Genomic DNA, 57671 nt, shown 5'->3' on the forward strand with positions numbered 1-57671 from the left:
TCGTCCTGACCGTACCCAGGGGGATTGACAAACCCTATTTCGACAAAAACGGCGTCATCTGGCTGAAATGCGGGGCGGACAAACGGCGGATCAATTCCAAGGAGGAGCTGCGCCGGCTCTTCCAGATTTCCGATCAGTTCCACGTCGATGAATTGCCCACCCGGGCGGGCATCGACAAACTCGACAAGCTGCGTTTTCGCGATTTCCTGCGCGATGTGTACAAGCAGGAATATCCCGACTCGCCCGCCGAACTTCTGCGGCTTTTACAGAACATGAACCTGGCCACCGCTGAGGGGATGCTGAATCTGGCGGGTGTTCTTCTGTTTGCCGAGCGTCCGGAGTGGATCAAACCCCAGTTTGTCGTCAAGGCGATCCGCTATCCGGGAAACGAAATCCACGTCAGCGACTATATCGATACCGAGGATTTTTCCGGTTCCCTGCGCAAGATGTTCGACGATTCCCTGGCGTTTGTCATGCGCAACCTGCACAAGGTGCAGGCCGGGCGCGGCGTCAATGCGCCGGGTCTGCCGGAGATCCCGGAGGCGGTTTTCGAGGAGCTGCTGGTCAATGCCCTGATCCATCGGGACTATCTGGTAAGCGCCACGATTCGTCTTTTCATCTTCGACAACCGCATCGAGATCATCAGTCCCGGCCATCTGCCCGATAACCTCACGGTGGAGAAAATTCGTACGGGGATGTCCAATATCCGCAACCCGATTCTGGTTTCCTTTGTGGCCAAGGGGCTTTTGCCCTATCACGGGCTCGGCTCCGGGATCAAACGGGCGCTGGAGGAATGGCCTGATATCGACTTTACCGATGATCGGGATTGCTGCCTGTTCACCGCAACGGTTCACCGGAAAGCAATATCTGGTTCGGGAGAACTCACTGGTTTGCCGGAAAGTGCGGGGAAAACGTCGGGGAAAAGTTCACCAATAAGTTCACCAATAGGTTCACCGAAAACAGAAGATCGAATAATTGAACTTCTCCGGCAAAACAATTCCATTACAACGGGAGAATTGGGAAAAACAATTGGAATATCCAAGAGGGCGGTATTGAAACAGATCAATAAGCTGAAAGAACAAGACCGTCTTCGTCGCATCGGCCCGACCAGGGGTGGGTATTGGGAAGTAATCGAAAAGAGTGAAGGATAATCGATTCGATAACGTGAAAACTATGAAGAAACCTGCAACCTCTAAAACGCCCCCGATGGTTCGGGAAGACCTACTGCCGGAGTATAACTTTGACTACCGGAAGGCCAAGTCCAACCGCTTCGCCGATCGGAAGGAAGATCAGCGCGAGAATGAACAACCGGTGGGCACAGGCGGAGGCGCCACGATGACCACGAAGCTCTGTGTTTTTGTCAGTTCGGTCCAAAAGGAACTGGAAGACGAGCGCCTTATCGTCCAGAACCTGGTCAACACCGATGCTTTTCTGTCGGCTTACTGCACACCCGTACTTTACGAGCTGGAACCGGCCTCCCCGGAGAAGGCGCTGGAGGGATGCCTGCAATCTCTCGACGGTTGCCAGGTTTATCTGCTGATCGTCGGTAGCGAGTACGGCACGCCGGTGGGAGGTCTGTCGATCACCCATGCCGAGTATCGACGTGCTAAGAAAAAAGCACTGCCCATACTGGCGTTCATCAAGGGCGACCGCAGCTTAAAAAGGGAGCGGGGGACATCAAAACTTCTTGCTGAACTCGATGCAGACGGGCCGAAATTCAAGCGTTTCGGCAACGTCATCGAGCTCCAAAAGGAAGTCCGTGCTGCCTTGGTGAAGCTTCTTGCAGACAAATTCGGCATTGCCCCGTCCAGCGACGAGGATAAGATCGCCCAGCAGACCATCGAGGCCACCTCTTCGTTCGAATCGCAGCCGCTTGTTCGTCTCCGTTGGCAGGATCTTGACCACGATGTGTTACGCAGATTGATTGCCGTGGCCGAGAACCGAGACGCAGGAAGTCTTTCGGCGGCGGATCTCATGTCGGGTGCCTCTGCTCGCGGCCTTGCCTGGCGTGACCAGGGCACAGGCTTAACCTACGCCACCGCTGCTGGCATTGTTCTCCTTGCCAAGGATCCCTCGATGGTGTTTCCCCAGTGCCGCATTCTCGCCGATGCCTACCGAAGTACTGAACCGGACGGCGACCCGCGGGACCACGAGGACATCCGGTCGCCCATGCCGTTGGCAATCGATCGCGCCATCGCCTTCATAGATCGCAACACCCGCCACCCGATGCGTATCGTCGGGCTCGAACGCCTGCGTCTTGACGAGTACCCTGTCGATGGTCTGCGCGAGGCGCTGGTCAACGCAGTGGCGCATCGCCAGTACGAGGACGCCGGTCGCAAGATCATCCTTGAGATCTTCGCTGATCGAGTCACCCTCTTGAGCCCTGGCCTTCCCCCTCGACCGCTCACGCTCGCCAACTTGCGCAAGGGGAAATACCGCCCCTGTTCGCGAAACCCTGTTCTGGCCCAGTGTCTGTCATACTTTCACCGAATAGAGGAACGCGGCAGCGGCTTCCGCCGGATGCACGACCAGATGCTCGACCACGGGCTCGATCCGCCGCTCCTTGGTACAGACATGGGCTATTTCCAGATTACATTCCCCGGTCCGGGCGATAACGTCGAGCGACTGCGAGTGCCTGAGAAGCGGCTTTTGGTGACCCCGGCGATCGAGGCGCGTCTGAATGATCGGCAAAAGGCGATATTGGCGTATATCCTGGAGCATGGATCGGTCACAAGCGGATGGTGTCGAAAAGAGTTTGGAGTTGCCTACCTGACAGTGTATCGCGACTTGACCGCGCTTCTCGAACTTGGAATCGTTCAAACCACCGGTCGCGGTCGAAGCACGAAATATATCATTGAAGGGGATCATGGTTAATCCATCACTTTTCTATCACCATATTGGCGGAATCTATCACCGGTCGTCCGAAATCGGCCGGAAAAGACCTGACGATGGGGCTGAATCGGCGACAAACAAAGGAAGTCGGCCGGAAAACTTCTGAAAACGGCATGAACTATAAGAAAAAACTCATTGAAGTCGTATTGCCGCTGGATGCCATCAACAGGGCGTCGGCTCGGGAGAAGTCTATCCGCCACGGGCATCCGAGCACGCTGCATCTCTGGTGGGCGCGGCGGCCCCTGGCGGCGGTGTTGAAACGCTTCCATGGAACCGTGACTCTGGACCCCGCCCGTGTGGGGCGAGACGCCAGCCGCATCGCCGATGAGGTGATTGCCCATCTCTCCGGTCTGGTCGGTGCCGCTGTAACTGTCACGCTGGAGGTGGAGGCGGATATCCCCTCCGGCGCCCCGGAGCACGTGGTTCGCACCGTGACCGAGAACAGCCGGACCTTGAAATTCACCAGCCAGGAATTCGAAAAGGAATAAATATTAATAATCTTAGGGGAATGCTGTGCTGAAGAGCATCAATAATTTCAGGGAAGACCGGGTTTTGCAACGAAGGATGCTGCTGGCGGCGCTCTCGGGCGGCCTGCTTTTTTTCTCTTTTCCGCAATTCGGAAACGGGCTGGTGGCCTGGTTTGCCCTCTTGCCGCTGTTTTATGCGCTGAAGGGGTCAACCCCGGCGGAGGGTTTTCGGACTGGTTTCATCACCGGCATGGTTGCCAACATCGGCATTCTTTACTGGATTTCCTATGTCGTCGTGCAGTATGGCGGCCTGCCTCTCTATGTCGGAGTGGCGGTGATGCTGCTGCTTGCCGCGTACCTGAGCATCTACACAGGACTTTTTGCGGCCGGGGCGGTTTTCTTCCGTAAAGGCGGGAACGATTCGCTGCTGGTCGTCCCGCTGCTGTGGGTTATCCTCGAGTTTGCCCGTTCCCGTTTCTTCACCGGTTTTCCCTGGGAAAATCTTGGCTATTCCCAGTATCTTAACTCAATCATTATCCAGATAGCAGATATTACTGGTGTTTACGGAGTATCGTTTGCGATCGTGCTGGTCAACAAGGCGATCTTTGAAATTCTGGAAGCGCGCCGCGCGACCGGCAGGATACCCATCGGAAAGCTGCTGATTGCGTTTGCCGTTGTGCTGCTGATCGTTTTCTATGGTTTTTTCCGGCTTGCCGACATCAAAGATTCACTGACCGAAGCGCCGTCGGCCGAGGTGGCCCTTGTGCAGGGGAATATCGATCAAAACAGCAAGTGGGACCCCCGCTATCAAGCGGAAACAATCGATATTTATGCAGGCCTTTCCCTGGGTGCGCTTCCTGCCCGAGGCGGCCTCATCGTCTGGCCGGAGACGGCGGCGCCGTTCTTTTTCGGTTATCCTTCTCCTTTACAGAAAAAGGTGATCGCCCTGGCCCGGACGGCTGAGCGCGCCCTGCTTTTCGGCAGCCCCCATTATGAACAGGAAGGCGCAACTGCAGCCTACATGAACAGCGCCTATCTGCTGGAACCGGGTGGGGCGGTTGCCGGTCGTTACGACAAGGTGCACCTTGTCCCTTATGGCGAATATGTCCCGCTAAAACAATTATTTCCCTTCATCGGCAAGCTGGTGACAGGCATCGGCGATTTTCGGGCTGGAAGTGATTTTGCGCCCCTTGTCAGCGGCAAGCGCCGTTTCGGGGTTTTTATCTGTTATGAGGGAATCTTTCCCGAGGCGGCCCGGGCGTACAAAAAGCGCGGGGCCGAGCTGCTGGTAAATATCACCAATGATGCCTGGTTCGGTAAAACTTCAGCCCCGTATCAGCATCTGTCGATGACCGTCTTCCGGGCCGTGGAAACCAGGCTCTTTCTCGTGCGTGCGGCCAATACCGGGATCAGCGCCATCATCGCTCCCACCGGCCAGATTAGCTCCCGGACGGCCATTTTTACCAGGACCGTTCTGAGGGGGGAAGTGAAATATGTTGACAAAAAGACCTTTTATGCGGCATACGGCGATACCTTTGCATATATCTGTTTTATCATGCTGATCGTATATGAAGTCATAACAAGAAGGAGAATGAAACATGCAGGAAGAAATACATGAAATGCTCGTCGATTTAACCCAAAGGCTGGAAAAATTCGGAGACTGTCTTTGACTTGCCTGAAAAGGAACTGCGAATACGAGAGCTGGAAAAGGAGTTGGAAAAGGCCGGTTTCTGGGATGACCCGGAGAAAGCCGGAACCTTGCTCCGCGAGAAGAGCAATCTGTCAGAAATTGTAGGGAAGTGGAAGGGACGTACGGAGAGTCTGGCCGATTTCCGGGAACTTGCCGAAATGGCCGCAACGGAAAAGGACAATAAAGCCGAAGCAGACATAAGAAAAGAGCTTGCTCAAATCGACGCCGAGCTGCGCGATGAAGAGCTGAAAATGATGCTGGGCTCCGAGCAGGATGTGATGAACGCCATCATGTCGATTCATGCCGGGGCGGGGGGCACCGAAGCGCAGGATTGGGCCGAGATGATTCTGCGGATGTATCTGCGCTGGGCGGAAAGAAAAGGCTTTCAAACCGAGATCATAGACTACCTCCCCGGCGACGAGGCGGGTCTCAAGAGCGTATCGTGGACGCTTAAAGGCGAGTATGCCTACGGCTACGCGAAGGCGGAGATCGGCATTCACCGGCTGGTGCGAATCTCCCCCTTTGACGCCGGGGCCAGACGGCACACCTCTTTTGCCTCCGTTTTCGTCTTCCCGGAGGTTGATGACCGCATCGTCGTCGAGATTGATGAAAAAGACCTGCGCATCGACACCTTTCGTTCCTCCGGCGCGGGCGGGCAGCATGTCAACAAGACCGATTCGGCGATCCGTATTACCCATCTGCCGACCGGGATTGTCGTGCAGTGTCAAAATGAGCGTTCGCAGCACAAAAACAAGTCAATGGCAATGAAATATCTGCGCTCGCGCCTCTATGCGATGAAATTGAAGGAGCAGAACGAGAAACTTGCCGAAGTGAATAAAACGAAGAAAAACATCAACTTTGGAAGTCAGATACGTTCCTATGTTTTGCACCCCTACAAAATGGTAAAGGATCACCGCACGGATTTGGAAACCGGGAACGTCAGCCAGGTGCTCGATGGGGACATAGACCGTTTTATTGAGGGATATCTGATCCAGAATTGATTGTTGAAGTTGGAGAGACCTGCTTCTCGAGCCTGAGGAGATTCCGATAATCTTCCTCGGTGTCAATGTCTAAATGGATGGCGCGATCGCCAACAGGCGTCTCCAGTATCTGATCGGCATATTCCGCGAAGATGGCTCTGGCACCGCAATCACCGGTCAGCGCTGCTATTTTGGGGAAGGTCTGCCGGGCAAAGAGGACGGGATTGCCGCGGACTCCTGCAAATACCGGGATGACAATGGGCGCTTGCGACCGATGGTAGGCTGCCAGGACGGCGTCTATTAATTCCGGACTGATGAGCGGCTGATCTCCAAGGAGAAATAATACCGCCTCTATATCCGGCGTCAGTGCCTGCAAACCAGCCTTGAGAGAAGTGCTCTGACCGTCTTTGTAGCCGTAATTTATAACAGTCTTCAAATCCCGCCCCTGCAGCAAGGGGAGGATGCTTTGCGCCTTATGCCCGAGGATCACAGCTACCTCGCTTAGCGACGACGCCAGGGCGGCGTCCACAACGCATTCCAGGATGGTTTTCCCCCGAAAGGGGAGGAGTTGCTTCGCCCTGTTCATCCGGGAACCTGCTCCGGCGGCAAGGACCACCCCGGCGACGCGCGCGGGACGATTCATTTCGCTCCCTCCAGGGGGTGAAATGAATGGATGCGCACCCCCGCAAGCGCTTGCCCGACGACAACTCCCGCAACTCCGGGATGCAGGCTGTGGCGGAGCAATTCGGCAATCCGGACGCCGCTCTCCCGCCTTTTGCGGTCGTCGGCCTTGTTCAAAAAGATGAAGCGGCGGGCCTTGGGGGGGGATCCCTTCAAGAGGCCGTGGGGGTTGACAAAGAGGCGCGTCAGCGCCGCCTCGGTAATCGTTTCTCCTGCAGAAAGCTCCATCAGCTCACCGGCGCGCCCGGAACGGAAGACCATATTTTCATTCAACTTTGCCCCAACCGCCTCCAGTCCCGCCACCGCAACATGAATCGTCGTGCAGGAGGGAATGACCGGTTCGTGATCATCCGGCGACTTGAGGGGGCGCATCGCCGCTCCGTCGGCCTCCACGATGATCCAGTCGAAAAGACCAGACTCGGCGAAGGTGCAGATTGTCTCCGGGGAAAAACCCTGGAGTTTGCCGGAATCCGCCAGGCGCGTGGAGACGGCGGTAACATGCCTGGCCGCTTGAATGCAGGCCGACGCCAGCCGCATTATCAACTCCGGGTCTTGGTCAATAAATACCTTTTCTGACTGCTCCGCGGTGGGCGGAAAGATCCTGGTTGTGGTCGTGGTCAGCACCCTCATCCCGGTCCCAACCAGCAGCCGGGCGAGCTGAAACATCAGACTCGTTTTTCCGCCGCCCCCGGTCAGGCTCAATACTCCCCGCGATTCATTGCAAAATATCTCTTCGATCGTTTTCATGTGCCGCTTACCGGTTATAGGCGTTGAGCAGCGCTTCGAGAACGGCGCCGCCCAGGGCTCGGGCTTTTTCCGAGATGGTGTCGCAATAATCTGCTTTACCGCGCGGATCGACGTCGCCGATCTTGAGCCCCCGGGCGACGATAGACGCGGGCCTGATCAGGCCGCGCAGGATGCCGTCGATCTTGGCAGTTATCTCATCCGTGCCGATTCTGCCGATCACTTCCCCCTTGCGGACCAGATCGCCGATCTGCTTTTCGGAACTGAAGACGCCGTCCGCCGGGGCGCGCAGCACCCGTTTTGCCGTGTAACCGCCGATATTGCCGGGGATGCCGGTATTCGCCTCGGCCATTCCCTCGGAAATCAGGCGGCCGAGATTGTGGCCGCGGTTAGTCTCGATCACTGCATGACAGTCCACTCCGGCCGTGAAGCCGGGGCCCAGGGCGATCACAAGCGGGGCGTCGGCTATGGAAATACCCAGGTTTCGTTTGGCAACGGTTGCATCTATAAGCACATCCGGCCGCAAAAGGTGAATGGCTTCTCCCGCCGGATCCACTTGGACGGCGATCTTCCCGGCCGCCCAGGCGGCGGCAAGTTCGGCCCGGTCAACAACCTTGATTGCCTCGATTCCTTCCACTGTCATGCTCTTTTCGTGAACCGCTTCGCAGAAGGAGACATGCCGCCGGACAGCCAGGGGGGAACTGGTCTCTAACATCAGTATTCGCCTGAAGTTGGCGCAATAGAGTCGGCAGGCGATGCCGGTGGCCTGTTCTCCGGCGCCCTTGATAATTATGAAGAGCTCTTTTAGCCGGATATCCACTTCATTCCAGTCCGTTATAGGTGGCGATAAGCTGGCAGGCGATGCTGATTGCGATCTCCCGCGGGGAATTTCCGCCGTTGTCATGGCCGATTGGACAGCGGACAGAGGAGAGATCCAACCCCTTTTTCTCCAGGTTTTGTTTGATGCCGGCCCATTTGGATTTGCTGCCGATCATGCCGAGGTAACGGGTCGGATGGGGCAGAACCTCCTCCAGCACCTGCTGATCGACAGCGCCGCTGTAGGTCTGGATGGCAACGAAACTCCGCTGCGGATCCCAGTTGGTTTTTTCGATAAAGTCACGCCACTGGCACTGATGGCGGACCACGCCCTGCGGGATGGCCGGCGAGTTGATCCACTCTTCGCGCGTGTCGATCAGGTGAATCCGGAAGGGGGTTCCTTCCAGAACCTGACAGAGGGCCTGACCGACATGGCCGGCGCCGAACAGGTAGAGCGACGGGCTATCGTTGAGCACTTCCAGATATAATTCCATGGTTCCTCCACAGGCGGGAAATTCCCCCCTTGGTTTTAACGGTATCTCCGAGGTGGCGCCCCTCAAACTGTCGAAGCATTTACGGGCATCCTCCAGGGCGTGAAGCTCCGGCGTTCCGCCGCCTACCGTGCCGAAGAATGTTCCGTCCGCAAGAACGATCATTTTGGCCCCCTGCTTGCGCGGGGTTGACCCGCTGCTCTTGGTGACGGTAACCAGTACGCACAACTGATCATTACGCCGCAGTTCTTCTAATTTGCCGATCCAGTCCCACATGCCTGCCTCCTTCCTCGCCTTCCTCTTTACGCTTTTTCTTGAGAGATCGCCAGATCTTTTCGTAACTCAACGGCAGGCTGTTGACGCGCACTCCCATCGCGTCAAAAATGGCATTGGAGAACATTCCCAAGGTGGGATTGGTTGAGCCTTCGCCAATCTCCTTGACCCCCCAGGGGCCGCTCGGCTCATAGCTATCTACAACCTCAGAATGGACCGGCGGCATATCCAGGGCGGTAAGCACCCGGTAATTGGCCAGGTCGGCGTTTTTGATCCTTCCCTTGTCGTCGAAAAGAACCTCCTCCCAGGCTGCCTCTCCCATTCCCATGTACAGCGCACCATGCACCTGCCCGTGCAGCAAGCGCGGGTTGATCACCTTGCCGCAGTCGTGCACGTCCCAGATTCCCATAACCGTGATCTCCCCGGTCTCCTCGTCAATCGCCACCTCGCCCACCTGGACACCGAAGCTGTAGGCGGGCGATGTGCCAACCGCGGCGCCCTTGAAGGTTCCCCCCAGTTTGGGCGGCGTGTAGGCGCCTTTGCCGAGGAGCGGCCCCCTGAGCACGAAATGCCGGCGCGCTGCCTCCTGAAAGGAAATGGTCTTATTGGCGCGGGATTTGGAAAAGATCACGCCCTCCTCGCAGTCCAGATCAGCGACAGGCAGGGAGAGCATGGTTGATGCCATTTCGAGGAGCTGTTTTTTGATCTCCTCGCCGGCCTGTTTGACGGCAGCCCCGGACATATAGGTTTGGCGGCTGGCGTAGGCGCCGAAATCGATGGGTGTAAGTTCGGTGTCCGCGGCGACTATCTTCATCTGTTCGTAGCGGTATCCCATTGCCTCTGCGGCCATCTGGCAAAGAATCGTGTCAGAGCCCTGGCCGATGTCGGCCGCGCCGGTGTAAAGAGTGGCCGATGTGCCGTCCTCATTGACCTTGATGACTGCCGCTGCATGGGGGAGATCGGTGCGATAGATGGAATAGCCGGCCCCGGTGACGAAACTACCCGTTGCCACTCCAATGCCCCGGCCGGGGGGGAGATTTTTCTTTTTTTCATCCCATCCCGAAATTACCCTGGCCCGCTCCAGACATTCCCGGAGCTTGCAGGAGTTCACCTGAAAATCATTGGGTGTAACTGTATCCGGCCTGCGGGCATTGAGGAGCCGGATGTCCATCGGATCGATCCCCAGGTCGGCGGCAACATTGTCCAGGTGGCTCTCAAAGGCATACTTGGGCTGGGGGGCGCCATGTCCGCGCTGAGCGCCGCAGGCAGGCAGGTTGGTATAAACCCGGAACATGTCGAACTTGTAGTTGTCAAATTCATAGGTCAGGGGGAGCAGCGCTCCAGCGTAGTAGGCGCTGGCTATCCCCAGGCTTGTGTAGGCGCCTCCGTCCATGATGAAGTTGGCCTTGACGGCAAGGATCTTCCCTTTCTTATCGACGCCGGTGGTGATCTCCATGTGTTGGGCGTGCCGTCCCCGGTTATGGGCAAACATCTCGGCCCGGTCGTAAAACATCCGCACCGGCCGTCCGGTGAGTTTTGCCAGCACCGAACCGGCGAATTCCAGCCCGGTCGGCTCCATTTTACCGCCGAAACCGCCTCCCACATGAGGTTTGATGATCCGGACATCCCCCATGGGCAGGTCGAACTGTCGGGCTATGTAGTGCTGAAAGTAGTGGGGAGACTGGGTGCTCGCATAGATAGTGAGCTTTTTCCCATCCCACATGGAGATGGAGGAGTGCGGTTCGATGGGGGACTGATAGGCGCGCTGCCCCCGGAAGGTGTCGGTGCGCACGTGGAAGGAAGCGGCCAGGGCCTGCTCCACATCGCCGAACTCCTGATGGATCTCGGTGTTGATGTTGCGCTTGAACTCGTCGTGAATCAGGGGTTGTCCCTCATCCATGGCATGGAGGTAATCGAGCACGGCCGGCAGCTCTTCGTACTCTACCTTGATGAGCTTCAGGGCCTTGTAGCAGGTTTCTTCATCCACGCAGCACACAGCGGCAACCTTGTCGCCGACGAAGCGCACCTTGTCGCTGCAGAAGATGTTCTCGTCCCAGCGGGCCGGACTGAGCCCATACTTCAGGGACGGCACATCCTTGTGGGTGATGATTGCCTTTACCCCTGGGAGTTTTTCAGCCGCGGCGGCATCGATGGAAATGATCCGGGCATGGGCGTGGGGACTTGTCAGGATCTTTCCGAAAAGCATATTGGGAAATTTCAGGTCGCCGGCGTACTTCGCGGCGCCCGTTACCTTGTCCGGGCCGTCGATGCGCGGGACGCTGCGGCCGATTACTTTATAGTTGTTATTCATCGGGAATCTCCTTCTTTGAGATCGACAGGGGTGATCTCCCCACGGGAAGCGGCGAGGACGGCTTCAACAATATGGACGTATCCCGTGCAACGGCAGAGGTTGCCGGCAATGGCCTCCCGCACTTCCCGTTCCGAGGGGTGGGGGTTGCGGGTCAAAAGGGCCTTGGCTGAAAGCACCATGCCGGGGGTGCAGTAGCCGCACTGCACTGCGGCATGGTTGAGCATTGACTGCTGGATGTCGTCAAGCTGGCCATTGGCGGCGACCCCCTCGATGGTCGTGATTTCCCGACCGTCGGCTTCCACGGCCAAAACCATGCACGAGTCAACCGGCTTGCCGTCCAAAAGCACGGTGCAGGAGCCGCAGTCGCCGAGCTCGCAGCCCTTCTTGGTGCCGGTGAGATTGAGATCGTCGCGCAGCACGTTGGTCAGGATGGCATTCCCCTTCACCAGCAGGGAATGGGAATCGCCGTTTACATTAATGGTGATCAGATAGCGTTTCACTCCGTTTTTGTCCGTTATAACCTGCGACATATCTTTTCCTCCTCAAATATGACCCTTGTCGATTGCCTTGCGAAGGGCGCGCTTCGTCAGCACTTCCACCAGGTTCCTGCGGTACTCGGCAGAGCCGCGGATGCTGTCCCGGGGACGGCTCTCCGCCGCGGCCATTGCCCCTGCCTCGGCCAGCAGTTTGCCGCTGATCTTTTTGCCGCGCAGGAAGCCCTCCGCATTGCGGGCCCTCATCACGGTTGGAGCGGAGGAGGCCAGAACGATCCGGGCCTCGCGTAAAATGTTTTTATCAACCGTAACCGATACGGCAACGCCGGCAACGGCCAGGGCGCCGGAACGGCGCAGACCGAATTTGATGTAGGTGCTGCCGGTTGTGGACTGCTCGGGAATGGTCGTGTCGGCGAGGATTTCGCCGGGGACGATCCGGGTCTGAGCCGCCCCGCAGAAGAAATCCTCCAGCGCCATGCTCCTTTCGCCTTGGGCGGATACCAGGCGAATGCATGCCTTGAGTGCAATCAGGATCGGAGGGAGATCGGCGGAAGGGACGCCGTTTACGATATTTCCTCCCAACGTCCCCAGGTTGCAGATCTGGTTCGAGGCCATGGTGTGGGCCGCCATCGGGAGCGAGAGAAAGAGCTCCTGCAAAAGCGGCGAGTTATATATTTCATTGTGCCGGGTGAGCGCCCCGATGACAATGCCATGGCCGGATTTGCTCCGGATATTCCGGAGTTCGCCCAGGCGCTTGAGAGACACCAGATGCCCGGAGGCCAGTTTTCCCGTCTTCATCTTGTGAAGAACGTCCGTTCCGCCGGCCAGCACGGTGGCATTTCTTCCGAGTTCGGCCAAAAGCGCACAGGCCTCCTGCAGAGTCTCCGGGGCATGATACTCAAAATCGGGCATGTTCATCTTTCATCTCCTTCAAATTCTAAAATAGACGGGGCAATTGCGTTTCCAAGATACCTCGTATGCGATGTATATAGGTAAAAATTTTTACTCCGCTATTCCTGGATGTCACGCAGGAAACGTTTAAAAAGAAGCTTTTCTTCCAAGCTGAAATTATTCAACAATTCACTATTTGTGCGTTCGATGACTGCTTTTAGATCGGTTATTGCTGCCCGCGCTTTTTTCGTCAGTGAGACTCTTCCCACCCGTCCGTCATCGGGATCAGCTTCTCGCCGCAGCCATCCTGCGGCAACCAGGCGCTCCAGCACCCCTGCCAGCGTAGCCGTATCCAAGGCAATTCGCCTGCCGATTTCTCCTACGGAAAGCCGTTCTTCTTCCCAGAGAGATTCCATGACCAGGCATTGCATAGGGGTTAACTCGAAAGTGCGGAGTCCCCCCTTCAAGGCGCCCTGTGCCCGCTGGTGGGCTTTGGCAAGTAAAAAAACTATATTTTCCCTATACGAAGTCATTTTCAAAAATCCTCTTGTATGCAAGATAACAACAACGGAAAAACATGTCAAGAAAAAAATGCGCGCTGGAGATATCGAACTTTTCATTGAGGCTATCCGCTCCAGCATTGATTGTCCGGGCCGACGCGAATCCAAGGCGGACCAAAGTCCGCAAGATCGCCCGCCCGGACGGTTGAAATCATTGGGGGGAGATGCCCGGGATGTTCGGGAAAATAAACGTTGGTGCAGAATAAAAAACATGATAGGAGAACCAGCCGAACGCACTACAAATATTGTGCAGGCAGTTGGATTCATTCGTTGTAACTATGGGAGTCATCTCTGCCTGCTGCAAGATTAACGATGGACGGAGAAAAAAAAATGAATAAAATCAGCCGGCCGAATACTGCGACAGTGGTTGCCGTATTGTTGTGTTTAAGCGTCTTCATGTTTTCAGCATGTGCAACCCTCCCGCCGGAAACTGCCGGAAACGAAAGCGTCGCACCCCAAAGCAATGGCCGCACGGAGAATGCTCCGTCAGCAGCCTTCCCTTCCCCGACCGGGAAAGTCACCGCCGAAAAGTCGGGGGTTTCAACCGGGGAAAAATTATCTCCGGTCGCTGCTCCCCTTAAGGAAACGAACCTCGTTAAAAGTTCAGTTCCCCTTTCCGCCAACAGCAGGGCGAGTGTTTCCGCGCCGGCGAATTCGCCGTCTTTTATAAAACATCAACCATCCACCTGGGATGAGCTGAGGGACACTTCTCTTGTGGATGATGAAAGGAATCCCGCGAAGAATAAAAATTCAGCGGAAGCCGAGAATGAAAAGGATATCATGGAAGAGGCGCTTGTTCTTTTGGACGAGTCGCACAAATACTGGGCAAAGGGCGAGCTGGACGATGCCCTGCAGATGCTCGATCAGGCGTATGCCCTGTTGCTCGATACCAACGGCAATTCTGAAATTGTCAGGCAGAAGGACGATCTTCGCCTGATAATTTCCAAGAGGATCCTCGCCGTTTATAATTCCTTTCCCACTGCCGCCAAGGGGAAGCGCGGGGAAATACCTTTAATATCCAACGCCGACGTTGAAAAGGAGATACGTTCCTTCCAAAACTATGAGCGCGATTTTTTTATATCCTCTTATTACCGCTCCCTTATCTATCGCCCGATAATTTCGGCGGAGCTCAAGAAAGCGAACCTGCCGGATGAGCTATCCTGGCTGCCCCTCGTGGAAAGCGGCTTTAAAATAAACGCCCTTTCTTCGGCAAGGGCACTGGGTCTATGGCAGTTCATCCCCTCGACCGGCTACAAGTACGGTCTGAATCGGGATGACTGGGTTGATGAACGGATGGATATTGAAAAATCCACGAGGGCGGCAATTGCTTATTTCAAAGACCTCCATGCGATGTTCGGAGACTGGCTTACCGTTTTGGCCGGATACAATTGCGGGGAGGGACGGGTCGCGCGCACAATTGCCTCTCAGCAGATAAACTACCTGGATCGCTTCTGGGATCTATATCAGAAACTGCCCAATGAAACTGCGCGCTATGTTCCCCGGTTTATTGCGACGTTGCTGGTCGTTAAAGACCCCGCAAAGTACGGGTTCGATTTTACAGCGGAAAAGAGCAAATACGACGTGTCCGCCTATGAAACGGTTGAGACAACCAAGTCAATGCGGTTACAGGACATTGCGGCAAAACTGGAAGTATCGGAAGAAAACTTGATTATCCTGAATGCCGAATTGCGGCTCAAGACAACTCCAAGCAAACCGTACAGGTTGAAGGTCCCGTCAGGCAATGCCGACAAACTCCTGCAGCTTGCCGCCGACATTCCCAATGCCGACATTCCCCACGCCTCTTCCCGGACGGTAAAAGGCGTTTTCATAAAATACAAGGTACGAAGGGGAGAAACCCTGGAATCCATCGCAAAAAAATACAGAACATCCGTAAGCTCAATACGTTCCGCCAACAAGTTGTCCAAAAAGGGATTGTATGCCGGGCAGAAATTGAATATCCCGATTACGAAAACGAGCGTTTCGGCAACTTCTGTAAGTTCTTCGGCGACTGCCAAGGCGAACGTCCATAAAGTCAGGAAGGGCGATACCCTTGGGAAACTTTCCAATACCTATCACGTTTCCGTGGCCGATCTGAAGAAGATCAACAATCTGAAGAAGGATGTCTTGAAGATCGGACAAACCATCCGGCTTTCACAAAAAGAAGGCAAGAATTCTAAGAAAGCCGCGGTTCCCCAAAAGGGCAAGGCGGAAGCCAGGACATACAAGGTGAAAAAGGGGGATAATCTTGCCAGGATAGCAAAAGAAAAGGGGGTTGCCCTCCAGAAGTTGCTGACCCTGAACAAGCTGACCCTCAAGGACGATATCTACCCAGATCAGGAGATACTTGTTCAATAGTTCAATCCAGACGGTAATTTCTCAACAGAAAAAATAATTCATCCTCTTTTGCTTTCATCCTTGCCACTTCCTCCGGAGGGGCATTTTCGTGGTTATACCCAAGCAGGTGCAAAAGGCCGTGGAGCAGCAGGAATTCCAGCTCGTCCATTAGCGGCAGCTCCGCGCAAGCGGCGTCCCGCGCTGCCGTTTCTGCCGAAATGATGATATCCCCCAATACCTCGGGGTGAATATTTCCCCCTTCGCCCTCCGTCATCGCAAAGGAGATGACATTGGTCGGCCGGTTCCGGTCGAGATAGTCGCGGTTTATGGCCTGAATCTGTTCATCGTCCACGATAAGGACGTTCACTTCACCGTTTTCCCGCTTAAGTTCCTTCAAAAGTCTCTTTAAACTCCGACGGAACCGGCTTTTATTGATCGTTTCTTTTTTCTGTTTATTGTGAAGCGAAACCGTCACGGTTTTTTCCTCCCGCTTTTTTGCTCCCCCAGCTCGTAAGCGCGAATTACCTGCTGTACGAGAGGATGACGCACCACGTCCCGATCGGAGAAATAGATGAAACGTATTCCCTCGATGCGACTCAGCAAATTCTTTGCTTGGACGAGTCCCGAAACCTTGTCCGCAGGAAGATCTATCTGGGTTATGTCGCCGGTAACAACTGCCTTTGAACCGTAACCGAGTCGCGTTAAAAACATCTTCATCTGCTCGGGGGTTGTGTTCTGGGCTTCATCGAGAATGACAAAGGAATCGTTCAGCGTACGCCCCCTCATAAAGGCAAGCGGTGCGACCTCGATTACTCCCTTGTGGATCAACGCCTGGGCCCTGTCAAAATCAATCATGTCGAACAGGGCGTCATACAGGGGACGGAGATAGGGGTTGACCTTTTCGGCAAGATCGCCGGGCAGGAATCCCAGTTTTTCTCCGGCTTCCACGGCTGGGCGGGCGAGCGAGATGCGGCTTACCTTCTTTTCCATCAATGCGGCGACGGCCATGGCCATTGCCAGGTAGGTCTTGCCGGTTCCCGCCGGTCCGATGCCGAAGACCATATCGGAGGTTCTGATCGCGTCTATATAGCTTTTCTGCGAGAGGCTTTTGGGGGCGATAATGCGTTTTTTCGAAGCGATGAAGATCGTATCGAGAAATATTTTCTCCAAATCGGCATGGGAATCCTCCGCCAGGATTTTATGGGCTTGTTCGATGTCGAGCGGAAAAATGTTATAACCTTTGTTCGTTATTTCATAGAGTTGCAAAAAGAGATTTTTAGCGTGCGGAATTAGAGATCTGTCTCCGCCGAGAACAACGACATTGCCGCGAACGCCGATCTTTACGGCCGTGAGTTTTTCCATCAGCCTTAAGTTCTGGTCATGCTCTCCGCACAGCGTGCGCAGGGAATCATTGTCGCTAAAACTCAGTTTTTCCAGAATTTCCGGCGCTGTCGTTTTTTTCAAAGTTCCGCAATTCCTCCTGCGTTTTTTCTCTATCCGGCGTTTTAAGACGTCCGTAAATTTTAAAGAAGGAAAATATTACTCCGACGCTGCTCACCAGAATCATGAAACTGGCGGAGAAAAAATACATGATGAAGTCCAGTGGGTTTTTTAATGAATAGGCGCCGATCAGGGTTTCTATGCCGTAAAGCAGAAAAAAGAGGGAAATCAGCCCCATCAGAGTTATTTTCACCCACCAGAACAGTGCTAGCAAGGGATTCAATTTTTGATTTTCCGTCCGCAAATCAAATTACCCCCAAAGGACGGATCGTAATGGACAAAAGCTGCATTTTAAGGACCTTCATTTGAGGCTGAAGAAGTTTTCAGGGAAACTGCCGATAAGGTGACGACGAAATCCGCTCGTGCCGTTTTGTCTTGGCGCTGGAAAGTCGGTACATGAAAAAAATTGGCCCTCAAGCGGCGCTGAAGCGCCAAAGGGTCCTGTTGCTCTTTAAATGTTGCAATCCAGCAGTCCGACTCAATAGCGAACACAGCAGACCCCGCCGTCGCCATCCATATACTAACATCGAAAAAGCTTGTCAAGCATCTTTACGACCCCTGGTCATTAATTTCAGTTTCTGGTAAGCGGCAAGGGTAAACGACTGATTCCTGCAGGGAAGCAAGGTGTTGTTTTGAAAAAGTGGTTCCGCTGCGATCGGGTCGGGGGAAGCGGCCACGGCCTCGCCCCAGAGTCCGGTGCCGGGAATCGGCGAATATTCTGCCAGAATTGGCCGCGCCCCGAACGATTGCACGTATTGGATGCTTTCGGCAACCTCTTCGGCCGACTGGCCGGGGAGGTTGCAGAGAATGTATATCCCGATGTCGGAGGGTGAATAGCCCCCTTTTTGAAGATTTTTCACGGCCTCCCGCAGATCTTCGTTACTGACCTTGCCGCCCGTTATTTTCTGCCGAAGCAGATCGGAGGTTTCAAAGCCGAAGCGGAGTGTTTTAAAGCCGGCCTTATACATGAGCCTGCTTATTTCCGGGGTCACTTCTCGCAGATGCAGTCCGTTCGGACAATGGAAATGGAGCGGCAGCTTTCTTCGGATTAACTCTTTTAAAAGCGGCGCTGCCATTTCTTGCGAATTCACCAGCAGGGCGTCGTCATAAAAGGAAAAATTTCTTGTTCCATAACGCCGATGCCAGAACTCTATCTCCGCGGCGACAAGGAGCGGGTCTCTTCTGCGGAAGCCCGGGTACAGCAGATGCGAGGCGCAATAACTGCAGCGGCAGGGACAGCCGCGCGAGGTCAGGATCGGCAAGCTGGCAGGGTTGCAAAGGAGGTCGAAGGCCGGGTAGGGGTGTGAGTCGAGATTGCCGGGGTCGGGAAGGAATTGCATATCTATTTTTAAAAGGTCTTTTAAAAGTCCGGGCAGGGTTGCCTCGCCCGCCCCGGGGAGACAGAAATCCGCCCCCGCTTGCGCTGCATGTTGCGGGCAAAGGGAGACGTAATTGCCGCCGATAACAACGGGAACGCCCGGGAAAACCTGCTTCACGCAGGGGATTACGGCAAACAGGCCGGGATACCAGTAAGTCATCATCGTCGTTATCATGATGATGTCCGGACGGGGGAGCTGGCGCAGTTTTTTCAGGAAGATTTCGGGGGGCAGGCCAAAACGGTGATAATTTCTCGGGATCATCCGCAGTGGCAAAGGTTTGATGATACGCTCCCGGGAATATGTCCCCGCGCCGTCGGCTCTTATTTTCCCTGGGTAAATTGCACTTTCGGGGCGCAGCTCCGGATCGTCTTCAAGGCAGTCGATAAACGAGACGGCAATCCCGTTTATCCGCAGCAGGGAGGCTATGGACAAAAGTCCCAGTGGCTTATACCAGAGGTTGTACGCGGAGAAATCATAAATCCACGGGTTGATAAGCAGCGCCTGATATTTCATAACTCGCTTGCTAACACAGAAGCGTTTCTGCTGCAATAACCGGAGGGCAGTTTCTTTGTGGATTCAGGTGCTATATTCGATCTTCGCAAGCGCCGGAAGCGATGCAATCAACGACGATATTCCTTCCGTCTGTCGTTATCCGGACGGCGCCGTCTTCGTCAGTGCGATACAAATCGGCGTTTATCTGCCGATATTTTTCCAGCGTTTCCGGGTGGGGAAAACCGAAGAGATTTTTATAACCGCAACTGACAATGGCGATTTTGGGCGCAACCCTCTCGAGAAAGGGGATGCTGCTGGAGAAGCGGCTTCCGTGATGGGGAACAATCAGCGCATCGCTTTGCAAATCAAGGCCTGATTCGACCAGCTTCTTTTCGGAGACCTTGGAGATGTCCGAGGGCAGGAGAATGCTCCGTTTCCCCAGGGAAAATTTTATTGTGAGAGCGTGGTCGTTTGTCCCGGTAGGATAAGCTCGCTCTTTAGTCTCCTCGGCAATAAAGGGGAGGGGAGTCGGAGGGGAGGCGGGCGGGTTCATAATCAGGATGCGAACGCCGGAGAAGTCAATCTCGGGCAGCCCGCTTGCCATAATTCTGTGGGTTATTCCCTTTTTCCCGACAATATCCAGAAAGGAACGGTATTGAGCGGTTGCCGCTTCATCGCCGCTGCTCCAGACCTCGTTTACACGGAAATTCTCCAAGATGAATAAAAGACCGTTGAGGTGGTCGGAATCGGGATGCGTCAGCACAACGGCGTCTATCTTTGTTATCCTTTCGCGGAGGAGATAGGGCGCCACTACAAGTTTTCCGATGTCGAAGCTCTCGTCGAAAAAACCGCCCCCATCCACAAGCATGCTTTTTCCGCCGGGAAACCTCACCAGGATGCTGCTCCCCTGACCGACATCGATGGCTGTCACCGAAAGGTCAGTCTGATGGGCGTTGCTTAAATAGTGATATGTCCAGGTTGAAACAAGGAACAGAACTACGACAAGCGGGGTCGCGATGAAAAAAAATCTGCCGGTCGGACTTATTTTCTGCACCGCTGTTTTGGAAAAGCGGTGCAGGGCCAGACCCGACCAGATAAGCAATGCGTACCAAGCCGACACCTCTAAAATGGTTGGGGTGGAAACAATGAGGGAAGCCCAGGGAAGGGCGGCAAAACGATCAACGAAAAAGAGCGAGATTTTAACGAGCAGCTCCGTCAGACCCACCACCAGACCGGCCAGGGAGGAAGAGAGCGGCGCGGCAAGGACAATGGCCAGGGAGACAGGAATCGCCAGCACCCCGAGAATCGGGACGCAGATCATGTTGGCGGCAAGGCCGACAAGTGGAATCCGGTTGAAATAGAAGATAATCAGGGGCAGCGTTCCCAGGGTCGCTGTCAGCGATACGAGAAAAAAGATGACAATTCCCCGGACGGACAGCTTGATGATGTAGATCATTCTCGTTTTTATATTGGCAAAGGCTTCTTTTGCCGGGGGCGGCGGCAGAATATTCATGAATTCAGGCATGAAAAAGATCAGCGCGGCGACCGCGGCGAACGAAAGCTGAAAGGAAATGTCGAAGAGCGAAGAGGGGGCAAGGATTAAAATCAGAAAGGCGGCAAAAGCGAGAATGTTGAAGAGGTCGCCCTCCCGGTCGAGCAAAAGCGCCGTCAAAAAAACCGTAAACATGATCGTCGCGCGCAGCACCGAGATTCCGGCGCCGGCAACTCCGGTGTAGAAAACAACAACGAAGATGGCAATAATTACAGATAATTTAGCGACGTTTCCCCTCAGGAGGATGTACTCCGCCTTCAGCAGCAGGCGCGCCAGAAAAAGGGCAAAGGCGGCGACAATCCCGATGTTGAATCCGGAGATGGCGATAATATGGGTAAGCCCGGTCTTGTTGAACTTTTCCATCGTTTCTCTGGGGATGGATTTCTGATCGCCGAGGATCATCGCCTGAATGATGCTTCCCTCCGTGCCGGGCGATTTTTCGGAGATGGTGCGGCGGATCAGCTCCCGAAAACCCTCCAGCTTTGCCTTCAGCGGGTTCCCTTGGTCGCGGCGCAGGACAACAAAGGAAATATTGTCATTGAGAAAACCCCTGACGAGGATGCCCCGCAGGCGCAGATACCTTTCGTAATCGAAGGCGCCGGGATTCCTGAAACTACGGGGAATTTTAAGGCGAGCATGAAAACGGATGAAATCACCGTAGCGAAACGGGTTTTCTCCGCGGATACTCAGCAGCACAGAACCTGAGGCGGGGATGTAGCTCCTGTCCTTTAGAATGCGGGAGATGGAAACGACCAGATCGGTCTTCTCCGGAGAACTCAAGGGATTCTCGGAGACGATTCCCTCCGCGGTCAGCGGACGGTCTTCGATGAAATGGACAATGTGGTTTTTCGGCAACGGCGGATAAAGATAGAGACTGATCAGCAGGATTCCCAGCAAAAAAACACAAAGCAGCAAGGAAGTCAGGACGATGGCAGACCGATTGAAAAAATGCAAACAGAAGCGGATTTTTTCAAGAGATGGTTGGCGGTGTTCGTAAAGGACGGTCGCGACGAGCAGCAAAACAAGAGAGGCAAGAACGGGAAAAACCGGAATAATCCAGATGCTTCCGCACGAAATGCCTGCCATCAGCGCCGCCGTCATGGCAACAAAGGGTCTTCGCATGCCTCTTTCGCCTTTATCCAAAGGAAGGCCGGCCCGGGTGATTATTAAAAAGGAGGATAACCGGCGAATGCAAGATAGGAGGTACGCGAGCGACTGTCAATAGAAAAATGCAGACGCTGTCAAACGTCCGGCCTCTGAGAATCGGGACACTACAATCCATCATTCGTCAATCGGGTATTTTAAGGAGTGAATTTGAATCTTTGATTTCAAGCGGGAAACGCATGGAATAATTGCTTGCATTTTTAGATAACGCCTTGTAAAGTCACCAATCGGAGGTAAATTATGCAAACAGCAGTCACAAAACGGGGACAGACGGTCATCCCGGCGGCGATCCGGAAGCGCCATCAGATCAGTGGAGGGGCCCGTCTGGTCTGGCTGGACGACGGGGAGACGATCCGCATAGTCCCGACACCGGCGGACCCGATTGCCTCGCTGCGGGGCCGGGGTCGGGGGGAGAACCTGACCATACGCCTGCTGAAGGAGCGTCGTGCGGACGGCAAGCGCGAAGCAAGGGGTTGACATGGCCAAGCCGACCGCAGCCGGCACCATCTATCTCCTCGATACCTCGGCGCTCTTGACCTTCATCGAGGATGAACCGGGCAGCGACCGGGTAGAGGAGATACTGAAGGACGCCGCCATTCTCATGCCCTGGCCGGTTCTCATGGAGACCTACTACATCACTTTTCAGGAGAAGGGCCGCGCCGAAGCGGACCGTCGCTACGCCCTGATCCGTCAACTGCGTGCGGAAATCCTCTGGGCCATGGATGAGCCGATCCTGCTGACCGCGGCCCGTCTCAAGGCGGAGCATCATGTTTCGCTGGCCGATGCCGTGGTGGCCGCCTTTGCCATTCGGAACAATGCGGTACTGATCCACAAGGACCCTGAATTCGACGCCCTCGCCGGTCTCTTGCCAATGGAGGCGCTGCCCTACAAGGCGAAATGAGAACACGCTTACCCGGTGTAAGCTTCTCCATTATCTGGACATAAATTTTCAGTATATTTGAGAGCAACATCTGGATTTTCACACTGCATGAGATCGGGTAAAAGGTGAACAAGAAATCGGGGCCAAGCATTCCCAGCCCCGAAGAGGTTTAGAAGGCATTTAAATCCATGCCGTATTGAAGGACCCAGGTGCAAGGAGATTAATTATGGAAATAAGCTCACGTTTCGTTGGCGCTGTCCTCAAACCACTGGAAACTGAGATTACCTGGCGGCAGACGACAAATTATGCCGCCGCGGTGGGCGATGTCAACCCCCGCTATCTGGACGATGAGAGGCCCGGAGGCATCGTGGCCCCGCCGATGTTCTGCGTGGCAATCACCTGGCCGATCTCCGAGCGAATCCGGGAATATCTGGACATCCCCGATTTTCCCTATGAAGTTCTGCTGTCGCAGGTGCATTATACGGAACATCTCCAGCTTTATCGTCTGGTCTTGCCGGGAGACCGCCTTTCCATAAAGGGGAGACTGGCGGCCATAATCCCGCACAAGGCGGGCGTCTTGATGGTTTTGCGCTACGACGCTTATGACGAGAGGGACAAGCTTGTCTTTACGGAGCATTTGGGGGCGCTGATGCGGGGAGCGCTCTGCCCTGATGGAGGCGCTGGCGCAGATCAACTCCCTGAAATTGCTGTAAATGACGGAAATCCCTCGCTGCTCTGGGAAACGATTATCCCCGTGTCGAAAGAAGCTCCGTTCATTTACGATGGCTGCACGAACATCTGTTTCCCGATCCACACCTCCGTCAAGTTTGCCCGCCAGGTTGGCCTGCCCGGCATCATCTATCAGGGAACTGCGACGCTGGCGCTGGGGGTGCGCGAGGTTATAGACAGGGAATGCGGCGGCGACCCCGCACGGGTAAAAGCCATAGCCTGCCGCTTTACCGGGATGGTTTTGCCGGGAAACGAAATATGCGTGCAGGCGGTCGGCCGCCTCCGCAAGGGAGAGGATGTAACTGTTTTCTTTAACATAATTAATTCCGAGGGTAAAAAGGCCGTAAGCGGCGGCGTTATCTCTTTCGCCTCACGGTGAAGAGCAAAAAAGCGGCAGACAAGAATTATCCGGACAGGCGCCTATCAAACGAACGGAGGAAACACTTATGAGCTGGCAGGATTTGAATTTGACTTGGCATTACGTGGAAAAATGGGCAGGGGAAAGGCCTGTGGCCGAGGCGCTAATCTACGAAGAGGAACGGCTGACCTGGGCTGATTTCAAGAAAAGGATGGACCAGATCGCCCGCGCCTATCTGGAAATCGGTTTGCAGAAGGGCGAGCGGGTTGCGCTGCTTGCCGCTGCCCGCAATGAGTTTCCGTTAAGTTATATGGCGGCGGGCAAGGTAGGGGCAATCTGGCTGGGGTTGAATCCGAAGCTTACCATAGACGAGCTGCGCTACCAGATTGGCGACTCCAAACCGTCTGTTCTAATGGCGGTTCGGTCATTTCTTGGCGCCGATCTGGGAGATAAAATTACTGCCCTGAGGCAGGAATTTCCTTTCATCAAAAAGGTGCTTGTGATTGGCGAGCCGCTTGAGGGCGCCGATAATTTTACTGACTTTGTAAACAGACCCCGGCCGGAGTTTGACGCCCTCCTGACAAAACGCGCCGCGGAGGTTGGTCCTGACGACGAGGCGCTCCTTCTGTACACATCCGGTTCTACCGGGAAACCAAAGGGGGTTCTCCACACCCACGCAGGAATAGTTGAAAACATCAAGGTGGAGGTTTTAAAGTTCGGTGTGGATAACGAAGCCCGCTGTCTCCTCCATTTTCCGATAAACCACGTCGCGGCGGATACCGAGATTGCCTTTGCCTCGATAATGAAAGGCGGCGCCATTGTTCATATGGAGCAGTTTGATCCGGTCGGCACTCTGAAGACCATCGAAAAGGAGAAGATTACGCTCTGGGGGCAGGTGCCGGTTATGTTTCTGTTAGAGATGAAGCAGCCGGAGTTTTTTCAAACCAATTTCAGCAGTTTGAAGGCGATTGTCTTTTCCGGCGCCGCCGCCCCGAAGATTATGCTCGAACTGCTTTCCGGAATCTGCAAGAATGCCGGCGCCGCTCTGCTCACCGGCTATGGCAGCACTGAGGTTTGCGGGTTTGTCACCTACTCCGAAAAAGGGGATGACCTGGAAACCCTGCTTACTACTGCGGGAAAGATTGCGCCGCCGTTCGAATTGAAGATCGTTGATGAAAACCGCAAGGAGCTGCCGGACTCTCAGATCGGAGAGATCGCCCTCCGGGGGCCTTCGATATTCAAGCGTTATCTCAACAAACCGGAGATGACGGCGGAGGTGCTCGACCAAGACGGCTGGTTCTATACCTCCGATCTGGCAAGCAGGGATGCCCGCGGCTATATATCCATTACCGGGCGAAAATCGGAGATGTTCAAGACCGGCGGAGAAAATGTTTATCCCCGCGAGATAGAGGAGGTTCTGGAAACCAGTCCGGGGGTGTTGTTTGCCGCCGTAATCGGGGTTCCCGATGAGCTGTACCAGGAAGTCGGCTGGGCCTGGATAATGCAGATGCCGGGGCAGGAAGCCTCCGAAGAAGAGCTGCGGGAGCTGTGCCGCTCCCGGCTCGCCAACTTCAAAATTCCGAAGAAATTTTTCATCCGTCCGCTTCTGCCGCTGCTGGCGAGCGGCAAGGTGAACAAACTTGCGTTGCAGGAAGAGTTAAAGGATAAATAAGGAGGATAAAGTGATACCGAGGTATTCACGGGAAAAAATGGAGGCGATCTGGAGTTCGCAGAACCGGTTTCAGAAATGGCTGGATATCGAGATTCTGGCCTGCGAGGCTATGGCAGAAAGGGGTGAAATTCCCCCGGAGGCGCTGAAAAACATCAAGGAGCGGGCCGGTTTCGATATTGAACGGATTGACGAGATTGAAAAAACTACCAAACACGATGTGATCGCCTTTTTAACATCCGTATCGGAGAAGGTTGGCCCGGATAGCAGGTTTATCCATCGCGGCATGACCTCGTCGGATGTGCTTGACACCTCCCTGGCGCTTTTGTTGCGCGAGGCGGTAGAGCTGCTGATCGAAGATGTTGACCTGCTGCTCGGCGCGCTGAAAAAAAAGGCGTTTGCCCACCGCCGGACGCTGATGATTGGCCGATCTCATGGAATCCACGCGGAGCCGATAACCTTTGGTCTGAAGCTTGCCGTCTGGCACGCCGAGATGGAGCGCAACCGCGAACGACTCGTCCGGGCGAAAGAGACGATCAGCGCCGGCAAGATTTCCGGCGCCGTCGGCACGTTTTCCTTCATTGATCCCTCTATTGAGGAGTATGTCTGTAAAAAAGCGGGGTTGAAACCGGCGCCCGCCTCCTCGCAGATCGTCCAGCGGGATCGCCATGCGGAATATTTCACGACGCTGGCGATTGTGGCGTCCTCGCTTGACAAATTCGCCCAGGAGATCCGGCTTTTGCAGCGGACGGAGGTGCGGGAGGCGGAGGAGTATTTTTCGCCGGGGCAGAAGGGTTCATCCGCGATGCCGCACAAACGCAACCCGGTGCTTTCGGAAAATATCTCCGGTCTGGCGCGCCTGATGCGCTCCTATGCGGCGGCCGCCCTCGAGGATGTCGCCCTCTGGCATGAACGGGATATCAGCCACTCCTCCGTTGAACGGGTGATCGGCCCCGACGCGACAATCCTGCTCGATTTCATGCTGTCGCGTTTCACCGGGCTCATCGAGAGGCTGGTCGTCTATCCGGAGCGGATGCTGGCCAACCTCAACATGACGAAGGGGGTTATTTTCTCCCAGATGGTGTTGCTGAAACTGATCGAGAGGGGGATCACGCGGGAAAACGCCTACGCGATCGTCCAGCGCAATGCGATGAAATCATGGGAAAACGGCGTCGAATTCAAGGAGCTGCTCCTCCAGGACGAGGAGGTCGTCTCCCGCATCGCCAAAGCCGATCTCGCAGAGGCGTTCGATGTGCAAAATTTCATCCGGCAGGTCGATTTTATCTTCGCCCGCGTCTTCGGTCCCGAGGCAGGCTGATTGCCGGGCAAGAAAAATTGTTGTTGGTTATCAGTCTCATCAGGTTGATGTTTTGTGGGTAGCCACAGAGGGCGCGGAGTTGGGGAGATTTCTGAAAAAAAGGAGAGAAGATTATGGGCGGTTTTTTCGGTACGATTTCAACATCCGACTGTGTCGATGACTTATTCTACGGAACAGATTACAATTCTCACCTTGGCACAAAGAAGGGGGGGATGGCGGTCAGAAATTCCGAGGAATTTAAAAGGAAAATCCATAACCTGGAAAGCTCCTATTTCAGAACAAAATTCGAGCCGGAACTCCCTCAACTGCATGGCAACAGCGGCATCGGCATTATCAGTGATACGGAGGCGCAGCCGATCATGATCAAATCCCATCTCGGGGAATTTGCCATTGTCACGGTCAGCAAGATACACAATATCGAGGAGCTTACCGTAAGGGCGCTGAAGAAATACAGACATTTTTCGGAAACCATCGATGGCGAAACCAACCCCTCAGAACTGATCGCCATGTTGATAGATGAAGAAGATTCGTATGAAAGGGGCATAGAAAATGTTTTTGAAAATGTAAAAGGGTCCTGTTCACTGTTGCTGCTGACGGAGAAAGGGTTGTTTGCAGCAAGGGACAAACTGGGGAGAACCCCTGTGGTCATAGGGAAAAAGACCGGGGCATTTGCGGTAAGCTCGGAATCAAGTTCTTTTTGCAACCTTGGCTACGAAACGGAGAAGTTCCTGGGGCCGGGTGAAATCGTCTTTATCACTGCCGATGGATACGAGCAGCGTCGGAAGCCCAATGACAAGATGCAGGTGTGTGCTTTTCTGTGGGTTTATTACGGTTATCCCAGCTCTGATTACGAAAACATCAATGTCGAAGAATGCCGGTACCGATGTGGAGCGGCACTGGCAAAAAATGACGATGTCCTTGCCGATTTTGTCTCGGGCATTCCTGATTCCGGAGTTGCTCATGCGATTGGCTATTCGATAGAGAAACAAATCCCCTATAAACGGGCTTACGTAAAATATACGCCAACATGGCCGCGAAGCTTCATGCCGCAAAACCAGGCGATGAGAGACCTGGTGGCGAAAATGAAACTGATCCCGATAAAAACGCTGATAAACGGAAAAAGGATTGTCTTCTGCGACGATTCAATTGTCAGGGGGACTCAGTTAAAAGACAACGTCAGGATATTATACGACTATGGCGCTGAAGAAGTCCACATCCGCCCTGCCTGCCCCGCCCTCATTTTTCCTTGCCTTTTCCTTAATTTCTCCCGGTCGCGCTCGACGCTTGACCTTGCCGGGCGCAAAGCGATAATGGACATTGAGGGCGCCGAAGCAAGCCATCTGGATGAGTATGCAAAAGCAGGAACAGACCGTTATCAGCAAATGATTGAAAAAATCAGGCAAAATATTGGCGTAACTACGCTAAAGTACCAGAAGCTTGGCGATCTTGTAGAAGCTATCGGCCTGCCAAAGGAAAGAATTTGCACCCATTGCTGGGACGGCTCAAGTTATTTCTGAGGCTGTCTTACTTCTGCTTATCAGGTTTTATATATCGTTTCTCGAGATGACCGTGTCTTTTAGCCAGACACGGTCGTTTTTTTCGGGATAGTCGAGATTGTAATGCAAGCCGCGGCTTTCCTTGCGAATTCTGGCGCAGGTGACGATAAGCTTGGCTGTGAGCGCGATATTTCTCAACTCCAGCAGATCCCTCGTTACGAGGAAGTCCCGGTAATACTCGTCTATTTCCCGGTTTATCATGTCAATCCGGTGTTGGGCCCGCTGCAGGCGCCGGTCGGAGCGGACGATGCCCACATACTGCCACATGCAGCGGCGGATCTCTTCCCAGTTGTAGGTGACGAAGATTGCCTCGTTAATTTCTGTCGCCCCCCGCGGGTCCCAGGGGGGAATGGGGATAGTCTCTTCCTGTCGGAGTTCCCTGAACAATTCGGCGACCCGGTTCGCGGAGCGATGGGCAAGGACGGCGGCTTCCAGGAGCGAATTGCTTGCCAGCCGGTTGGCGCCGTGCAGTCCCGTGCAGGAGACCTCGCCACAGGCAAAGAGCCCCGGGATGGAGGTCTCGCCGGTCTCGTTCACCACAATTCCGCCGCAGAGGTAGTGCTCCGCCGGGGCCACGGGGATCGGTTCCGTTGCCATATCGATCCCGAAGTCAAGGCATTTTCCGTAGATGTTGGGGAACCTTGCCGAGAGGAACGCCCGCCCTTTATGGGTGATATCGAGAAAAACGCACTCATCGCCCGATTTCTTCAGCTCCGTGTCAATCGCCCGAGCGACGATATCCCGCGGCGCCAGGCTCTGGAGGGGATGGTATTTTTCCATAAAGGTATCGCCGTTTTTCAGCTTGAGCACCCCTCCTTCGCCGCGAACCGCTTCACTGATCAGAAAGGATTTGGCTTCAGGGTGGTAGAGGCAGGTCGGGTGAAACTGGATAAATTCCATATTGGCGATTTTTGCCCCCGCCCGGTAGGCCATCGCCACCCCGTCTGCCGTCGCGATGTCGGGGTTGGTGGTAAGAAGATATACCTTGCCGATGCCTCCGGTTGCCATCATTACGAATTTTGCCCGGAATGTATGAACCTCCCTGTCTTCGATATCGAGGACATAAGCGCCGATGCACCGGTCTTTTTCGGTTTTTTGCCCAAGGGCTGCGGCCTTCATGATCAGATCGATGGCGATGTGATTCTCGAATAACCGGATATTGTCGATGTTGCCGGCTTTTTCGTTCAGGGCCCTTTCAATTTCCCGACCGGTTAGGTCTTTGGCGTGCACAACCCTTCTGCGGGAATGCCCACCCTCGCGGCCCAGATCAAACTTGCCGGCATTTTCCGTTGAATGGGTGAATTCCACCCCCCATTCAACGAGTTCTTCAATTCGGGCTGGTCCCTCTTCCACGACAAAACGGACGGTCTCTTCCTTCGAAAGTCCCGCTCCGCAGACGAGGGTGTCGGCTATATGCTCCTCGAAACTGTCGAGTTCATCCTGAACCACCGCGATGCCGCCTTGCGCGTAATTGGTATTCGATTCCATCCTTTCCTTTTTTGTCACCATCGCCACGGTGCCGTATTGCGATGCCTTGATGGCAAAACTGAGGCCGGCGATTCCGGTGCCGAGAACGAGAAAGTCAGTATAAATTTCCATGATTATTCCTTCTTTGAAAAGTTTAATTGCAAAAACTGGTATAGCTATATATATTTCCCCCCGCTTTGTAAATAAAATTCAGGGATGTGGACGGGGATGCTGGTGCTGGGAATAGAATCTTCATGCGATGAAACTGCCGCCGCGGTTGTGAAAGACGGGAGCGCCATGCTTTCCAATGTTATTGCCTCCCAAGTGAGGGTGCATGAACGTTACGGGGGGGTGGTTCCGGAAATCGCCTCCCGGAAGCATATCGAGGCGATCGCGCCGGTGATCATCCAGTCGCTTGAAGATGCGGCCATAGCCATAGACGAAATTGATGCAATTGCCGTGACAAAAGGGCCGGGACTGGTGGGCTCGCTCTTGATCGGACTTTCCACTGCCAAGGCCCTGGCCTTCGGCCTGAGGTTGCCGCTCGTCGGCGTCAATCACCTCGAAGGTCATATCGCGGCGATATTCCTGACCGATAATCCCCCCGCCTTTCCCTTTGTCGCCCTTGCCGTCTCCGGCGGGCATACATCCATTTATTTTGTCAAAGGATTCAGTGATTTCACCCTGCTTGGGCAAACGAGAGACGACGCGGCGGGCGAGGCCTTTGACAAGGCCGCAAACCTTCTGGGCATCGGCTATCCGGGCGGGGTGGAGATCGACAGACTCGCCAAAAAGGGCAACCCCCTCGCTTTCAATTTTCCTCGGGCGATGCGCGACAGCCTCGATTTCAGCTTCAGCGGGTTGAAAACGGCCCTCCTGACGAAACTAAAAAAGCGGGATGTTCCTTTAACTCCCGAAGAGATACCCGACTATGCCGCTTCCTTTCAGGAGGCAATCTGCGACGTGTTGACGGAAAAAACGATCCGGGCCACGCAGGGGGTTTCGACAAAGCGGATTGTTGTCTGCGGCGGCGTTGCCGCGAACAGCCGCCTGCGGGAGAAAATGTACGGTGAGGCCCAAGCCGCAGGAATTGACGTTTTTATTCCTCCCGCCATTTTGTGTACGGACAACGCGGCAATGATCGCGGTGGTTGGAAACCACTTGCTGCAAAGCGGGGTTAAAGACGGTCTTGACCTCAATGCCGTATCACGCATCCCTATTGCCGCGGCTATATGATCATCCAGGATAAACTAAGAGACTTTTATCGGCGCTTTCTCAGCCTCCAGGGCGACCCCGGGGAGATCGCCATGGGAATGGCGATCGGGGTTTTCGTCAGCATTACCCCGACAATCCCCTTCCATACAGCGCTGATCGTCCTGATCGGGCTAACGTTCCGGCAGAATATATCGGCTGCCTATATTGTTTCCTGGCTCGTGTCCAACCCGCTTACCATTCCCCTTCTTTACCTTTCCCAGTACAAGCTCGGCCGTTTTCTCCTCGGCATGGGAGGCAGCGGTTTCCAATTTAATGACTACAGTTTGCGGGTACTTGCGTCAGCCGGGCGCGAGATACTCGTGCCGCTTTTGGTCGGCGGGATCTGCATGGCCCCGTTTTTCGCCGTTCCCGCCTATTTTATCGCTCGCTATTTTGTCAGTAAAATAAGAAAGCGGACTGCCTCGTGACAACCGTTCGGAAATTGATCGCTGCCTATGACATTCGTCCCCGGAAGAAACTGGGGCAGTCGTTTCTCACGGACATGAATATCATGAGGCGGATTGCCGCCCTGTCCGCGTCTGCGGCGGATGAAACGGTGGTAGAGATTGGGGCGGGGCTCGGTTTCATGACCGAGGAACTGGCCAAAACGGCCCGCCGGGTGATTGCCCTGGAGATAGACCCCCGACTGTTGAATATTCTGCATGAGCGCTTTGACGGTGTTGAAAACGTTCAAGTCCTCGGCCAGGATGTCCTGAAATACGATTTTTCCGCGGCTGACAAAGATAAAAAAATAAAGGTTATCGGCAATATTCCCTACTATATTTCCACCCCGATTCTCTTTCGCCTGCTGTCATTTCGCAACGCGATAGCGTCCGTTATCCTGATGTTTCAAAAGGAACTGGCCGACCGGATCACCGCTATCCCCGGGACAAAAAAATATGGAATACCCTCGGTAATGGTCGCAAAATATACGGACGCAGTTTATGAAATGACGGTTCCCCCGCAATGCTTTTATCCCGTTCCGGATGTTGCTTCCGCTGTAGTGCGGATGACCGTTAAAGAGGGCTTGGACGATTCTCGCAATGATCTTTTTGACAAGCTGGTTCATGCCGCCTTTGCTCACAGGCGCAAGAACATTTTCAACAACCTTTTATATATGGGTTTTTCAAGGGAAATGCTTGATTTTTCCTTTGCCGGGTGCGGGATTGAGCCGACAAGACGGGCGGAGACCCTGACTCTGGAAGAGTTTACACAGCTTACGGCTTGCCTTGCCGAAAGCGCCATTCGGGAATAGCTGCTTTGCGGCTGTTCTTTAGCCGGGCAATGAGCGGTCACTCCCCTTCCGCCAGCTCGCTAAGCGCCTCCCGATCCAGAATCAGGATCGACCTGCCGTCCACCGCCAGCAACCCGGCGTTGCTCATTTTCCGGATTCCCCGCGAAAGGGCTTCCGGGGTGGCGCCCAGGATCTTGGCCAGCTCCCGCTGCGTGATCGTCAGTTCCAGTTGGTTTGTCTGTGCACCCTCCATCCTCTGTGCATGGAGCAGGAAAGAGGCGAGCCGCTGCGGGAGCTCCTTGAGCGACAACGACTCGATCAGGATCATTGATTCCCGGAGGCGATCAGAGAGAACCTGGATGATGTTCACCAGCAGGCGCGGCTCTTGCATCGCGACGGCCTCCATGACCGTCCCGGGGATCAAGAGGAGGCTGCTGTCTTCCAGTGCCATCGCGTTTGCCGGAAAAGAATCGATGGCGAAGGCGGTGCACATGCCGAAGGGGTCTCCCGGCCTTAGCAGATTGAGCGTCTGTTCCCTGCCCTCGGGAGAACTTTTGTAGAGCTTTACCTGGCCGGTGACGATGACATAAAAGGCATGGGCGGGATCCAGCTCGCCCAGGAACATTTCTCCTGCCTTGTAGGTTCTGTAACGGGCGTGTTCCGACAACGCCTTGAGCTTTTCGGCAGGCAGCCCCTGGAATAAGTCCAATGTCTGCATTTGCTTCAAGATATCCATAAAAATCCTCCCCGTTGATTCAGATCAATGATATTCCGCCCGCGAGCGCGTATTTATCGCGCAAAGATTGGAAAATGTTTAACACAGGGAGCGAATGGAAACAAAATATAATTTGCAGTCCGCTTTTACAAAATGGTGTCCGATGATATTTTTTCTGGAAAAGTCAGGCGTTCCGCGCGATAACGAGCGAAAGGGGAATCTTTCCAAGAGCAACGCGAAACATCCCTATACCGCAGCAACGAATCGGTAAGTTCCTTGTTCAACCCAACCCGGAGCGGTTCCGTCAGGCAGCAGGAGGCAAGATGAAAACAACAAACGAGATGAGAAGCAGACATCAGCGACGAGCCGTTGCCGCTATTTTCTTTATTATTTCCCTATTTGTGGCGATGACGGGAGCAGGAAACGCCGCGGAAGAAAGGCTTACATTGGATGAGGCCGTAAGGATGGCCCTGAAAAACAACCATGAACTCCAGGCGCACAGAAACGCCAACGCTGCCAAGGGTGCGGAGGTGGGCATTGCCCGCAGTTCCCTGCTGCCCAAAATATCTTTGGAGGAGAGATATTTACGAACGACCAGTCCTGTTTACGCCTTCATGACCAAGCTCAATCAGCAGCGGATCGGAATGGCCGACTTTGTCCCCGAGACGCTGAACCATCCGGAGGCCGTCAACGACTTTCAGACAGCCTTCACGCTGGAACAGCCCCTCTTTGTAAAAAAAGCGAATATGGGAATAGCGATGTCCAAAACGGAGGCGGCTGCCTCGGAAGAGTCGCTGCAAAGGAAAAAGGAAGAGGTGGCCTTCAAGGTGGTTCAGTACTACCTGATGGCGGGCACCGCCGGCGCGTATGTCCAGGTTGCACAAAAAGCCCTGGAGGATGCGCAGGAGCATGAGCGCCTTGCCAAGGTTCGCTATGAGGCGGGCCTTGGGCTTTACTCCGATACGCTCCGAGCCAGAACGGCAGTGGCAGAGGCCCGGCAGCGGCTTGTCAGTGCGGAGAAGAATTTCAACGTGGCCAAACGGGGGCTGGGACTCATGATCGGCTCCGCGGAAGCGGTCGAAGTTTTCGCGGATACGCCCGTTTTTCCGGCGCCGGAACTTGAATCGTTGCGCAACCAGGCGCTGTCCCGGAGGGATGTCAAATCCCTGGAGCTGCGGACCGAAAACGCCCGGAACCAGATCAAACTGGCCGAAGCTGGTTATTACCCGATGGTGGGAGTGGGCGGAACCTATCAGTGGAATGACCGCAACCACCCGTTGGGCGGCGAGGGGGACGGCTGGCAGGTGATGGCATTCCTCCGCTGGGAACTCTTTGACGGCGCCAAAACAAGGTATGAGAAGATCAAGGCCGGGTACCAGGCCGCTGAGGCAAAAGAGTATCTCGAAGGCATGAAAAAGATGGTTGCTTTCCAGGTGGACGAGGCGTGGCTGACCCTGAAAGAGGCGGAAAAAAACAGGGAACTCGCGCAGGAAGAGTTGAAAACCGCCGAAGAGGGCCGACGGCTCGTGCGGGTGCGGTACGAAGGCGCGCTGTCGCCGCTGGTGGATATGCTGGACGCACAGTTAAGTTTTGACCACGCGCGGGCCAACCGGGTGGCCCGGGAAAATGAATACAAGCTGGCGGTCTTCAACCTCGGTTATGCAAGCGGCACGATTCTCCAGGGGTTGCAGATAGAAGAGCAAAGTGGGAGGGCAAAATGAATGCAATATTAATAGGCGGGCGGCAGAAAAAAGAAAAATGGCCGCTCCTGCAGGCGCTGTTTTTGCTGCTGGTCGCGGCCCTTCTGCTGACTGGCTGTGGCGAGAAGGCGGCGTCGGTTGCCGCGCCGGTAAAGCGGCCGGTTATAAGCGGTGTATCGGTCGCAACGGTTGCTCCCACCGCGGTTGATGAATTTTACGAAGCCGCAGGCACTATCCGGGCTGCCAAAACCAGCTATGTGGCCGGGCGAATGATGGGGACGGTTACCGCCCTGTTCGTAAAGGAGGGGGATGCGGTCGAGAAGGGGCAACTGCTCCTGACCATCGACGACCGGGATGTGGTGCAGAAGGTGAACGCAGCCGAGGCGGGCCATCAGGAGGCGGCCAAGGCCCTGGAATCGGGAAAGCAGAATCGCGAGTTGGCTGAAATTACCTATCAGCGTTATAAAAAAATGTACGAGGAAAAGGCCATCTCCCGGCAGGAGATGGATCAGTTTGAGACACAAAAAAGAGTGGCCGGGCTGGAATACGAGCGCGGGCAGGAGATGGTGAAACGGGCGGCCGCCGGTCTTGCCGAAGCAAGGATTTATCTCGGTTTCACCAGGGTGACCTCCCCGGTAAAGGGTGTGGTTACGGAAAAGAAGACCGAAGTGGGGAGCATGGCCGTGCCCGGCATGCCGCTTCTGACGTTGGAAAGCGCGGCCGACTATATGGCGGAAATCGCCGTTGATGAAAGCCTCGCCGGCAGGCTGAAGATCGGTGCGCCGGTTTGGGTGTCGATCGAGGCCCTCAACCGGCAGATGACGGGAAAGATCAAGGAGATTCTTCCGGCAGTTGACCCCATGTCGCGTTCCTTCACGGCGAAGGTTTCCGTAAGCGGCCCCGGCCTGAGAACCGGTTTGTACGCCAAAGTCAGGATTCCCCGGGGTAAGAAAGAAATCCTGCTGGCGCCCCGCGCTGCCGTTGTTGAAAAGGGGCAGCTTGCCGGAGTTTATGCCGTGGATGACCAGAACATTGTCGCCTACCGTCTGGTCAGGACCGGCAGGGAGTATGAAGGTCGCCTGGAGATCCTGTCGGGCCTGAAACCCAACGACCGGATCATCGTTGGCGGGGTTGAAAAGGCTATGGACGGCGGAATCCTGAAAAACGAAAAGTAAAGGAATTCATCATGGAAGGTATCGGAATATCGGGAAAGATTGCCAAGGCGTTTATCAAATCCAAACTGACGCCGCTTGTGATCATTGCCTCTCTGCTGCTCGGGCTGCTGGCGGTTGTTATCACCCCTCGCGAAGAGGAGCCGCAGATCCTCGTGCCGATGATCGACATCTTCGTCGCCTATCCGGGGGCTTCGCCGCAGGAAGTGGAAGCCCGGGTTACAAAATCCATGGAAAAGCTGCTGTGGGAAATCAAGGGAGTGGAGTATGTCTATTCCATCGTCAAGCCCGGCTTCAATCTGACGATTGTCCGTTTTTATGTGGGGCAGGGCATGGAGGAGAGCATTGTCAACCTGAACAACAAGCTTTCGTCCAACTTCGACCGGATGCCGCCGGGCGTAATGCCGCCCTTGGTCAAACAGCGTTCCATTGACGACGTTCCGATTCTCACCTTGACCCTTTGGAGCGACAGCGACCGCTACTCCGGCTATGAACTTAGGCGGATCGGCACCGAGGTTTGCGACGAAATCAAGAAGAACCAGGACGTATCGGAATTTTCGCTGATCGGCGGGCAGAAACGGCAGGTTTTAATTACGCTGGATCCGGCGAAGCTCAAGGCTTACCATTTGTCCTCCTTCCAGATCATGGGCGCGCTGCAGAAGGCAAACTTCCGTCTTCCTTCCGGATCTTTTCCGACCGGAAACAGGGAATATCTTGTGGAAACGGGGGCTTTCCTGAAAAACAGCGAAGATGTGGGCAGTGTAGTCGCCGGCGTTTTTAACGGCCGACCCGTAACCTTGCGGGATGTGGCCACGATCGCCGATGGTCCGGAAGAACCGTCCAATTATGTTTTCATGGGACTGGGAGCGGCGGCGGCCCAAAAGGGAATCAAAAGCGGGGCGGCCGGGCAGAAAGAGGCTGTTACCATCGCCATCGCCAAGAAAAAAGGCGCCAACGCCAGCCTTGTAGCGCACGAGGCGCTGGCAAAGGTGGAGGCGCTGAAGGGCAAGCTTATCCCCGGGGATGTGAACGTCACCGTAACCCGGAATTACGGCGATACGGCCAAAGAGAAATCCGACGAGCTCTTGAAGCATATGTTGCTGGCCACCATCGCCGTGATCATCCTGATTGCGCTTACCCTCGGCTGGCGGGAGGCTGTTGTGGTCGCGGTTGCCGTTCCGGTGACGCTGGCCCTGACGCTTTTGATCAACTACCTCTACGGCTACACTTTGAACCGGGTGACCCTTTTTGCACTGATCTTTTCTATAGGCATCCTGGTTGACGACGCCATCGTCGTCGTGGAAAACATCCATCGCCACTTCAAGCTCCACAAGATAGAACCGCTGACTGCCGTCCTGGCTGTCGCCGAGGTGGGCAATCCCACCATCCTGGCCACGCTGGCGGTAATCGCCGCGCTGCTGCCGATGGCCTTCGTCTCCGGCCTGATGGGGCCCTATATGCGCCCGATCCCGGTCGGCGCGTCGGCGGCGATGATCTTTTCGCTGCTGGTTGCCTTTATCGTCAGCCCGTGGCTTTCCTACATCGTCCTGAAGAACGTGAAAAAAACCGCTGTAACCGAAGAAGGCGGACGGATGTTCAGCATTTACCGAAAAATTATGGGGCCCCTGCTGAAAAGCAGGTTCAAGCGAATGCTGACGTTGGGGAGCGTTGTCTTTCTCCTGTTGCTTGCCGTCACGCTGATTCCCCTCAAGCAGGTTACGGTGAAGCTGCTGCCGTTTGACAACAAGAGCGAACTGCAGGTTATCATCGACATGCCGGAAGGCAAGACCCTGGAAGAAACGGCGGCGATGGCCCGAGAGATGGGGGAATATCTGAAAACCGTCCCGGAGGTCACCGATTATCAGACCTATGTGGGAACTGCCGCCCCTTATAACTTCAACGGTCTGGTGCGCCACTACTTTCTGCGCGCCGGCAGCACAGTTGCCGACCTTCAGGTCAATTTCGTCGCCAAGGAAGAGAGGAAAGAACAGAGCCATGGGATCGCCAAGCGGCTGCGTCCGAACTTGAAGAAAATCGGCGACCGCTACGGAGCCCGGGTCAAGGTGGCGGAAATTCCTCCCGGGCCGCCTGTCCTAAGCACGCTTGTGGCGGAGATATACGGTCCTGATGACAAGCGGCGAATCGAGATTGCCCGCGAGATTAAAAAGATCTTTGCGGAGACCGACGGAGTGGTCGATGTGGACTGGTACGTGGAGGAAGACCAGCCCAAGATAAGTTTGGTGGTGGATCAGGACAAGGCGGCCCGGTCCGGGGTGACTGCCGAGGCGGTTTCTCAGAGTTTGAGAATTGCGTTGCAGGGAACGGGCGCCGGAGTTGTTCATCTGGATAAAGAAAAGGAACCGGTAGAACTCTTCCTGCGGATGCCGCTTGCGAAGAGGGCCGATATCGCTTCCCTTAAATCGATCGGGATGCCGACTCCGGGAGGGGCCATGATTCCGCTTTCTGAGCTGGTGAAACGTCAGGACGGCTTCGAGGAAAAGACAATCTACCACAAGAACCTCAAAAATGTGACCTATGTTCTGGGGGACGTAGCCGGAACGGAGGAGAGCCCGGTTTACGCGATTATGAAGATGAAGAAAACAATCGAAAAGATGAAGCTGCCCGAAGGCTACGGCCTGAAACAGTACTCCACCGTTCAGCCCTGGCTGGAGGACACCTACTCGATGAAGTGGGATGGAGAGTGGCACATAACCTACGAGGTGTTCCGGGATTTGGGACTGGCCTTTGCCGCGGTGCTGATCCTGATTTATGTCCTCATAGTTGCCTGGTTCAAAAATTTTATCACGCCGCTGATCATCATGGCGCCGATTCCGCTGACCCTGGTCGGGATTCTGCCCGGTCACTGGCTTTTCGGCGCCTTTTTCACGGCCACCTCGATGATCGGTTTTATCGCCCTCGCGGGGATAATTGTAAGGAATTCCATCCTCCTCATTGATTTTGTCGAGATGGAGTGGCGCGAAAAGGGGCATTTGGAAAACGCGCTGATCATGGCCGGCGCTGTCCGCTTCCGACCGATTGTTTTGACCGCCGCGGCCGTTGTGGTCAGCTCGTTCGTGATGCTCTTCGATCCGATCTTTCAGGGACTGGCGATCGCGATAATGTTCGGTGCTGTCGGCGCCACAGCCTTGACGCTGATCGTGGTGCCGCTCCTCTATTTTGAGTTTTTTCAGAAAAAATCCTGCCCGATGGCCGAACAGATGGAGGAAAGCTGCAATGAGGAAAAGGAACAGAAATGAGCATTTTCCCCCTTGCCGCACTCCCTTTTCATAGAATAGGCGGTCAGTTTTTCGGCTTAATCTCTTCCGCTTTCTTTTTGCCGCTCTCAACGGAGCAGCCCGAGCGCAGTCAGGAAGAGACGCCCATTTTGGGAAGGAGCCACAACTGGACGAAAAGCCACACTGCGACCACAATCAATAAAATATAAAAATCGTTCATTATTATCCTATATATACCCCCTTCGCATTCGTTAGTATTTATCTTTTGCTATTCATCTCCGGCGATTCTCATGGATACGGCTGTATGATAACCCCGGGTGCGGGGGCTTGTCATTGATCTATATCAACGGCGGAAGTTTTGCGAGTAGTTGCCAGCGCCAATTAAACAAAATTCTTGACAAATCACAGGGTGTCTGATAGGGCGCGAACAACGCTTGGATCCGAATGCGGACTGGGACGTAAGGGATTGATTATCTGTGTTTTTATTGCAGGCCCCCCCGTCTTTGGCGAGGGGGCTTTTTTGCAGGTAGCGGAAGATGAAAATAATTAAAACTGTTGATGAGATGCATAAATTTGCCGAAACCGAAAGGTTGCGGGGACAAAGGATTATCCTCGTGCCGACGATGGGTTATTTCCATGAAGGACATCTGAATCTGATGAGGATGGGGCGGCAGGCCGGCGATTGTCTGGTAGTCAGCATCTATGTAAATCCGACCCAGTTTGCCCCTACGGAGGATTTTGAGGCCTATCCCCGTGATTTTGAACGGGATAGAGCCCTTGCCGCAGGGGTGGGCGTCGATGTAATTTTCAATCCGGACAACCACGAGATGTACCCGGAAGGATATCAGACATACGTTGAGGTCCAGGAGACAACAAAAAACCTCTGCGGCGCTTCCCGCCCCAATTTTTTCCGCGGGGTTGCGACTGTCTGCACGAAACTCTTCCATAGCGTCAAACCGCACGCGGCGATCTTCGGGAAAAAGGATTTTCAGCAGTATGTGACAATCAGGCAGATGGTACGCGATCTCAACCTGGATATTGAAATTGTCGGGATGGAGATAACGCGCGAGCCTGACGGTCTGGCGATGAGTTCCCGGAACGTTTATTTGAACCCGGCAGAGAGAAAATCCGCCCTGTGTCTCAGCCGTTCCCTGGCGCTTGCCGGCGACCTCTATGCTCAGGGGGAGCAAAACGCCGCCCCGATCCTCGAAAAGGTGAGGGAGATGATCTCCAATACTCCCCATACCCGCATTGATTACGCCAAGCTCTGCGATGCGGCGACGATCAGGGATGTGGATAAGATTGCCGGGGAAGCGGTTCTTGCCTTGGCGGTGTGGGTCGGAAAGACAAGGTTGATAGACAACCTGGTTTTCCCGAATAAAAAGAATACAACTATCTGATAGTTAAAACATTAAACTTTGTTTTCACGGGAGGTATGCTCATGTTGAGGTTTATGCTCAAGTCCAAGATCCACCGGGCCACTGTTACGGATGCGGATCTTCATTATGAGGGAAGCATTACGATCGATGAGGGGCTCATGGAGGCGGCTAATTTCATCCCTTATGAAAAAGTCGATATCTATGATGTTTCCAATGGCGAGCGATTCTCCACCTACGTCATTCCCGGCCCGAAAGATTCCGGAGTATTCTGCCTCAACGGCGCTGCGGCCAGAAAGGTTGCCAAGGGGGATCTGATAATCATTGCGACCTACGTAATGGTTGATGAATCCGAAGCGGCCAACTGGCATCCCCGGAAGATTTTGCTCGATGAAAATAACCGGATCAAGAGTATTTCCTGATAGAAGGCGAAGATTTAATGTTTAAAAAGAAAATAAAAAGGTTTTTTTTAACCGGTCTTGTTGTAGTAATCCCCGCTAGCCTGACGATCTATATCCTCTCTTTTATCATCGGCGTTATGGACAACCTCCTTTTGGTAATCCCTGAGAGGTATCAACCGGAGACTTTGCTTGGTTTCCACGTTCCCGGGTTGGGCGCGATCTTTACGGTGCTGCTCATCCTGCTTGCCGGGATGGTGACGGCAAGCTATATCGGCAATCGCGTTGTAGAGTTCGGCGAGCGCTTTGTCGGTAGAATCCCGGTGGTCAGAAGCATCTACCAGGCCATAAAAAGTATCTCGGACAGTCTGTTTACCAATAAAACAAAGAGCTTTAAACGGGTAGTTCTCGTGGAGTATCCCCGCCGCGGCATCTACAGCATCGGTTTTGTGACCGGGACTCCCAATCGCGAAATCCAGGAGAAATTGGGCCCGACACTGGGGGTGTATTTTCCCCATGCCCTCACCCCGACGACCGGCACCTATATTATCGTGCCCCGCGACGAAATTATCGACATCAATATTTCCGTTGAGGAGGCCTTTACCCTGATTATTTCCACCGGCGTCGTAATCCCCCATGATCGTACCGATTCTGTTAACGGGTTCGGCAAGTGAAGAGCTGTTTTGTAAACGCGGGTGGCGGTAAATCCGCCTGTCGCCAATCGATGAAATAATAAAAGGAGATTAACGCATGAAATTTTTGAAGCTTGACAGCAAGTTGCCGTACCGGGTTGCCGATCTTTCACTGGCGGATTGGGGACGGGAGGAAATGCGGCTTTCGGAAAACGAGATGCCGGGGTTGATGGCAATCAGAAAAAAGTATGGGCCGAAGAAACCCCTCGCGGGGCTGAAAATAATGGGCAGTCTGCATATGACCATTCAAACGGCGATGCTGATCGAGACCTTGAAAGAGCTGGGAGCTGATTTGCGCTGGGCGTCGTGCAACATCTTTTCCACCCAGGATAACGCCGCTGCGGCGATTGCCAAGGCCGGCTCCGCCGCCGTCTTCGCCTGGAAGGGGGAGACCCTCGAAGAGTACTGGTGGTGCACTGAACAGGCCCTGACCTGGCCGGATGGCTCAGGACCGGACCTGATCGTTGATGACGGCGGCGACGCGACCCTGATTGTGCATGAAGGGGTAAAGGCGGAGGATGACCCCTCTTTGCTGAAAAAACAGCTGGAAAACAAGGAGATGTCAATTATCATCGAGCGCCTGGCGAAGCGCCTGAAGGAAGATCCGCAGCACTGGCACAAGGTGGCCAAAAAGATCCGCGGGGTTTCGGAAGAGACGACAACCGGGGTGCATCGGCTCTACCAGATGGAAAAGAAGAAAGAGCTGCTTTTCCCGGCCATCAATGTGAACAATTCGGTCACAAAGTCAAAATTTGACAATGTCTATGGCTGCCGGGAGTCCCTTGCCGACGGCATCAAAAGGGCCACCGATGTGATGATCGCCGGTAAAAAAGTGGTGGTTTGCGGTTATGGCGATGTGGGGAAGGGGTGCGCCCAGTCGATGCGAGGGTTTGGCGCCCGGGTTGTGATCGTGGAAATTGATCCCATTTGCGCCCTGCAGGCGGCGATGGAGGGGTACGAGGTCAAGACGCTGGGCGACGTTGTCGCGGAGGGGGACATTTTTGTCTCGGCCACCGGCTGCTGCGACGTGATAACCGGCAAGGATATGGAAAAGATGAAGAACGAGGCGATTGTCTGCAACATCGGCCATTTCGACAGCGAAATAGACATGCACTATCTGGAGAGCAACCCGGAATGCAAACGCCATAACATCAAGCCGCAGGTCGATAAATGGACGTTGAAATCCGGCAAGAGCATTATTGTCCTTGCCGAGGGGCGCCTGGTGAATCTCGGCTGCGCAACGGGGCATGCCAGTTTTGTGATGAGCACAAGCTTCAGCAACCAGTGTCTTGCCCAGTTGGAATTGGCAACCGGCAAATTGAAAACCGCAGTTTATACCCTTTCCAAGAAGATGGATGAAGAGGTGGCGATGCTCCATCTGGAGCGGCTTGGAGCGAAGCTGGGGAAACTTACGAAGAAACAGGCGGACTATCTGGGCGTTCCTGTTTCCGGACCGTTCAAAGCGGAAGACTACCGTTATTGATTTCTCTCGTGAACCACACAAAGGGCGGCCCAATGGTCGCCCTTTTTTAGTTCAGCTTTTTACTCTGGACAAAAGAAAAACCGACCCCAAGCCGAAAAGGATATTGGCAAACCAGGCGGCGAGGATGGGAGAAAGCGCTCCCGAACGTCCGAGCGAAATCCCGAAGGCAAAGACTATCCAGTAGGAAAAGCCGATGATTAATCCGGCTCCGATCCCGGCGGCGATCCCGCCGCTCCTTTCCGAGCGCAGCGAGAAGGAAAAACCGATCACGAACAGGATGATGCTGATCAGCGGGAAGGCGATTTTGCCCTGAAGCTCGACAAGATAGCGGGTGGCGTTGTACCCTTCCGCCTGCAGCTTTTTGATATATCGCCTCAACTCCAAATAGCCCATGGCCTCCGCATCTTTCTGCACGATCTTGAAATCAGCAGGCGTTTCGGGGATATCGGCTGTTTGCTTTTTCAGCCTGGAAATGACCGGAAAATCGCCGCCTTCGAACCGGGTGATCAGCAGATCGTAAAAAAGCCACTTTCCCTCTTTCCATTCCCCTTTTTTGGCGTCGAGGCGTTGCAACAGATTCATCTGGCGGTCGAGATAGTAGATGGTTATCCCCTGCAGCGAGTTGGCGCCGGCATCAAACATGCGGAAATTGTAAATGCCTTTCTCGCCCCGGTACCAGATCTGCCCCTGATTGAAGCTTCCCGGGCTGGGTCGTTTTTGCACCTCAACATAGCGGATATAGTCAGCTCTTGCATAGGCGTAGGGGGTAATCCATTCGTTGAGGAGGAAAATCGCCAGCGCGGTCAGAAGCGCGACGCCCAGGGTCGGGACGGCAAAACGGAACAGGCTGATGCCATTGGCCTTCAGGGCGATGATCTCGCTGTGACGCGACAGATTGCCGAACGTGATCAGCGCCGACAGTAAAACGACGGCGGGGAGCGTTTGCGACAGGGCAATCGGGACTTGCAGGAGGGAGTAGGCGAGCATCTGCTCCAAGTTGGCGTGGTTGCTGAGAAACATTCTGATTTTTTCGAAGAAATCGATGGTGAGAAAAAGAAAGACAAAGATAATGGCAATTAAAAGCATGTTGCGCAGGTATTCTTTCAGCAGATAGCGGTCGAGAATTTTCATGGTCATTCTTTGGTTTTTCGAGTGCTGAAAAAGTTCAGCAGCGTTTTTTCGCGGGCCGAGCTGAAAAATAGCAAAGTCCCGGCAACGGCAAAGAGGGCGTTGGGCGTCCAGACGCCGACAAAAGGGGCGATTTTGCCGGATTCGACCAGCCCCTCGCCGATCAGCCGCAGCAGGTAGTAGATCATCACCAAAAACACGCCTGCAATAAAGCCGCGGGTGCGAACGGAGCGGTGGGCCCTCATTCCCAGCGGAATTCCGAGCAGCGGGAAGATCAGGCAGGAGAGCGGGATTGCGAGCTTTTTATTTAACTCAATCAGCAGCTCTCTTATTTCCACGTCTTTAAGGCTCCGGTCGTTAACCATGCGCTTCAATTCGGGGAAGGTCATCTCCGCGCTGGACTTGCGTCTGCCCTCATCCCCGGCGATTGCGGCGCCGATTTCCAGCTTCATATCATAAAAACGAAAATCAGCCTTGCGGTAGGTGTTCAGATTTTTATCTACGGTATGCGTGCTGCCGTCTTCCAGCCGGAGCGTTATATAACGTCTATCGGGATCGGAGATGAGAGATGCCCGGCGGGCGATCACCGTGTTTGCCTCCTTTCCCAGATGATTGTCGGAGATGAAGATTCCCTCCAGAAAATCGCCCTGCGCGGGAATCCTGTCCGCGTACAGCAGAATATCCTTGAAGTAGTCGATAAAGATCTTTTCATGGATGCCGACGCCGGCGCCGCTGCGGGCTATCTCAAAAAGCAGCGACCGGGAGGCGAGATTGCCCTTGGGGACAAGAAAAAGCGTTGTTGCCAGGGTTATCAGAAAGGCCGCAAAGGCAACGCGGGCGATCGGCCGCGAAAGCTGCAGCAGGCTAAGGCCGGACATGCGCAGCACGGTCCATTCATTATCGCCGGATAGCCTGCCCACCCCGATCAGGATGGCGATCAAAAGGGAGATTGGCACCGTATAAACGAGAAAACCGGGGACAAGAAAGATAATCAGCCGGAAGATATCGAGAAAAGAAATCCCCTTGTTGACCATCAGATCCATCACCTGCAGGATCTTGCCCATGAGGAGCACGAAGGTCAGCACCGCGAGGATCATGAAAAAGGGAACGACTATTTCCCTCAGGATGTAGCGGTTGATAATTTTGAACATCAATCCTTGCTTCATCTGGTTACATTTTATCCCCGCTTCTACATCGTCAACTGCAACGGCTCGATAAACTTGGGATCCTCATTATCCATGGCGTCAATGATGTATCCATACATGCGTTTTTTTATTTCACCAAAGATCGGCCGTTTCTTCGTGAAGGATTTTGCAAACAGAAGCGACTCTGCCAGCAGTTCTTCTACGTCCTTGCAGGATTTTGTGATAACATGACTTTGCTCCAGCTCCGGAGCGCCGACCCTTTTTCCCGTCAAAATGAGTTCCTGCAACTTATGTTCAGGAATCGCCTTGCGGGTTAGGGCAAGCATGCCGGGAAGAAAAGGGATGTTGATGTCTATCTCCGGGAAACAAAAATAGCCGCGGTCCGCCTTCATGAAGCGAAAGTCGCAGGCGCAGGCCATGATGCTCCCGTCGCCGAAAGCGTGGCCGTTAATCGCTGCGATAATCGGCATGGGATAGAGAAGCATCCGCTTGAACAGGCGGTTGAGACCGTACATGAAAGCCCTTATTCCCTGAAGGTCGTTTTCGGCAATGGCGGCAGTCATCCACTGCAGGTCGATTCCCTGCGACCAGTTTTTCGGATCGTCGGACGTTATTATCACGGAAAATACATCCGCATCACTTTCTATCTCATCAAAAGCGGAAAGAATTGATTCGATAAACTCCGGGTTGTGCCTGTTTTCACCATTGGTCATCGTGATCACGGCGACTGTTTCCGTTTTTTGCCATTTTATGAGTGACATGCCTCAAGCCTCCTTCGGGGAAAAAGAATAGATATAGTCAGAATCAAGCGGCACCTGAATGGCATATATTGCGCAGCATGTCAAGAATACGTGACCGCAACCCTAAAAGAAAATCGCCGCCGTCGGCACACGATATATAAGGGAAGCTTGAAAAAAATACGCATGATAGGCACATTGCCTCTTACGCTCTGCTAAAAACTCTGCCATGCTGCGTCCAGACTTTGTAACGGAAGCCAAAGCCAAAATTACCGTGAGAATTCATGAGACCTATACCTACTGCTTGTGCCAAATGTAAAGCAAGACTTCTGCGATTATTTGTTACTCTAAACGTCAGATCGAGTATTCGGCATCCTGCAAAGCCTGTTGATGCACCAAGCGGAATTCGTTGAAAAGCTCACGGCGAAACATCGCGAAGTCGTCGCGCGTAAGCTCCCGCGGGTGAGGCAGACTAACTTCGAGTATGCGCTGAATTCTTCCGGGAGCTGGAGCCATGAGCACTACACGCTGTCCAAGGGCAATTGCCTCATCCAAATCATGAGTAACAAATATGATAGTTGGTCCTTTCTCCTGCCAGAGGCGTAGCAGTTCATCCTGCAGGTGCAGCCGGGAAAAAGCATCCAGTGCCGCGAATGGTTCGTCCATTAAAAGGACGCTCGGTTCCACGGCTATAGCACGGGCAATCGCAACCCGCTGTTTCATGCCGCCGGAAAGTTCATGAGGATGTTTTTCTGATGCCTGGCGCAGCCCCACCAGTTCCAGCGTCTCCATTGCCCTTGCCCGCGCCTCGCCAGCCGACACTCCCCTGGCCTGCAGGCCAAAGAGGACATTCCCCAATACCGTGCGCCAAGGATAGAGCCCGTAATCCTGGAAGATCATGATATGTTCGCGATCAGGACCGGTAACCGGCTTGCCGTCGATTAAGATCAATCCATGGGATGGTTTTTCAAAGCCGGCCATGAGGTTGATAAGAGTCGTTTTTCCGCAGCCGCTGGGACCGATCAGGCAGACAAATTCTCCGGTCTGTATTTCCAGATCAACAGAACTTAATGCCGTCTGCACCACGCCCTGAGCTGTGGTGAAACACTTCTCCAGGTTCTGGAGCGATATTTTTGTTGAATGCGGTGTTGTCACGCATCACCCCACTGACGCTTTACCGAGCGCTCTACTAATCCCATCGCCCGATCAATAACCAGACCCGACAGACCGATCAGGATAATACCGACAATGACCAGATCAGTGCGCAGGTTGTTCCGGCTGTCGATGATCAGGTAGCCGAGCCCTGAGCGGACTCCCAACATCTCTCCTGCCACAAGAAATACCCAGGCAGACCCGATAGCAATATGAAAGCCTACCGTTATCTGGGGGAATGCCGCCGGTATGATGACACCCCAGATGGTCTTTCCGCGGGATGCACCAAAATTAGCGGCCACCTTGAGGTAAAGCGATGGTACATTGCGCACCGCAGCAACCGTGGAAAGCAAGATCGGATAGAATGCCGCCAGAAAGATGATCACCACCGCCGGGAGGTTGCCGATGCCGAACCAGAGACTGACCAGGGGAAACCAGGCGATGGGCGACACCGGGCGGAGCACCTGAACCAATGGATCAAACGCCCTCCAGAGCAGCAGACAGCGGCCAAACAGCAAGCCCAGGGGAAATGCCAATATCACGGCAGCTCCGTAGCCTGCCCCGAAGCGGAGCATACTGACCCGGACATACGGCCAGAGATCTCCGCTTCGAAATAGCTCCAGGATGCCAAGCGCAACCGATAGAGGGGACGGGAAGAGGTACTCCGGATAGATCCGCAGTCCGGCAGCTATATGCCAAGTCCCCAGCAGTGCCAGGAAGGTGAGCGCTGGCAGAAGGAGGGAAGTAAAGCGTCGCATTATTTATTCCCTTTTCTGGTCGGCGCCGCCACCAGAGAGTAATCGATAACTTCACCCAGGTTAACCGGCTTCTTGAGAAGATTCAGTTCCAGGGCGTATTTATGCAACTGCTCCACCTCATTACGTTTTATTCGGAGGTCGCTGTAAGTAACATCGAGCCTCAGGGATTGTTCGAGTACCTTTTCGTCGATGTTCATATACTGGCGGGCTATCCTGATTGCCTTATGCCGATTACTGTCGATGAACCGACCGGCAGCGGTAAAGCTATCCACATATTCCTTAACTGCGGCCGGATACTGCTTCATGAAGGCGGGATTGACCACCAGGCTGCAGCAGATGTAGTCAGGCCAGATATCTTTGGCATTAACTAATTTCTTGCCGAAACCGGCCTGAATCGCCTTGGCGCCGAACGGTTCTGCCACAATGAAGCCGCTGATGTCACCCCGCGCCAGGGCTGCCGGCATATCGGGCGGCGGCATCTCGAGCCACTCCACATCTTTCAAAGACAAGCCTTCCTTTTTCAGGGCCTGTGACAACAGAATGTTGTGCACTGACATCCGGTGAGGAATGGCTACCCGTTTTCCTTTGAGATCCCGAACGGAATTAATATTCTTAGTCACGGTCAGAATGTCGCCATAACGATGACTAAGGGCCACCACCTTCTCAGGAACACCCCGTTCGGCGCCGGCCAGAGCCAGTACCAGTAACTCTGATGCCGCCTGTATTTCCCCGGAATTATAGGCATCCAGCAGTTCCGGCCAGGAGCTGAATTTGACCAACTCCGGTTTCAGATTGCTATATTTGCCGCGATTGAGGCTGTCCGCTACCACCACGGCGAGTGAATGAGTGATGGGCAGGTAGCCGACCTTGAAGGTTGGCGGCGATGCCGCAAAGCCGGTGTTAGCCTGAATGAGCAATATCGTCGCCACAAAAACAGCGGGGACAAATTGTTTCGCTTTGTCAAAAATACTTCTAATCATGGTCATGCTCCTTTGTATCATGATGGTCATGGGTATGTGTTAGTCCATGCCAACGGGCATTGGGATGCTCTTTCTCTTGCTGCAATGCCGACAGCCTGTTTGTTGCCGGTGCAGCACTTTCTTGCCAGCCAAGTGCGGCCCGCCGTTCATCAAAATCGGCAATGATCCGCTGAGCCAGCGCGACCGGATCCGAATCGACCACCATGACGGCGCCGAGCAGTTCCCGGGTATCCTCATAGATGAATTTCGTAACCTTATCCGAGCCATACATCGGCGGAGCAATGCAATGGTATGAGTTGAGCCCCAGAAGGCGGAACGCCATTGCTGCTCCGAGCCCCTTTTCGTTGGCCCACTCAGGACTGGAGAAGGCGAGCGGCAGACGCTTGAGCGGCTCTCCTAAGGCATTGGCAATAACGCTAAAAAATGCCGAGGCCCGGGCATTGTCCAGGCATTCTCCCATGTGCCAGACCGGCGGGAGCTGATGGGATGTAAACGCCTCATTCAGACCGGTACCAGCCGCAGCCAGACCTTCCGGCAGGCAGAAGCCTAGCTTCAAGAGGGAATAGGCGGCGCAGCCGTTGGTAAACACCAGTACATCGTGGGCGATCAATTCGTCAGCCACCTTCACTACGGCCTCTTCATAAACCACCTTGGGGTTGTTGCATCCCACCAGGTTCACCACGCCACGGATGCGCCCACTTTTCAGGTGCTCCAGCAAAACATCAGCACCGCTGAAGGTAGCCAAGATGTTTTCCACCGAAAAACCGACCTCCGCTTCCATGCGGGCCTTGGGAATAAAAACCTTGCCGCTTTGGCGTTCACCATAGGCCTGGATGCCTCGCCTCACGATCTGTTCTGCCAGTTGGTCTGCCTGAGCCAGATTGCTGTGGTGATGATCGAAGGCAATATGTTCGGCGCCGGGGAGTCTGGCCGAATCGCTGGTGGTCACTACCCGGGTATGGAAGCAAGCAGCCACATCCATGATTCCCGGAAAAACATCCTGTACGTCAGCCACCCAGAGATCAAGGGCGCCGGTAGCCAGCACCAGTTCCGCACCCATGGCGTTGGTTAGTGGCGTTATATCGCCAAACCTGGCCAGTGCCGAGTGGCCGGAACAGCAGATGCCGTAGAGCCTTATGCCCGAAGCACCGACTTCTTTTGCCTCATCAATCAAGTCGCCGCTCCGACTGGCCTTGACGATGGCGGCTACCAGCACTGGTGAGTGGCCATGCACAGCGATATTTACCGTGTCCTCAGTTATGGCTCCCACATTCGTGCTAATCCGTCCCCGCTTGGGGAGGCCGTAGAGGCAGTCCATAGCGATGGCCGAGCCAACCACACTGCTCCAGGCAAAAGCGAGACCGCAGCGGAGCGTTTGGCGCATCACGTTCTCCCAGTCGCCGTCGGTACCGGTTGTAGTGCGGTGCAATGCCTCAAATACCTCGTGATATGCGCCAATCGGCAGGATATTCATCTCCTTCCAGACCCTCAAGCGTTCAGGCGGGGCCATGGCTTCCAAGGTCCGGTGTGGCCCCGGCACGATGCGGCACATATCGTCCAACAAAATCAGGGCAATCTGGCCAGCCAGTTCCTTAATCGTCTTTTCCTCGGCAAAGATGCCGAAGGCTTTGGCGGTGGCAATGACCTTCTCTGGGCCGAGAATGGGCAGATCAAGAGTGCCGTTCGCCGCTCCACTGAGGGCCAACATTACCTCACGACCTCTGGCGCCGTGTGCTGCCGCACCGGCGGCAGTCCAGCGCAAAATGTTGCGAGCCACGATCAGATGGGCGTCGGCGCCGCAGACTCCCCTTGGACTTTTGGGAGTTATCCGGCAAGGCCCCATATGGCAGTTCTTGCAGCAGGTACCGTTTAATCCGAAACCGCAGTGCGGTTTCTGGGCATCGAAACGATCAAAAGGAGTATCGATGCCAGCCTGCTCCAGATGGACGAGTAATTCACGTACTGCGGAATCGGGAGTACGTGCTATGACATCAGACTTATTTGGAAATTTATTCTGTATGACCATTTTTCACTTCCTTCCTACTTTTCTCATCCGTTAGTTTGTTTTATCAATTGATTTGCCCTATCGATTTAGTAGATTATTAACATAAAAAAATTGTTATTAAATAACATAGTTTGAAATTCCCTCTTTTTTCTCTTGCGCTTTTGCAACCCGTTCCAGCACGTCCGCCAGGCTCTCGTTGTCCAAAATTTTTGCTGTGGCGTCCCGGACTTCCCTCATCAAGAGACGAATGCCGCATGTTTGCTCGTCCCTGCACTCACTGCACGTTTCGTATGCCGATTCGCTCACGCAAGGAACCGGCGCCAATGGACCCTCAAATATACGGATCAGCGTTCCCATACTGACCTCCGCCGGAGATTTGCCTAAGTAATAGCCGCCGCCCTTTCCTTTCTTGCTCTGAAGGATGCCGTGGTTTTTCAATGTAAGGAGAATCAGCTCCAAAAACTTTTTCGGAATCTTTTCCTCCCTGGCCAAATCGGCAATAAGGATTGGCCCCTTGTCATAAAGCATGGCAAGGTTAATCATGGCCTTAAGGGCATATTTTGTTTTCTTAGCTATCATTTCATTACTCTACTTAGTCGATGTGCCGTACGATATATTATCCAAAGAGGCTTGTCAAGATGTTTTTTCACTACTGTCAGGAATAATCCGTGAATAAGTTCAGCTCATCCCGCACGCTTCTGGATCTCCTGAAATTGATCGCCTTTCAGGTAGGAAGCGAAGTGTCCCTTAATGAATTGGCGACCCAGGTAAAGCTTGATGTAAAAACCGTCGGTCGGTATCTGGATATCCTGGAAAAGGCATTCGTTATTGTGCGGCTGGGAGGATTCAGCCGCAATCTGCGCAACGAGGTGACCAGCAAGGCAAAATACTATTTCTTGGATAATGGGATTCGCAACGCTATCATCGGCCAGTACAACCTACTTGATTCCCGTAATGACATCGGTGCTTTGTGGGAGAACTTCCTTGTCGCCGAGCGGCTGAAAAAACGATCGTACACCGGGATATACGGCAACATTTATTTTTGGCGCACATACGATGGGAAAGAGGTTGACTATGTCGAGGAGCGCGATGGCGGGCTGTTCGGTTTCGAGTGCAAATGGACGAAGAAAAAGAAGGACAAGCCACCTAAAAAATGGCTTGAATCCTATCCGGGTGCGACGTTCGAACTGGTTACATCAGACAACTATCTGGATTTTATAGGATAGCATAAGGCGCACGCTCAAGGGGACTGAAGTCGTCGCCGGCGCAGGCAGGCAGCACGAAAAAGCTTCTTGCTGCTGCAGAAGTTTCTTCAACTTGCCGCGGTGATGTTCATGCCATTTTTCATCAACTGCTGAAAAAGTTCGCGCTTTCTCAGCGAAATATCTTCGTTGCCGCAGAAAATCCTGCGCCGACGATCGTAATATTACCCCGTTGAACAAAGCTGCAGTTGGGGAGTGCCGACATCATATCCGCTTTATTATCTGGATGTTGAAATTGCCTGGCGCCTGGCGTAGAGAGAGGCTCGGCGTGAGTCTGGCGATGAACATGGATACTATCTATCCAGCAGATTCGGTAAAGCGGGTGATGTGCGTATTTTATGCGCAGCGGTCGGCGGCGTTGCAGAAGATCGTCACTTGTCTTTTGACGTTCGCAATACATTAGGCAGCGTAATAACAATATGTTGAATATATATTGCAGCCCCAATGGGCATAGTGGCACGCTGCTTGCTATAGGAGTGCCAAGCGGAAATGAGTTACTATCCGGGGTGAGTAAAAAATTTATCAACTTTGAGAGGAAAAGAAAATGAAACGGATGCAAAAAGGTAAGACTCTATTGGCTTTAGCGGTGGTTGCGGCATTGGGAGTAGGATCGTACGCGTATGCCGATTGGGGCAAAGGTTCCGGCCGCAATACGGGTGAATACGGCAGGGGTTATGGCCCGGGGATGATGGGTGAACCCGAAGAGGGATGCGGCAACTGGGGGAATTTCAGCGACGAGGACGCAGCGAAGCTGGAAAAGGAAAGGGCGGCCTTTTTAGATGCGACCCAAAAGACCCGACAGGAGCTTTACGCCAAAAAGCTTGAGTTAAGAGCTGAATTTGTCAGGGAAAAGCCCGATGCCGAGAAGGCTGCTCGTCTCCAGAAAGAGATCTCCGAACTGGAGGGGCAGTTTGAGCAAAAGCGGATTGAGCACATGCTTGTCGTCAGAAAAGCCATTCCCAATGCCGGCAGGGGTTTTGTCGGCAGAGGGATGATGGATTACGGCGCCGCAGAAGGCGCTCCCTGCGGACGGTAAAATTTATCTGCGAGTGGGAGCGGTCGCTGCGACTGCTCCCACCCGAGAGGGGATTCGGCGCAATAAAATGAGGAGGCCACGAAGATGAAAAAATATTTTGCAGCGGTTATAATGACGATAGGCGTTTTGTCCCTGGCCAGCGCCGGGGAGGCTTTCTACGGTCTGCGGGGGGGCGGATGCCTGGGGCCGTTGAATTTTGGCTACGGAGGAATGTTTATGGGAATGATTCTTTTGATTGTTTTAATTGCGGCGGCGATCTGGTTTTTTACCCGCGGCGCCGGAAGCAGGAATTATGGGCAATTTCAGCGGGAAACCCCGCTCGACATACTGAAAAAACGCTATGCCAGAGGCGAGATTGCCAAGGAAGAGTTTGACAGGAGCAAAAAGGATCTGGAGGCGTAAAGCGCCGGGCGGATCACCGGCAGGCCGCACCGGCTAAGACAGGGATGGAGATGAGCTGCGAAAGATAGTCTTGCGGCAAATGACATGGTTTTCCGCCGACCGCAAGGCCGTCTGGCTCAAACCGGGGAGTCTCGATGAGGCGATCGGTGTTTTTCAAAGTAAAACAGAAAGGTCAGGCCATAATTTCATTGAGAATGTCTAAATGATCAATCAGACAACGGGTGGTAAGGAATTTGGTTCTGACTGTTTCCCGCCCTTTTTCTCCCATATTCTTTGCCGTATCAGGGTTTTTCAAGATTTCAATGATTCTATTGGCAAACTTGGCCGTGTCGGAGGGCTCAACCAAAAAACCGTTAACCCCGTCGATTATCTGCGTTGGAATTCCCCCTACATTGGAGGCTACGACCGGCGTTCCTTTCCATAAAGCCTCCGACACGGTCAGTGCAAAGCCTTCCCTTATGGACTTTTGTATGATAACGGAGGCGCTTCGCTGCAGGGCGTTTACAAGAATGTTATTTTCGAGCGTGATCAGGATAACATCGCCGGTTGCAATCATCTTTTCTGCTTTCTTAAAAACTCTTTCATAAATGGCCTGAGATTCAGGGTCGTCCATCGCCATTCCCCCACAGAGTACCAGTCTGCATTCGATCTCATTTTTGACAAGCATAAAGGCATCCAGCACCCCTTCCGGATCTTTCCAGACATCAAATCTCGATATCTGCGCCAATAATGGCTTATCAGTCTTTATCCCAAATTTATTGAGATATTTGGCAATGTCTCTTTTTGAGAGTTCCATGTTTTTGGGGGATAATGGGTCTATGGCCGGATAGACGATTTTTTGTTCAACCGGCAGATTTTTCATCCGATACTTTTCATTGCTGATGATGGCAAGGTCGTATTTTAAGATATACCCTTTGATGAAATCGTACATTTCGCTGTTTATATTGGATAAATCCACATGGCATCGCCATATCCAGGGCTGCCTTTTTTTGTAATATTTTATCAACGGAAGAGGCTGAGGGTCATGCACAATCACGCAGTCATGATTGATATGCGTATAGACGGAAAAATTTTCATTGGTCTGAAGGTACAACTGTTTTTTCATGTTGCTGAGGTTGATGCTTGCCCCCTGCATCGCGTTATGGAATTTTTTGGTGATGGTGAAGAAGTCAGCATTGCCATGCAGCACCTTCCAGTCTGCATCCAGACCGGCATCGTTCAAGAGCGGCAGAAGGCTGTTTAGTATTTCGGCAACGCCGCCTCCAATATATGTGGAATTGACATGCAGAATATTTTTCCCGTAAAGTTTCTTTGCCTTGTTGTAAATTTCACTGATTACTTCATCCCCCACGATCTTTCTGTAATCCTCTATTGTTCTCATATTAAGTCCTCCAGAAGTTTTCTGACATCCCGGAACGAACTCAGATTGAACCGGGCCCTCGAGGCGCCCGAGCCAACCTTCAGTGAATATGCCGTATCCGGAAGAACACGGAACAAGTCTTCATCGGTGCAGTCATCGCCAATGGCCAATATGAAATCCCAGTTTCTTTCCGATATCCATTTCATGGCGGCCTTTCCTTTATTGATATTGGTGTCTTTAACCTCGATGACCTTTTTCCCCTCGATGAAGCCGACATTGAGATTGGCGGTAAGGCTCAGAAGAATGTCTTTCAATTCCTTTGCCCTGACCTCGGCGAGTTCTGAGTTGCATTTTCGGTAATGCCAGACGAGAGAAAAATCTTTTTCCTCTATAAATGAGCCGGGAGTTCTGTCAACGTACATTTCAATAATAGGCATGATTGATTTCTTCCATTCCGTTATCGTCGGCTCCACTGTTTTCCATTCTTTCTTTTTTTCCTTAATCCAGGCGCCGTGCTCCGCAGCCATTGCCAGTTCCAAGGGGGCCAGCCAGTCCTCCAGGGTTTGTTTGTTTCTGCCGCTTAAGATAACAACGGTGTTTCTTGTTTTGAGCGACGTCAAAATCTGCAAAAGCTCTTCATCCGGTTCGGCTTTTTCGGGCATATCCGCAATAGGGACCAGGGTTCCATCGTAATCAAGGAGAATCAAGCTTTTGCTGCTTGCGGCATGTCCAGCCAGCATCTCGATTTTTGATCTATATGTTAATCTTGTCGTATCAAGGTCTGCCTGCCTTTTTTTTACATCGGTTAAAGTGTCGGTGAATTCTTGAGCCCACTTTTCGACATTGTATCTTTGCAGTCGTGTGCGCATCGCTCTGTTTCGCGTTGTTTGCATTTTATCGGGCGTTGACAGGGCATCTTTTATGGCTTCCACAATTTCATCCCTGTCATTGGGATTGACAATGACGGCTTCTCCCAGTTCCTCCGCAACCCCGGCGGTTTCACTGAGAATAAGTGTTCCATTCAAATCGTTTTTGGAGGCGATGAATTCCTTGGCAATCAGATTCATTCCGTCCCTGAAAGGGGTGACAAGGGCAACGTCGGCAAGGGCATAAAGTGCGGCAAGCGTATGAAATTGCAGGGAAGAATAGATATACCATACAGGCATCCATCCAAAGGTTCCATGAGCGCCATTGATTTTTCCAACCAGTTCATCCACCTGTTTTTTCAGCAGCCTGTAATCCTCAACCTTTGTTCGCGACGGCACGGCAACGAGTATGTACGTTACTTTTCCTTCAAACTCCGGGTATTTGTCAAGAAAGGAGTTGAATGCCTCCAACCGCTGCGGCATGCCTTTTGTGTAGTCAAGCCTGTCAATGGACAGCAATATTTTTTGCTCTTTGATATTCTTACGGATTTTGCTGATTTCTCGTTTCACTTTGGCATGATTGGCCGCCTTGGAGAATTTATCAAAGTCAATTCCCATGGGGAAGGAATCCACTTTGACCGGCCTGGTGCCAACCGTTATTTCACCATAGGAATTTTCAAACCCCACGGTTCTGCGTACGCTGTCCAGAAAATGCTTAACATAGCTGAAAGTATGAAAGCCGACAAGGTCAGCTCCCAATAGACCGCTGATAATCTCTTTCTTCCAGGGGAGCAGCCGAAATATTTCAAAAGAGGGAAAGGGAATATGGAGAAAAAAGCCAATGGATGCATTGGGTAACTTTTCGCGTATCAGTGCCGGCAGCAGCATCAAATGGTAATCGTGCACCCATATGATATCTTCAGGATCGGCTCTTTCCAGAACCATATCCAGGAAAAGGCTGTTCACTTTTTCATAGGATTGCCAGAATCTTTTTTCAAAAACCGCATACTGAATCAGATGGTGAAAAAGCGGCCAGATAGTTTTATTGCAAAAGCCGTTGTAGAACAGATCAAAATTGTTCTGGTTCAGGAATATGGGGTAAAGCGAATCCTTGGCCAGTCTCGTTTTGATGAATTCCTTTTCCTGGGCGTCAATCTTCCCTGAAGAAATTCCCGGCCATCCAATCCATATCCGCTGGGAATCAAGAATAGAACCGAGGCCGGTCGCAAGTCCCCCGACGCTTGGCTGGAAATTGAACTGATTAATTTTTTTTACAACGGTAATGGGTAATCTGTTTGAAACGATAATCAATTTTTTTACGATAACACATTCCTCCCTAGTTCACGGTGTCTGTGGGGCGTCCTTTAACGGCATGTCCCTGTCCGGTCTTCCCTCAAACTCAGCCAATATCTACTTGATAAGACGTTACTTCTCGATGGGCGAAGTATAGGGAGACCATTCGGGGATGTCAAGGGATAATTTGGCGACTATTTTACACGGAAGTGCAGGGGCTGGCGAGACGATTGGAGGTGGTAGGTGGATCGGTGGCCGCTTTCGTGAGAAAGCGAAGCATAATATTCATAAATCATCCCATCTTTTGGTCGAGTCACCCGGCAAGACGGCATTTTTGAGCGCAATCCAGACATTCCCCTCTGTTCGACGCTCCGCGTTAACGTTTGTGCTTAGGGGAAGCTTGAATTGCACTTCGGCAAGGATGTCCGTTTGATGGTTCGCGAACGGATCGTATATGACCGTAAGCCGGCAGCACATCAAAGACGGGCACTTCATCTCCGTCAAGCTCTATGACCTGGAGCAAGAAATAATCGTTGCAGCGAACCATCCCGACGCGCTGCCGATAGAAGAAAAAATCAAAAGACATCGTCTCGATGTTG

51 protein-coding genes and 1 pseudogene (1 of these 52 running past the window's edge) are annotated in these 57671 nt (G+C 53.6%); 27 read left to right on the top strand and 25 right to left on the bottom strand.

Annotated elements, in window-relative coordinates:
• The 5 genes and pseudogenes from K0B01_05235 to prfB form a co-directional block, all read left to right on the top strand.
• On the top strand, positions 1-1151 hold a 1151-nt coding region (locus tag K0B01_05235; GenBank protein MBW6485540.1), incomplete at its 5' end, for an HTH domain-containing protein.
• Between the two features lie 184 nt (positions 1152-1335).
• On the top strand, positions 1336-2874 hold the full coding sequence (locus K0B01_05240; protein ID MBW6485541.1) for a helix-turn-helix domain-containing protein: 1539 nt from the start codon (positions 1336-1338) through the stop codon (positions 2872-2874).
• A gap of 131 nt (positions 2875-3005) precedes the next feature.
• Positions 3006-3140: pseudogene (locus K0B01_05245) on the top strand (DUF1156 domain-containing protein).
• A gap of 265 nt (positions 3141-3405) precedes the next feature.
• Complete coding sequence (lnt, locus tag K0B01_05250) at positions 3406-4977, top strand: apolipoprotein N-acyltransferase (GenBank protein MBW6485542.1); 1572 nt, start codon at positions 3406-3408, stop codon at positions 4975-4977.
• Positions 4958-6050, top strand: a protein-coding gene (gene prfB, locus K0B01_05255) for a peptide chain release factor 2 (GenBank protein MBW6485543.1) whose coding sequence is annotated in 2 segments (ribosomal slippage) — positions 4958-5026 and positions 5028-6050 — 1092 coding nt in all. Because the reading frame shifts where the segments join, the coding sequence is not laid out codon by codon here. Before lnt ends, prfB begins: the two co-directional genes overlap by 20 nt.
• Here the strand turns inward: prfB and mocA are convergent.
• The 8 genes from mocA to K0B01_05295 form a co-directional block, all read right to left on the bottom strand.
• Positions 6022-6672, bottom strand: coding sequence for a molybdenum cofactor cytidylyltransferase (gene mocA / locus K0B01_05260; protein MBW6485544.1), 651 nt, complete (start codon positions 6670-6672; stop codon positions 6022-6024). The two genes, prfB and mocA, sit on opposite strands and share 29 nt — an antisense overlap.
• Positions 6669-7457 (bottom strand): putative selenium-dependent hydroxylase accessory protein YqeC, encoded by a 789-nt coding sequence (gene yqeC / locus K0B01_05265; GenBank protein MBW6485545.1) that lies wholly within the window; start codon positions 7455-7457, stop codon positions 6669-6671. Before yqeC ends, mocA begins: the two co-directional genes overlap by 4 nt.
• Positions 7458-7464: 7 nt before the next feature.
• The gene (locus K0B01_05270; GenBank protein ID MBW6485546.1) at positions 7465-8358 is read right to left on the bottom strand and encodes an EF2563 family selenium-dependent molybdenum hydroxylase system protein; all 894 of its coding nucleotides are present in this window, start codon (positions 8356-8358) and stop codon (positions 7465-7467) included.
• Positions 8276-9037 carry an XdhC/CoxI family protein gene (locus K0B01_05275; GenBank protein ID MBW6485547.1) on the bottom strand — a complete coding sequence of 254 codons (762 nt, stop codon included), beginning with the start codon at positions 9035-9037 and terminating at the stop codon, positions 8276-8278. Before K0B01_05275 ends, K0B01_05270 begins: the two co-directional genes overlap by 83 nt.
• Positions 8997-11345 (bottom strand): 4-hydroxybenzoyl-CoA reductase subunit alpha, encoded by a 2349-nt coding sequence (gene hcrA / locus K0B01_05280; protein MBW6485548.1) that lies wholly within the window; start codon positions 11343-11345, stop codon positions 8997-8999. Before hcrA ends, K0B01_05275 begins: the two co-directional genes overlap by 41 nt.
• On the bottom strand, positions 11342-11875 hold the full coding sequence (locus K0B01_05285; protein ID MBW6485549.1) for a (2Fe-2S)-binding protein: 534 nt from the start codon (positions 11873-11875) through the stop codon (positions 11342-11344). The genes hcrA and K0B01_05285 overlap by 4 nt, the downstream gene beginning before the upstream one ends.
• Before the next feature lie 12 nt (positions 11876-11887).
• Positions 11888-12757 (bottom strand): FAD binding domain-containing protein, encoded by an 870-nt coding sequence (locus K0B01_05290; GenBank protein MBW6485550.1) that lies wholly within the window; start codon positions 12755-12757, stop codon positions 11888-11890.
• Between the two features lie 92 nt (positions 12758-12849).
• Positions 12850-13263, bottom strand: coding sequence for a MarR family transcriptional regulator (locus K0B01_05295; protein MBW6485551.1), 414 nt, complete (start codon positions 13261-13263; stop codon positions 12850-12852).
• Positions 13264-13620: 357 nt separating this feature from the next.
• On the opposite strand from K0B01_05295, the gene K0B01_05300 reads away from it, so the two are divergent.
• Complete coding sequence (locus K0B01_05300; GenBank protein ID MBW6485552.1) at positions 13621-15645, top strand: LysM peptidoglycan-binding domain-containing protein; 2025 nt, start codon at positions 13621-13623, stop codon at positions 15643-15645.
• Position 15646: 1 nt separating this feature from the next.
• Here K0B01_05300 and ybeY read toward each other — a convergent pair whose 3' ends face one another.
• The 5 genes from ybeY to K0B01_05325 form a co-directional block, all read right to left on the bottom strand.
• Positions 15647-16099 (bottom strand): rRNA maturation RNase YbeY, encoded by a 453-nt coding sequence (gene ybeY / locus K0B01_05305; GenBank protein ID MBW6485553.1) that lies wholly within the window; start codon positions 16097-16099, stop codon positions 15647-15649.
• A complete protein-coding gene (locus tag K0B01_05310) occupies positions 16096-16986 on the bottom strand; it encodes a PhoH family protein (protein ID MBW6485554.1) in 891 nt (296 codons plus the stop codon). Before K0B01_05310 ends, ybeY begins: the two co-directional genes overlap by 4 nt.
• A 55-nt stretch (positions 16987-17041) precedes the next feature.
• Entirely contained in the window at positions 17042-17347 is a 306-nt protein-coding gene (locus K0B01_05315; protein ID MBW6485555.1) for a hypothetical protein, read from the bottom strand.
• A gap of 316 nt (positions 17348-17663) precedes the next feature.
• Positions 17664-19016 carry a B12-binding domain-containing radical SAM protein gene (locus tag K0B01_05320; GenBank protein ID MBW6485556.1) on the bottom strand — a complete coding sequence of 451 codons (1353 nt, stop codon included), beginning with the start codon at positions 19014-19016 and terminating at the stop codon, positions 17664-17666.
• Between the two features lie 70 nt (positions 19017-19086).
• Positions 19087-21669, bottom strand: coding sequence for a DNA internalization-related competence protein ComEC/Rec2 (locus K0B01_05325; GenBank protein MBW6485557.1), 2583 nt, complete (start codon positions 21667-21669; stop codon positions 19087-19089).
• A gap of 282 nt (positions 21670-21951) precedes the next feature.
• Between K0B01_05325 and K0B01_05330 the strand changes: the two genes are divergently transcribed.
• The 6 genes from K0B01_05330 to K0B01_05355 all read left to right on the top strand — a co-directional run bounded on the left by K0B01_05330 (position 21952) and on the right by K0B01_05355 (position 28182).
• On the top strand, positions 21952-22188 hold the full coding sequence (locus K0B01_05330; GenBank protein MBW6485558.1) for an AbrB/MazE/SpoVT family DNA-binding domain-containing protein: 237 nt from the start codon (positions 21952-21954) through the stop codon (positions 22186-22188).
• Position 22189: 1 nt separating this feature from the next.
• Entirely contained in the window at positions 22190-22612 is a 423-nt protein-coding gene (locus tag K0B01_05335) for a PIN domain-containing protein (protein MBW6485559.1), read from the top strand.
• A gap of 205 nt (positions 22613-22817) precedes the next feature.
• Entirely contained in the window at positions 22818-23699 is an 882-nt protein-coding gene (locus K0B01_05340; GenBank protein MBW6485560.1) for a MaoC family dehydratase N-terminal domain-containing protein, read from the top strand.
• Between the two features lie 67 nt (positions 23700-23766).
• Positions 23767-25350 (top strand): acyl--CoA ligase, encoded by a 1584-nt coding sequence (locus tag K0B01_05345; protein MBW6485561.1) that lies wholly within the window; start codon positions 23767-23769, stop codon positions 25348-25350.
• Between the two features lie 10 nt (positions 25351-25360).
• Positions 25361-26665 (top strand): adenylosuccinate lyase, encoded by a 1305-nt coding sequence (gene purB, locus K0B01_05350; GenBank protein ID MBW6485562.1) that lies wholly within the window; start codon positions 25361-25363, stop codon positions 26663-26665.
• Between the two features lie 113 nt (positions 26666-26778).
• Positions 26779-28182 carry an amidophosphoribosyltransferase gene (locus K0B01_05355; protein MBW6485563.1) on the top strand — a complete coding sequence of 468 codons (1404 nt, stop codon included), beginning with the start codon at positions 26779-26781 and terminating at the stop codon, positions 28180-28182.
• 27 nt (positions 28183-28209) lie between these two features.
• Here K0B01_05355 and nadB read toward each other — a convergent pair whose 3' ends face one another.
• Positions 28210-29820 carry an L-aspartate oxidase gene (gene nadB, locus K0B01_05360; protein MBW6485564.1) on the bottom strand — a complete coding sequence of 537 codons (1611 nt, stop codon included), beginning with the start codon at positions 29818-29820 and terminating at the stop codon, positions 28210-28212.
• A gap of 96 nt (positions 29821-29916) precedes the next feature.
• On the opposite strand from nadB, the gene tsaD reads away from it, so the two are divergent.
• The 3 genes from tsaD to rsmA are packed head-to-tail and all read left to right on the top strand — an operon-like array spanning position 29917 to position 32197.
• Positions 29917-30924: a tRNA (adenosine(37)-N6)-threonylcarbamoyltransferase complex transferase subunit TsaD gene (gene tsaD, locus K0B01_05365; GenBank protein ID MBW6485565.1), complete on the top strand. Its 1008-nt coding sequence runs from the start codon at positions 29917-29919 to the stop codon at positions 30922-30924.
• Entirely contained in the window at positions 30921-31370 is a 450-nt protein-coding gene (locus K0B01_05370) for a DUF2062 domain-containing protein (GenBank protein ID MBW6485566.1), read from the top strand. Before tsaD ends, K0B01_05370 begins: the two co-directional genes overlap by 4 nt.
• Complete coding sequence (gene rsmA / locus K0B01_05375; protein MBW6485567.1) at positions 31367-32197, top strand: 16S rRNA (adenine(1518)-N(6)/adenine(1519)-N(6))-dimethyltransferase RsmA; 831 nt, start codon at positions 31367-31369, stop codon at positions 32195-32197. The genes K0B01_05370 and rsmA overlap by 4 nt, the downstream gene beginning before the upstream one ends.
• A 37-nt stretch (positions 32198-32234) precedes the next feature.
• Here the strand turns inward: rsmA and K0B01_05380 are convergent, their stop codons facing one another.
• Entirely contained in the window at positions 32235-32912 is a 678-nt protein-coding gene (locus tag K0B01_05380; protein MBW6485568.1) for a Crp/Fnr family transcriptional regulator, read from the bottom strand.
• Positions 32913-33214: 302 nt separating this feature from the next.
• Between K0B01_05380 and K0B01_05385 the strand changes: the two genes are divergently transcribed.
• The 7 genes from K0B01_05385 (at position 33215) to ahcY (ending at position 42948) form a co-directional block, all read left to right on the top strand.
• The gene (locus K0B01_05385; GenBank protein MBW6485569.1) at positions 33215-34612 is read left to right on the top strand and encodes a TolC family protein; all 1398 of its coding nucleotides are present in this window, start codon (positions 33215-33217) and stop codon (positions 34610-34612) included.
• Positions 34609-35766, top strand: coding sequence for an efflux RND transporter periplasmic adaptor subunit (locus K0B01_05390; protein MBW6485570.1), 1158 nt, complete (start codon positions 34609-34611; stop codon positions 35764-35766). The genes K0B01_05385 and K0B01_05390 overlap by 4 nt, the downstream gene beginning before the upstream one ends.
• Positions 35767-35777: 11 nt before the next feature.
• The gene (locus tag K0B01_05395) at positions 35778-39020 is read left to right on the top strand and encodes an efflux RND transporter permease subunit (protein MBW6485571.1); all 3243 of its coding nucleotides are present in this window, start codon (positions 35778-35780) and stop codon (positions 39018-39020) included.
• Between the two features lie 515 nt (positions 39021-39535).
• Entirely contained in the window at positions 39536-40399 is an 864-nt protein-coding gene (gene panC, locus K0B01_05400; GenBank protein ID MBW6485572.1) for a pantoate--beta-alanine ligase, read from the top strand.
• Between the two features lie 41 nt (positions 40400-40440).
• On the top strand, positions 40441-40797 hold the full coding sequence (locus K0B01_05405) for an aspartate 1-decarboxylase (protein ID MBW6485573.1): 357 nt from the start codon (positions 40441-40443) through the stop codon (positions 40795-40797).
• A gap of 17 nt (positions 40798-40814) precedes the next feature.
• On the top strand, positions 40815-41447 hold the full coding sequence (locus tag K0B01_05410) for a DUF502 domain-containing protein (protein MBW6485574.1): 633 nt from the start codon (positions 40815-40817) through the stop codon (positions 41445-41447).
• Positions 41448-41523: 76 nt separating this feature from the next.
• Complete coding sequence (gene ahcY, locus K0B01_05415) at positions 41524-42948, top strand: adenosylhomocysteinase (protein ID MBW6485575.1); 1425 nt, start codon at positions 41524-41526, stop codon at positions 42946-42948.
• Positions 42949-42999: 51 nt separating this feature from the next.
• On the opposite strand, the gene lptG is transcribed toward ahcY, so the two are convergent.
• The 8 genes from lptG to K0B01_05455 form a co-directional block, all read right to left on the bottom strand.
• Complete coding sequence (gene lptG / locus K0B01_05420) at positions 43000-44085, bottom strand: LPS export ABC transporter permease LptG (protein ID MBW6485576.1); 1086 nt, start codon at positions 44083-44085, stop codon at positions 43000-43002.
• Positions 44082-45242 carry an LPS export ABC transporter permease LptF gene (lptF, locus tag K0B01_05425; GenBank protein MBW6485577.1) on the bottom strand — a complete coding sequence of 387 codons (1161 nt, stop codon included), beginning with the start codon at positions 45240-45242 and terminating at the stop codon, positions 44082-44084. The genes lptG and lptF overlap by 4 nt, the downstream gene beginning before the upstream one ends.
• 23 nt (positions 45243-45265) lie before the next feature.
• Positions 45266-45982, bottom strand: a complete 717-nt coding sequence (locus tag K0B01_05430) for an enoyl-CoA hydratase/isomerase family protein (protein ID MBW6485578.1) — start codon at positions 45980-45982, stop codon at positions 45266-45268.
• Positions 45983-46312: 330 nt separating this feature from the next.
• Entirely contained in the window at positions 46313-47113 is an 801-nt protein-coding gene (locus tag K0B01_05435) for an ABC transporter ATP-binding protein (GenBank protein MBW6485579.1), read from the bottom strand.
• Complete coding sequence (locus tag K0B01_05440) at positions 47110-47868, bottom strand: ABC transporter permease (GenBank protein ID MBW6485580.1); 759 nt, start codon at positions 47866-47868, stop codon at positions 47110-47112. The genes K0B01_05435 and K0B01_05440 overlap by 4 nt, the downstream gene beginning before the upstream one ends.
• A complete protein-coding gene (locus K0B01_05445; GenBank protein ID MBW6485581.1) occupies positions 47868-48848 on the bottom strand; it encodes an ABC transporter substrate-binding protein in 981 nt (326 codons plus the stop codon). Before K0B01_05445 ends, K0B01_05440 begins: the two co-directional genes overlap by 1 nt.
• Complete coding sequence (gene cooS / locus K0B01_05450; protein ID MBW6485582.1) at positions 48841-50874, bottom strand: anaerobic carbon-monoxide dehydrogenase catalytic subunit; 2034 nt, start codon at positions 50872-50874, stop codon at positions 48841-48843. Before cooS ends, K0B01_05445 begins: the two co-directional genes overlap by 8 nt.
• A gap of 96 nt (positions 50875-50970) precedes the next feature.
• Entirely contained in the window at positions 50971-51432 is a 462-nt protein-coding gene (locus K0B01_05455; GenBank protein ID MBW6485583.1) for an Rrf2 family transcriptional regulator, read from the bottom strand.
• A gap of 89 nt (positions 51433-51521) precedes the next feature.
• Here K0B01_05455 and K0B01_05460 point away from each other — a divergent pair, with 89 nt between their 5' ends.
• From K0B01_05460 to K0B01_05475, 4 genes are all read left to right on the top strand, one after another.
• Entirely contained in the window at positions 51522-52079 is a 558-nt protein-coding gene (locus K0B01_05460; protein MBW6485584.1) for a DUF4143 domain-containing protein, read from the top strand.
• Positions 52080-52350: 271 nt separating this feature from the next.
• Positions 52351-52518: a hypothetical protein gene (locus tag K0B01_05465; protein ID MBW6485585.1), complete on the top strand. Its 168-nt coding sequence runs from the start codon at positions 52351-52353 to the stop codon at positions 52516-52518.
• A 141-nt stretch (positions 52519-52659) separates the two neighbouring features.
• Positions 52660-53151 carry a periplasmic heavy metal sensor gene (locus K0B01_05470; protein MBW6485586.1) on the top strand — a complete coding sequence of 164 codons (492 nt, stop codon included), beginning with the start codon at positions 52660-52662 and terminating at the stop codon, positions 53149-53151.
• Between the two features lie 84 nt (positions 53152-53235).
• Positions 53236-53553: an SHOCT domain-containing protein gene (locus tag K0B01_05475; GenBank protein MBW6485587.1), complete on the top strand. Its 318-nt coding sequence runs from the start codon at positions 53236-53238 to the stop codon at positions 53551-53553.
• Positions 53554-53725: 172 nt separating this feature from the next.
• Here K0B01_05475 and K0B01_05480 read toward each other — a convergent pair whose 3' ends face one another.
• Together K0B01_05480 and K0B01_05485 are read right to left on the bottom strand one after the other, a co-directional pair.
• Positions 53726-54934 (bottom strand): glycosyltransferase, encoded by a 1209-nt coding sequence (locus K0B01_05480; GenBank protein ID MBW6485588.1) that lies wholly within the window; start codon positions 54932-54934, stop codon positions 53726-53728.
• A complete protein-coding gene (locus K0B01_05485; protein MBW6485589.1) occupies positions 54931-57090 on the bottom strand; it encodes a bifunctional alpha,alpha-trehalose-phosphate synthase (UDP-forming)/trehalose-phosphatase in 2160 nt (719 codons plus the stop codon). Before K0B01_05485 ends, K0B01_05480 begins: the two co-directional genes overlap by 4 nt.
• 436 nt (positions 57091-57526) lie before the next feature.
• Between K0B01_05485 and K0B01_05490 the strand changes: the two genes are divergently transcribed.
• Positions 57527-57671, top strand: partial view of a hypothetical protein gene (locus K0B01_05490; protein ID MBW6485590.1) — the start only. 659 nt of this gene lie beyond the right edge of the window; 145 of the gene's 804 nt are visible here — the first part of the coding sequence; the start codon lies at positions 57527-57529; its stop codon lies off the right edge, out of view.

This window comes from Syntrophobacterales bacterium, from assembly GCA_019429105.1.
Taxonomy (GTDB): Bacteria; Desulfobacterota; Syntrophia; order Syntrophales; family UBA5619; genus DYTH01.

Bases quoted from the DNA above. Each gene is read 5' to 3' on its own strand.
- K0B01_05240 (MBW6485541.1), top strand. From the start codon at position 1,336: ATGACCACGAAGCTCTGTGTTTTTGTCAGTTCGGTCCAAAAGGAACTG.
- mocA (MBW6485544.1), bottom strand. From the start codon at position 6,672: ATGAATCGTCCCGCGCGCGTCGCCGGGGTGGTCCTTGCCGCCGGAGCA.
- yqeC (MBW6485545.1), bottom strand. From the start codon at position 7,457: ATGAAAACGATCGAAGAGATATTTTGCAATGAATCGCGGGGAGTATTG.
- K0B01_05270 (MBW6485546.1), bottom strand. From the start codon at position 8,358: ATGACAACGGCGGAAATTCCCCGCGGGAGATCGCAATCAGCATCGCCT.
- K0B01_05275 (MBW6485547.1), bottom strand. From the start codon at position 9,037: ATGTGGGACTGGATCGGCAAATTAGAAGAACTGCGGCGTAATGATCAG.
- hcrA (MBW6485548.1), bottom strand. From the start codon at position 11,345: ATGAATAACAACTATAAAGTAATCGGCCGCAGCGTCCCGCGCATCGAC.
- K0B01_05285 (MBW6485549.1), bottom strand. From the start codon at position 11,875: ATGTCGCAGGTTATAACGGACAAAAACGGAGTGAAACGCTATCTGATC.
- K0B01_05290 (MBW6485550.1), bottom strand. From the start codon at position 12,757: ATGAACATGCCCGATTTTGAGTATCATGCCCCGGAGACTCTGCAGGAG.
- K0B01_05295 (MBW6485551.1), bottom strand. From the start codon at position 13,263: ATGACTTCGTATAGGGAAAATATAGTTTTTTTACTTGCCAAAGCCCAC.
- K0B01_05300 (MBW6485552.1), top strand. From the start codon at position 13,621: ATGAATAAAATCAGCCGGCCGAATACTGCGACAGTGGTTGCCGTATTG.
- K0B01_05310 (MBW6485554.1), bottom strand. From the start codon at position 16,986: ATGGAAAAACTCACGGCCGTAAAGATCGGCGTTCGCGGCAATGTCGTT.
- K0B01_05320 (MBW6485556.1), bottom strand. From the start codon at position 19,016: ATGAAATATCAGGCGCTGCTTATCAACCCGTGGATTTATGATTTCTCC.
- K0B01_05325 (MBW6485557.1), bottom strand. From the start codon at position 21,669: ATGCGAAGACCCTTTGTTGCCATGACGGCGGCGCTGATGGCAGGCATT.
- K0B01_05330 (MBW6485558.1), top strand. From the start codon at position 21,952: ATGCAAACAGCAGTCACAAAACGGGGACAGACGGTCATCCCGGCGGCG.
- K0B01_05335 (MBW6485559.1), top strand. From the start codon at position 22,190: ATGGCCAAGCCGACCGCAGCCGGCACCATCTATCTCCTCGATACCTCG.
- K0B01_05340 (MBW6485560.1), top strand. From the start codon at position 22,818: ATGGAAATAAGCTCACGTTTCGTTGGCGCTGTCCTCAAACCACTGGAA.
- K0B01_05345 (MBW6485561.1), top strand. From the start codon at position 23,767: ATGAGCTGGCAGGATTTGAATTTGACTTGGCATTACGTGGAAAAATGG.
- K0B01_05355 (MBW6485563.1), top strand. From the start codon at position 26,779: ATGGGCGGTTTTTTCGGTACGATTTCAACATCCGACTGTGTCGATGAC.
- nadB (MBW6485564.1), bottom strand. From the start codon at position 29,820: ATGGAAATTTATACTGACTTTCTCGTTCTCGGCACCGGAATCGCCGGC.
- tsaD (MBW6485565.1), top strand. From the start codon at position 29,917: ATGCTGGTGCTGGGAATAGAATCTTCATGCGATGAAACTGCCGCCGCG.
- K0B01_05370 (MBW6485566.1), top strand. From the start codon at position 30,921: ATGATCATCCAGGATAAACTAAGAGACTTTTATCGGCGCTTTCTCAGC.
- K0B01_05380 (MBW6485568.1), bottom strand. From the start codon at position 32,912: ATGGATATCTTGAAGCAAATGCAGACATTGGACTTATTCCAGGGGCTG.
- K0B01_05385 (MBW6485569.1), top strand. From the start codon at position 33,215: ATGAAAACAACAAACGAGATGAGAAGCAGACATCAGCGACGAGCCGTT.
- K0B01_05390 (MBW6485570.1), top strand. From the start codon at position 34,609: ATGAATGCAATATTAATAGGCGGGCGGCAGAAAAAAGAAAAATGGCCG.
- K0B01_05395 (MBW6485571.1), top strand. From the start codon at position 35,778: ATGGAAGGTATCGGAATATCGGGAAAGATTGCCAAGGCGTTTATCAAA.
- panC (MBW6485572.1), top strand. From the start codon at position 39,536: ATGAAAATAATTAAAACTGTTGATGAGATGCATAAATTTGCCGAAACC.
- K0B01_05405 (MBW6485573.1), top strand. From the start codon at position 40,441: ATGTTGAGGTTTATGCTCAAGTCCAAGATCCACCGGGCCACTGTTACG.
- K0B01_05410 (MBW6485574.1), top strand. From the start codon at position 40,815: ATGTTTAAAAAGAAAATAAAAAGGTTTTTTTTAACCGGTCTTGTTGTA.
- ahcY (MBW6485575.1), top strand. From the start codon at position 41,524: ATGAAATTTTTGAAGCTTGACAGCAAGTTGCCGTACCGGGTTGCCGAT.
- lptG (MBW6485576.1), bottom strand. From the start codon at position 44,085: ATGACCATGAAAATTCTCGACCGCTATCTGCTGAAAGAATACCTGCGC.
- lptF (MBW6485577.1), bottom strand. From the start codon at position 45,242: ATGAAGCAAGGATTGATGTTCAAAATTATCAACCGCTACATCCTGAGG.
- K0B01_05430 (MBW6485578.1), bottom strand. From the start codon at position 45,982: ATGTCACTCATAAAATGGCAAAAAACGGAAACAGTCGCCGTGATCACG.
- K0B01_05440 (MBW6485580.1), bottom strand. From the start codon at position 47,868: ATGCGACGCTTTACTTCCCTCCTTCTGCCAGCGCTCACCTTCCTGGCA.
- K0B01_05445 (MBW6485581.1), bottom strand. From the start codon at position 48,848: ATGATTAGAAGTATTTTTGACAAAGCGAAACAATTTGTCCCCGCTGTT.
- cooS (MBW6485582.1), bottom strand. From the start codon at position 50,874: ATGGTCATACAGAATAAATTTCCAAATAAGTCTGATGTCATAGCACGT.
- K0B01_05455 (MBW6485583.1), bottom strand. From the start codon at position 51,432: ATGATAGCTAAGAAAACAAAATATGCCCTTAAGGCCATGATTAACCTT.
- K0B01_05470 (MBW6485586.1), top strand. From the start codon at position 52,660: ATGAAACGGATGCAAAAAGGTAAGACTCTATTGGCTTTAGCGGTGGTT.
- K0B01_05475 (MBW6485587.1), top strand. From the start codon at position 53,236: ATGAAAAAATATTTTGCAGCGGTTATAATGACGATAGGCGTTTTGTCC.
- K0B01_05480 (MBW6485588.1), bottom strand. From the start codon at position 54,934: ATGAGAACAATAGAGGATTACAGAAAGATCGTGGGGGATGAAGTAATC.